This window comes from Mesorhizobium sp. M0910, assembly GCF_040319465.1.
In the GTDB taxonomy this organism is placed as follows: Bacteria; Pseudomonadota; Alphaproteobacteria; order Rhizobiales; family Rhizobiaceae; genus Mesorhizobium.
Genome location: NZ_JAMYNZ010000005.1, coordinates 335,894 through 391,565, shown reverse-complemented (window position 1 = coordinate 391,565; position 55,672 = coordinate 335,894). Strand labels below are relative to the sequence as shown.

Sequence of the window (55,672 nt, the reverse complement as noted above, 5' to 3'; positions counted from 1 at the left end):
CAATGAGCTGCCAGTTGACGACGACCACATGCAGGTCGAGTGACATGCCGACAGCGAGGAAGAACAGCCCGAGCAGAATGCCGCGGAACGGTTCGATGTCGGCCTCCAGTTGGTGGCGGAAGGTCGATTCCGACAAGAGTACACCGGCCAGGAAGGCGCCCATCGCCATCGACAGGCCGGAAAGCTGCATGGCGAGCGCCGATCCGAGAACGACCAGAAGGGCGGCTGCGGTCATCACCTCGCGGGCGCGCGCATCCGCCAGGATACGGAAGAACGGATTGAGCAGATAGCGTCCTGCAAGCACCAGCCCGATGATCGCGGCAAGGCCGATACCAACCTCCGTCAACCGATCCGACAGGCTCATATCGGCGCCGCCCGGCGCGAGGAAGGCGATCAGCGCCAGCAGCGGCACGATGGCCAGGTCTTCCAAAAGCAGGACCGAAACGATGCGCTGGCCCTTTGGCGTGGCCAGTTCGCCGCGTTCTTCCAGCAATTGCATGACGATGGCCGTCGAGGTGAGCACGAAACCGGCGCCGGCGACGAAGGATTGCGCGATAGGAAAACCTCCCGCCAGCCCGACGCCGGTCAGCAGGACCGCGCAGACGCCGACCTGCAGCGCGCCAAGCCCGAAGATCTCGCGGCGCAGGCCCCACAGCCGTGACGGCTGCATCTCCAGTCCGATGATGAACAGGAACATGACGACGCCGAGTTCGGCGACATGAAGAATGGCTTCAGATTCGGAAAAGATGCGCAGCCCAAACGGGCCGATCACGACGCCGGCCGTCAAATAGCCGAGGATGGAGCCAAGTCCCATGCGCCTGAAGATCGGCACCGCAACGACGCCGGCGGCAAGCAGCGCCACCACCTGGATCAGATCGCTGTTCGATGCCTCTGCCGCCATGCCTGCCGTTCCGCTCTCTTGCAACAAGCGGCCAAGATAGGGGCTTCGGAGCGGATCGAACAGTGCGAATCCGGTGCGTCGTGGAAGCGATATTGCAGGCGCACTGCACAGGATAATGAGCCTCCGGGCGTCGCTTGTTCCAGCGATCCGGCGCTAAGGACGCCCGGCTTCGGCCAGTGGAGGGCGAGCGTCGATCAAGTCGCGGCCCTTTTTTGAGGAGATGACTGACATGAAGACCTTTTTGCTGGTTGCCGTTGGTATCGCGGCACTTGCCGGCTCCGCCTGTTCCAAGGCACCGGAGTGCACGACCGAGATGCTGACCAAGAAGGCTCAGGACATGACTGCAGCGCTTCAGGCTGCAATTACCAAGGATCCGGCCAAGGCTGCCGATCTCACAGCCAAGGTCCAGGCGGTCACAACCAAGTATCCGGGTGGCACAGCAGTGGCTGACGCCTGCAAGGCCTATGACGAGCTGACTGCGGCGATCAAAGGCTGAGCGCCCATTGCATGTCAAAAGGGCGGCGCCGTTTGGCTGCCGCCTTTTTCATGCCGGAGGCTCAGTTCGGAGCGATGGAGCCAACTTCTACCCCATCGACCCGTTTCAACTTCATCCCGATGACCGGGACCAGTTGCTGGTCGACGCGCACGGCAACGGTCACCGTCATCGAATTGTCGTCTGGGACAAGCGCCTGCATTACGCCGCGCAACTGATTGCGATTGATGGTGAAAACCACCTTGTGCGCATCGACGACATTGCCACCGATAACGTCGAGGCCGGACCCGGCGGCGCCGCCCATGAAGCTGCCCTTGTAGCCTTGGCGGCCCTTGTGCTCGATCGTTGCCGACATCTGCTGGGTGAACATGCCGACCCGGCAGCCGCCGTCGAGCGACATGCCGACTTTGCCGTCAGGCGTCGAGCCGGTGAAGCTGCAGGTGAATTTCGTGCCCTTGTATTTGCCGGCGACGATTTCTCCGGGGCCGACCCATTTGCCTTCGACCGATCGAAAGAACTGCTTGTCCGGTTCCGCCCCCGTAGCCCTTCCGGCAATGCCGACGGTTGCGACAAGCGCGAGCGCCACGGGCAGCCCGCTGGACAGAATAACGCTTTTCATCGACGACACCCGGCAACAAAGAGACTGGTTTGGACGCTTCCGACCATGAACAAGATTGGTTAATGCTTTGTCACCCCAAGGCAATAGTCACGTTCCGGAAACGGATGTTTCTTTTTCTTTCTTTGCTGCAAAGGACGTCAGCGCGGAGAGGAAATCGCCTAATCCAGGCCGCCTGACCGCGTAAAAGGGCAGGGGCCTTGCGGTTTCCATCGCTGCAATGCCGATGCGCGCCGTCATCATGCCGTTGACGACGCCTTCGCCGAGCTTTGCCGACAGCCGGGCCGCAAGGCCGTGGCCGACGATCTGTTGGACGAAACTGTCGCCGACGGCGATCGACCCGGTGACCGCGAGATGGGCGAGAACGCTGCGCGCCAGGCGAAAGAAGCCAAGCGTGCCCGGGCGGCCGCCATAGAGCTCCGACAGTCGCCGAATCAGCCGCCCGGCTTCGAATACGACATAGGCGACGTCGACCAGCGCGCGCGGGCTGACCGCGGTCACCAGGGACACACGCTTTGCCGCCTCGAGGATCATCACCTTCGCGCGGGCGTCGAGCGGGCCGAGGATCTCGGTCTCGGCCAGGCGCACCAGATTGCCGCCGTCAATGATCTCGCCGCGCAATTCGGCCAGCGAGCGCCTGCCGGCCGCGGTTTCGGGCTTGGCCGAGACAAAGACCGACAACTCGTCGACCACGGCTCGGGCGGTCTTCGGATCGTCACGGGCAATCGCATCGAGCGCCCGCTTCTGCAACTTTTCGACCTCGGCAAGCCGGGCAATCGCCATGAACTCGCGCACGAGGATGATCAGAAGCGCCAGGATGGCGATCGCGGCCATGCCGGCGGCCAGCCAGCCCAGCCACTCGGCGCGCTCGAACAGGTCGCGAATCAGCTGGTCGGTCCAGAGGCCGACGGCGAGCGAAACCAGAACGCCCAGCGCGCCGAAGAACAGGCTGCCAAGCAGCGAACGTTTTCGCGGCGCAATCGCCGGCGGCGGCTCGGCAGCAACGATATCAGGCTCGTCGAAGACGTCGATCTCCGCCGGTGTGACCACAGCTAGATCCGCCTTCACGGTACGCGGCTTTCGCGCCGGCGCGGCCTCGGACGCAGCATGGCGAGCCGTCGAATCTTGCTTCTGCTGGGGCTCCGGCTCGATGCGAAAGGCCGCCGGTCTGCGGGGCGCACTCATGCGAGATGATCTCCGATCAGGAACTGCAGCGCGCGGTCGAGCCTGATATGTGGCAGCGACAGCGTGACGCCCTCGGCGGTGCGCTCGAGCTTCGGCGGGCGAAAGCGCACGAAGCGGATTGCGGGGTCGTCATTGTTCTGCCGGCGGATCGATTCGGCAACGTCGAACAACGCATCAACTTTCTCCGGCAAGTCTCCGGGAAATATGGCTGTTTCGGTCTTTCCGTCAAAGGTTTCGCCGTTGATTTTTTCGCCACGCAATGGCGTGCCGATAATGACCGGCAAAGTCTCGCGGCCCTGCTTGACCGTGCCTTCACGGGTCGCGCGCATGGCCGCCATGGCGACGACGTCGACGTCGGCTCCGGTGAAATTCGCCCGCGCCACGGCGCGGTCGGCTAGCCGCCGCACGATGGCCTGCAGGCGGTCGTGGCTTTCGTGGTGCAGGTGGTCGGCCTTGGTCGCGGCCACCAGTATGCGGTCGATGCGCCTCGAAAACAGATCGGTCAGGAAGTTGCCCCGGCCGGGCCGGAAACAGGACAGGATTTCGGTGACCGCGCGCTCCAGATCAGCCATCGCGCCGGGGCCCGCATTCAATGCCTGCAATGCGTCGATGAGCACGATCTGGCGATCGAGACGCGTGATGTGTTCGCGAAAGAACGGTTTAACGACATGCGTCTTGTAAGCCTCGTAGCGCCGCTCCATCATAGCCTGCAGCGATCCCGAGCGGGCGCGCCGGCCGTCTAGATTCGGCAGCGGCGCGAAGGTGAGAGCGGGCGAGCCTTCAAGATCGCCGGGCATCAGAAAGCGGCCGGGCGGCAAGGTCGAAAGCGCCCGCTCGTCGAGCTTGCAGGCCCTGAGATAGGCCGCGAAGCTCTCGGCGAGACGGCGCGCCGTCATCTCGTCGGCGTCGGCCTTGGGGTCGACTGGATTGGAGAGCGCCCGCCATTCCCGCGAAAGATCGACACGCACCGGCAACACGGCCATCTCGAAGGCCTCACGCGAAAAATCGGCGTAGGACTTGCCGAGCAGCGGCAGGTCGAGCAGCCATTCGCCGGGATAATCGACGATGTCGACCGACAATTTGCCGGCGGAAAACATGCGGCTCCAGCCAGAGGCCGATTCGTATTCGATGGTGAGCCTCAGTTCGGAAATCGCACGCGTCGAATCCGGCCAGACGCGCTCGTCGACAAGAGCCGCGATGTGATCCTCGTACTGGAAGCGTGGTACGGCGTCGTCCGGCTGCTCTTCGAGAAAAGCCCGGGCGATGCGCCCCGATTTTTGTGCCTCAAACAGCGGCAAGCGTCCACCATGGACCAGATTGTGTACAAGGGCCGAGATGAACACCGTCTTGCCGGCGCGGGACAGCCCGGTCACGCCAAGCCGCAGCGACGGAGCGAAAAGCCCGGCAGCGCGGCCTGACAACGTATCCAAGGCAATCTTGGCCTCGTCGGTAAAAGTCGTCAGCGATGATGCCAAATCTGTTCTCGCGGGCCGGTCAGGCTCCGATATAGGCTTTGATGCGCGGCTTTGAAATGGCCTCAGATATCCGCAGGCGTCAGGAAGGCTTCGAGATAGCCGGTGCCTGGCGCAGCCTCGGCAAGTCCGCCGTTGAACCGGACCACGGCAAGTGCGGAGGTCGGGAAGCCGTGGTTCAGCATGGCCCGCGCGGTCTCGTTGCCGTCGCCTGACAGCGCCATGGCGAGATCCTCAATCATCGGATTGTGGCCGATGGCGAGCAAGGCATCCAGCCCGCCATTCTGCCGGATGGCAGTGAGGTATGCGGCGGCATCGTCGCTGTAGAGGGTGTCACAGAACAGCACCCGGCCCGTGTTGGTATGGCCAGCCAAGCTTTCCAGCGTCTGGCGGGCGCGCTTGGCGCTTGAGCAAAGGGTGAGGGCCGGTGCGTATTTGCGGGAACGCATCAGTACGCCCATCGCTTCGGCGTCGGCGAAGCCGGATTGATCGAGCGGGCGGTCGAAGTCAGCCACACCAGGCAGCGCCCAGCCGGCCTTCGCATGCCTCAGCAGGTAAAGTCTGGTCACGGAACCCCCGATAATGTCGGGTACCGACCGGTCAAATGCGGCCGCAGGAATTAGCCATCAGAAGCGCTTCGCGCGCAATGCCGATGCCCCCTCAAGCATAATGAATCATGCGCGAATTCGGGCGTGCCGTTCATGCGAATGATGTCGCCAATGACGGTTTGTCCCACATAAACAAATGCGTGAAACTGTCGTCGATTGCGCTTGTGCAGTTTTCGGTCCGCGAATATATAGGCGCCAAATTTGGGGTTTGTTGGGTGAGTCGAATGAACGACATCGTTACCGCCGATTACGTACCCTCCGAAGACGAGCCGTTTATGAACGAGCGGCAGAAATCCTACTTTCGCATGAAGCTCGTCACCTGGAAGAACGACATCTTGCGCGAAGCGCGCGAAACTCTCGAAATCCTGCAGCAGGAAAACGCCAACCACCCTGACCTCGCCGATCGCGCCTCCTCCGAAACCGACCGCGCCATCGAACTTCGCGCCCGCGATCGCCAGCGAAAACTCATCTCCAAGATCGATTCGGCCCTCCAGCGCCTTGACGAAGGCACTTACGGTTACTGCGAGGAGACGGGCGAGCCGATCGCGCTGAAGCGGCTCGACGCGCGCCCGATCGCCACCTTGTCGATCGAGGCACAGGAGCGCCATGAGCGGCGCGAGAAGGTCTACCGCGACGACTGAGCAGGCGGGAAAAACACGGCATCGGTAGAGCGTTCAAAATGGCCGGTTTTCCGGCCATTTTCATTGGCCGTTCGCTATCGCCCTATCTTTTCTGATTGGACAACTCGCCGAGGAGCTTCGTCATCTCGTCGTCGAGAGAGGGCGATGCCTTCGCCACCGGCTTGCTCGCCGTTTGGCTGAAGCGTGGCTCGTCGAGGGAAACCTCCAGCTCCTTCATCAGCGCATCGTCGATCGACTCATGCTGTGCCGGCGGCTCGTATCTTGCCGGGGAGTCCTGTCTTGCCGGCTGCGGCGCATGCCGCGAGGCATTGGCATTGACGGATCCATAACTTGGCAACGGTGTAACGTTCGATGCCGGTTTCGGCGCCGGCGTAGGCGCCGGCATTGTTGCCGCCATCGTCGCCGTCTGGCGGGCTCGGACAGGGGGTGCGGCCGCGCTTGCCGGCTGCGGCGGCGCTTGCCTCGCCGGCGCGGCTGTGGTCTGAGCTGGCCTTGCTGCCGGCTGATGGCTGTTGTCTCCGGTCAATGCCGGGCGGCGCAGCGCCGAGAGCCTGATGTCGCGCTCGACGACGACGTCGGTCGGACCACCGATCAAGAGCAGGTGCTCGATATCGTCGCGGCGCACCAGCACCAGCCGCCGGTGACTGTCGACCGCTGTGGCATCCATGACAGCCAGCCGCGTCTTGCGGTTCCTGCCCCCGGCGACGAATGTTCCGAATGTCAGGCTGCGGACCAGCCTGATGATAAGAAGAATGATGAGCAGCAGGACAAGTACTGCAAACGTCCATAGGATTGCTGCGGCATAACCAGGCCCCGCCACGCCATCCAGCCATTGCAGCATTGGTTCCCCCAAAATCAGCTTTCGAAGAGAGGCGACACTAGACTGTTGCGGCAGGCCACCGCAAGTTGCCTTTCACGCTTCGTGAACAGCTCGAAACCGGGAGCCGAACGGCGTCATTTTTAGCGGACATCTGCCGCCGGGCCTTTTCCCGACCCTGAGAATATGATTCAACCGACGCCGGAATTCACGAGCAGGGGGCACATGGCCAAGGAAGCGCGCGGCGATTTCTATCCGGTACCTATCGTCGACCAGAACACGCGACCGGGCGCGGTCACCCGGCTCATCGTTTTCATCGTCGTCCTGACAGGGGCAGCGATCGTCTTCGGCCTTTTCCGAGAGCGACTTGGCGATCCATTCCTGCTCGGCATGCTTGGCGTGCTGGCGATGATCGGCGTCGGCTTTCTATTCGCCACTGCGATCGGCTTCGTGCATATCACGCCGCGCTCGACAAGCGACGAACTGTCGAAAGCTTTCGTCGATTCGATGTCACAAGGTCTCCTGGTCACCGACACCAAAGGCCGTATCATCTACGCCAACCGGACCTATGCCGATATGACGGGTGCCGAGTCGGCCGCCGACATCAAGACGGTCGAAGGTTTGCTTTCAGACGTTCCCGAGGCCTCGGTGACCATATACCGGCTGGCGTCGGGCCTGCGCGACGGCCAGCCGGGCGACGGCGAGTTTCGGCTTGCGCAGTCCATTCGGCCAGGCGCCGAACCGGGCGCGCGCTGGTACCGCGTCCGGGCCCGCGCGTTCAGCGTTCCAGGCCAGCGGCTGCCGATGCTTGCCTGGCAGCTTGCCGATATCTCGCAGGAACGGGCCGAGCAGGAGCGGTTCTTTCTCGACCTGCAAAAGGCGATCGATCACCTCGATCACGCGCCGGCCGGTTTCTTTTCGGCCGACCAGGAAGGCCGCGTCACCTATATCAACGCGACCCTTGCGGAGTGGCTGGGCATCGACCTGGCCAGCTTCACTCCCGGCGCCATCACGCTGCCGGAGATCGTCGCCGGCGACGGCATGGCGCTGGTCCGTTCGGTCAAGGCCGATGCTGGTACCACGCGCAATGCCGTTATCGACCTCGATCTGACGACGATGACCGGCGAGGCGCTGCCGGTGCGCTTCATGCATCGTGTCTCGGCCAGCCGAGAGGGGCTCAACGGCCCGACTCGCACCATCGTGCTCAACCGGACGCAAGGCGAGGACGCTTCGGCCGACCTCCGTGCATCGGAAATACGCTTCACGCGGTTCTTCAACTCGACGCCGATGGCGATAGCCGGCGTCGATCATGCCGGCCGCATCCTGCGCACCAATGCGCCGTTCCTGTCGCTGTTTTCCTCGGTCGTCGACCGCGACGCGGTCGATCGGCGTGTGCGGCTGGATACGGTGATCCACGAGCGCGACCGGCCGGCTTTCGCCGCGGCCTTTGAAAAGGCACGTCAGCAACAGGCTGACATCGAGCCGATCGATACGGTGCTGCCCGGCAATGAGGAGCGCCACATACGCTTCTACGTCAATGCGGTCGCTGACGGCACCGGCGGCGAGGGCGCCGAGGAATCGGCCATCGTCTATGCCGTGGAGACCACCGAGCAAAAGGCCCTCGAGGGCCAGATGGCGCAGAGCCAGAAAATGCAGGCGGTCGGCCAACTCGCCGGCGGCATCGCGCATGATTTCAACAATGTGCTGACCGCCATCATCATGGCCTCGGACCTGCTGTTGACCAACCACCGGCCGTCCGATCCGTCATTCCCGGACATCATGAACATCAAGCAGAACGCCAACCGGGCGGCCTCGCTGGTGCGTCAGTTGCTGGCCTTCTCGCGCAAGCAAACGCTGCGGCCGGAGGTGCTCAACCTGACCGACGTGCTCGCCGATCTAAGGATGCTGCTTGCCCGGCTGGTCGGCAACGACATCAAGCTCAAGATCGACCATGGCCGCGACCTGTGGCCGGTCAGGGTCGATATCGGGCAATTCGAGCAAGTGGTGGTCAATCTGGCGGTCAATGCACGCGACGCGATGCCGGCCGGCGGCGAACTCACCGTACGTACCCGCAACGTCAGCGCCGGGGAATGCAAGACCTTTTCCTATCGCGAACTTACACCGGCCGACTATGTGCTGGTCGAGGTCGAGGACAGCGGCAGCGGCATCGCGCCTGATGTGCTGAAAAAGATCTTCGAGCCCTTCTTCACGACAAAGGAGGTTGGCAAGGGAACTGGCCTTGGTCTGTCCATGGTCTATGGCATCATCAAGCAGACAGGCGGCTTCATCTTCTGCGATTCCGAAGTCGGCAAGGGATCCGTGTTCCGTATCTTCCTGCCGCGGCACATTGCGGAGGCAAGGAAGGCGGGCGAGGCTGGAGAGGCGCCGGCCGCACCTGCCAAGATCGCCGACTCAGCCAAGGACCTGTCGGGCTCGGCCACGGTGCTGCTGGTCGAGGACGAGGACGCCGTGCGCATGGGCGGTATGCGGGCGCTGAAATCGCGCGGCTACACCGTCCACGAGGCGTCGTCCGGCGTCGAGGCGCTTGAGGTCTACGAAGCGCTCGGCGGCAAGGTCGACGTCGTGGTGTCGGACGTGGTGATGCCGGAAATGGACGGCCCGACGCTGCTCGGCGAATTGCGCAAACGGCAGCCCGACATCAAGTTTATCTTCGTGTCCGGCTATGCCGAAGACGCGTTCGCCAAGAACTTGCCGGCCGACGCGCATTTCGGCTTCTTGCCGAAGCCGTTTTCGCTCAAGCAATTGGCCACAATCGTAAAGGACATGCTGGAATCCTGACTTCCAACGCTCCGCTTGCGCAATGTCGTGAGACTGCCATGATTGCAGGTGAAACGGGCGACGGGTTTTGGAAAGCATGCCGTGACGCCACACAACGAAGCTAGCAAAGGCGACTACGCAAGCACGGTGCTGCTGCCGGGCGACCCGCAGCGCGCTGAATGGATGGCGGAGGCCTTTCTGGAAGCGCCGCGCTGCGTCAACCGCCGCCGCGGCGCGCTCGGCTTTACCGGGCTGTTTCGCGGCAAACCTGTCAGCATCCAATCCACCGGCATCGGCGTCTCTTCGTTCCTGGTCTATGTGCATGAGCTGCTGGACTTCTATGGTGCGAAAACACTGATCCGCACTGGTACCTGCGGTGGCCTGACCGCCGAGATGGCGCTGCGCAGCCTGGTGATCGCGCAATCGGTGCGTGGCGAAAATGCGGAGAGCGGCCAGGTTTTTGGGCTCTATCGTGCCGATGCCGGTCCCGATCCGGCATTGTTGACCCAGGCATTGGCCCGAGCTTCGGAACTCGGCATCGACCATCGGGCCGGGCTGACCATTTGCAGCGATATTTTCTATCATCCGCTGGGGCGCGAACGCTTTGCCGAAGCACAGGCACAGGGCGCGCTCGCCGTGGACATGGAAACCAGCGCACTCTACCGCATTGCGGCCGATTTCGGCGCTCGGGCGCTGTCGATCCTGACCGTCGTCGACAACGTGGCAACCGGCGAGCAGACCGACTATTCCGAACGCCAGGGGCTTTTCACCGATATGACCCGGCTGGCGCTCGATCTGGCGGCGGAGAGCTAGGCGGCTTTTGTGCTTCGGAGTACGGAACCTCGCCAGGTTCCGTACTTTTCAACGCTTCGTGCAGGTCGAGGCGGTAAAGGCGCCGTCTGGCTGCTTCATGATGATGTCGAAGGACGGGGTGGTTCCGCTTTCCAGCGTCGCCTGCGTAAGCGAGATCGAGTTGCCGCCACTGGTATAGCCACCCAGCGGACCTAGCCAGGTGATCACGCCGTCTGCATCCATCTGGTAATTGTAGCTCTGCGGCGCGATGCCGAAGCTCACAGGACCGCTATAGACGTTTCCCTTGATGGTGATGTCGCCGAGGCTGAGGAACATGCCAAGCAGGTAGACTTCGCAATGATAGGAGCCGTCCGGCAGCTTGCCGTCGCTGAAGCCGGCGCGCGCTACGGTCGTCGCCGCCAGCAGAAGCATGGCGGTGAAAATGCAAGAAGCTCTGAAAGCCATATGATCGCTCGTTAAAGGGGTTCAAACTTGCCCATTTCGCTGCGGCGCTGCAATCCTCACCAGCGCTCATATGATGCTGCTCAAAATTCATGCATTGGCCTATATGTGAGTAAAACTTAGGCTGATATGGGTGATCCTTTCTCGTTTCGAACATAGCAGGCGGGGTTCATCTCCTGCAGCTAATACATTAACCGACTGACAGAGCTGGGAAATCTCAAATCCTCCGAACTTGCTCCGGTGATTGGCACAGCCGTTGCATGGTCTGTCCCGATGCAGTTAACCAGCTTGGGAGTTTAAAAGTATGAGGGGCAGTTTCTCGACAATAGCAAAAATGTTTTCGGCCGGCGTGGTCACCGCCGGCCTGCTGATGAGCGTTCCCGCCAAGGCGGCCGACGACACCATCAAGGTCGGCATCCTCCATTCGCTGTCGGGAACCATGGCGATCTCGGAGACAACGCTGAAGGACGCCATGCTGATGCTCATCGAAGAGCAGAATGCCAAGGGCGGCCTGCTCGGCAAGAAGCTCGAGGCGGTGGTCGTCGATCCGGCTTCCAACTGGCCGCTGTTCGCCGAAAAGGCGCGCGAGCTGATCTCGAAGGACAAGGTCGCCGCGGTGTTCGGCTGCTGGACCTCGGTGTCGCGCAAATCGGTGCTGCCGGTGTTCAGCGAGCTCGACAACATCCTGTTCTACCCGGTCCAGTATGAGGGTGAGGAAAGCGAGCGCAACGTGTTCTACACCGGTGCGGCGCCGAACCAGCAGGCCATTCCGGCCGTCGATTATCTGATGAGCGAGGATGGCGGTTCGGTGAAGCGCTGGGTGCTCGAAGGCACCGACTACGTCTACCCGCGCACCACCAACAAGATCCTCGAGGCCTATCTGAAGGCGAAGGGCGTTGCCGCCGAAGACATCATGGTCAACTACACGCCGTTCGGTTTCTCCGACTGGCAGACCGAAGTCTCGGCGATCAAGAAGTTCGGCTCGGCCGGCAAGAAGACCGCCGTCGTCTCGACCGTCAATGGCGACGCCAACGTGCCGTTCTACAAGGAGCTCGGCAACCAGGGCATCAAGGCCGAGGACATCCCGGTCATGGCCTTCTCGGTCGGCGAGGAAGAGCTTGCCGGTCTGGACACTGCGCCGCTGGTCGGCCATCTCGCCGCCTGGAACTATTTCGAAAGCGTCGATACGCCCGAGAACGCGAAGTTCATCGCCGACTGGCACAAGTTCATCAAGAACGACAAGCGCACCACCAACGATCCGATGGAAGCCCACTATATCGGCTTCAACATGTGGGTGAAGGCGGTCGAGAAGGCCGGCACCACCGATCCGGACAAGGTCATCGACGCCATGGTCGGCGTCTCGGTGCCGAACCTGACCGGTGGTTATTCGACCATGATGCCGAACCATCACATCACCAAGCCGGTGCTGATCGGCGAAATCCAGGCCGACGGCCAGTTCGAAACCGTCTCGCAGACGCCGGGCCTGGTGATGGGCGACGAGTGGTCCGACTACCTGCCTGACTCCAAGGACCTGATCTCCGATTGGCGCGCGCCTCTGTCCTGCGGCAACTTCAATGTCGCCACAGGCAAATGCGGCGGCAAGGGAACCAACTGATCCTCCCGGTCTGTCCTCCCAGACCGCAAAAGCCTCCGGGCGGGCTCGTCCTCCAGCCTGCCCGGAGGCGACATTCAACCTCCAACAGCCACCAGAAACCGATGATCCTGATCCGCGCGATTGGCCTGATGCTGCTCCTCCTTCTGGGAATGCCGCTGCCGTCGAACGCCAGCGAATCCGATCTGCGCGCGGTCGTCGCCAAACTCGCCACCGCCTCCAATTTTTCAGCGATCGAAGCTGTCGTGCGCGAGCTTGCGGCAACCGGCGACACAGCCGTCGAACGGCCGCTTGCCGCGCTTGCGGAGGGCAGCCTTTACGTCCGCAAGGCCGATTCAGTAGTCTTTGTCGGCAAGGAGAGCGGCGACAGCATCGAACTGCTCGATGCGCTCACCGGCGAAAAGTCTGGCGAAGCAGCCAAGGCCGACATCACCAAGATCAAGGTCAACAACACGCTGCGCCGCGTCATCCGCGACGCGCTGGGCACGCTGACGCTGGGCTCCAAGGATCCGGCCGTGCGCATTGCCGCCGCCGACACCATGTTCAAGACGCCGGACGCGGCAAACATCGACCCGCTCGACACCGCGATCGCCAATGAGAGCGCGGCAAGCGTCAAGGCGCTGCTCGAACAGGCCCGTGCCGCATCGGTTCTCGTTTCAGACAGGCCGGAGGCCGACAAACTGGCGGCGATAGCGCTCATCGGTGCGCGCGGCGACCGGGATGCGGTGTCGCTGCTCACGTCGGTGGAGGCCAGTTCCGAAGGTGCGGTGAAGGACGCGGCGACTGCGGCGATATCCAACATCAATTCGACGCTGGCGCTGTGGGATGCCGGCCAGAATATCTGGTACGGCATATCGCTCGGATCGGTGCTGCTGCTGGCGGCGATCGGCCTTGCCATCACTTTCGGCGTCATGGGCGTCATCAACATGGCGCATGGCGAGATGGTCATGCTGGGCGCCTACACGACCTTCGTCGTGCAGGAGGTTATCCGCAATTCCTTTCCCGGCCTGTTCGACTGGTCGCTGGTCATCGCCCTGCCGCTGGCCTTCCTGGTGGCGGCGCTCGTCGGCCTTGTCATCGAGCGCGGGCTGATCCGCTTCCTCTATGGCCGGCCGCTGGAGACCCTGCTGGCGACATGGGGTGTCTCGCTGATCCTGCAGCAGGCGGTGCGCACCATCTTCGGGCCGACTAACCAGGAGGTCGGCAACCCATCCTGGATGTCAGGTTCGTTCGCGATCGGCCAGCTTTCGGTCACCTGGAACCGGCTCTGGATCCTGGCTTTTGCGCTCGGCGTCTTCGCGGTGCTGCTTTACGTGATGAAACGCACGCCCTGGGGGCTGCAGATGCGTGCCGTCACCGCCAATCGCCGGATGGCCGCCTCCATGGGCATCAGGACGCCGTGGGTCGATGCCCTGACCTTTGCATTGGGGTCCGGCATTGCCGGCATCGCCGGTGTCGCGCTCAGCCAGATCGACAATGTCTCGCCCAATCTCGGCCGCGGCTACATCATCGACAGCTTCATGGTCGTCGTTTTCGGCGGCGTCGGCAATCTCTGGGGCACGCTGGTCGGCGCCTTCTCGCTCGGCATTGTCAACAAATTCCTCGAACCCTATGCCGGAGCGGTGCTCGGCAAGATCGTCGTCCTGGTGCTGATCATCCTGTTCATCCAGAAACGCCCGCGCGGTCTGTTCGCGCTCAAGGGCAGGTCGGTGGAAGCATGATCACGGGGCGCTTCTTTGCCGCCGGCGCCGACCGCCGCGTCGCCATCACCATCTTCATCTTGCTGGCGGTTGCAATCGTCGTGCCGCTGCTCAATCTTGCGGTCTCGCCGACAAGTGCGTTTTACGTGCCGTCCTATATCGTCGCGCTCACCGGCAAATATCTCTGCTATGCACTGCTCGCCTTGGCGCTCGATCTCGTCTGGGGCTATTGCGGCATCCTCTCGCTCGGCCACGGCGCCTTCTTCGCGCTCGGCGGCTATGCGATGGGCATGTATCTGATGCGCCAGATCGGCTCGCGCGGCGTCTACGGCAATCCGCTGCTGCCGGACTTCATGGTGTTCCTGAACTACAAGGAACTGCCGTGGTTCTGGTACGGTTTCGACCATTTCTGGTTTGCCGCGATCATGGTGCTTGCAGTACCCGGCCTGCTCGCCTTCGTCTTCGGCTGGTTTGCCTTCCGCAGCCGCGTCACCGACGTCTATCTGTCGATCATCACCCAGGCGATGACCTATGCGCTGCTGCTTGCCTTTTTCCGAAACGACATGGGTTTCGGCGGCAATAACGGCCTGACCGACTTCAAGGATATTCTAGGCTTCAACGTGCAGGCCGACATGACACGCTCGGCGCTGTTCGCGGCTAGCGCCGTCATGCTGGCGTCTGCCGTCTTCGTCACCTGGGCAATCGTCGGTTCCAAATACGGCAAGCTTTTGATGGCGGTGCGCGACGCCGAAAGCCGCACGCGCTTTCTCGGCTGGCGGGCGGAGAACGTCAAACTGTTTGCCTTTACCGTGTCGGCGGTGATGGCCGGCATCGCCGGTGCGCTTTACGTACCGCAGGTCGGCATCATCAACCCTGGCGAATTCGAGCCGTCCAATTCGATCGAGGTGGTGGTGTGGGCGGCCGTCGGCGGGCGCGGCACCATCGTCGGGCCGATCATCGGCGCGCTTTTGGTCAATGCCGGTAAATCCTGGTTCACCGGCGTGCTGCCTGAATTCTGGTTGTTTGCGCTGGGCGGACTGTTTGTCGCCGTCACGCTGTTCCTGCCCAAGGGCATCATCGGCATGTGGGATTCCTGGCGCGGCAACGCCAAGGCGTTGCGGGCGGCCTCGGTTGCCGAGGAAGCCGGGATCGATCCCGATGCGCCGGTGCCGCCGAAAACCGACCGTTCGGCGGCGAGAAGGCCGGGCGACTGGTCGGCCTCCAGCGCCGAACCGCAGCCGGCAGAGTGATGGTCTGATGTCGAAGAGCAACACCATCCTCTATCTCGACGGCGTTTCGGTTTCCTTTGACGGTTTTCGCGCCATCAACAACCTTTCGCTGGTGCTCGACAAAGGCGAGATGCGGGCGATCATCGGCCCCAACGGCGCCGGAAAGACGACGATGATGGACATCGTCACCGGCAAGACGCGGCCCGATGCGGGCGAGGTTTTCTTCAACGGTGAGGTCGATCTGACCAAACACGACGAGGCCGAAATCGCCATGATGGGCATCGGCCGTAAATTCCAGAAGCCGACCGTCTTTGAAAGCCACACGATCGAGGACAATCTGATGCTGGCGCTGAAAGGCCCGCGCTCGATCTTCCCGGCACTGTTCCATCGTCGCTCGGCCGCGGAAGTGCGGCAGATCGACGACATCCTCGGCATCATCCGGCTTGGCGACAAGCGCGACGAACTCGCCGCCAATCTGAGCCACGGCCAAAAGCAATGGCTCGAGATCGGCATGCTTCTGGCGCAGGATCCGCTGCTGCTGCTGGTCGATGAGCCGGTTGCCGGCATGACCGACGCCGAGACCGAGGAAACCGCGCGGCTGCTCAGGGATATCGCGCGCGACCACTCGGTCATCGTCGTCGAGCACGACATGCATTTCGTGCGCGAGCTCGGCGTCAAGGTTACCTGCCTGCACGAAGGCTCGGTGCTTTCCGAGGGCAGCCTCGACTTCGTTTCGGCCGACGAGCACGTCGTCGAAGTCTACCTGGGGAGATGATCATGGTCTGGCGCGTTCCGTTCCATCATTTCGACCTTTCGTTCTTCACGCGTTGGAGAAAGCGCTGACCATGCTCGAAGTCTCCAATGCCACGCTGCATTACGGCGCCGCTCAGGCGCTGCGCGGTGTCTCGCTGACAGCCCGCGCCGGCAAGATCACCTGCGTGCTCGGTCGCAACGGCGTCGGCAAGACCAGTTTGATGAGATCGATCGTCGGCCATCATCGGCTGACGAGCGGAAGCGTTGCCTTCGAGGGGAAGGCGCTCGACCGGAGCGCGGCGTATGATCGCGCCCGGTCGGGCATCGCATTCGTGCCGCAGGGCAGGGAGATATTTCCGCTGCTTACGGTGCGGGAAAACCTCGAATCTGGCTTCGCGCCGCTGAAGCGCGCCGACCGCAACATTCCCGGTCACGTCTTCGAATTGTTTCCGGTGCTGAAGCAGATGCTCGCGCGCCGAGGCGGTGATCTTTCCGGCGGCCAGCAGCAGCAGCTTGCCATCGGTAGGGCACTGGTGATGCGGCCTAAACTGCTGGTGCTCGACGAGCCGACCGAAGGCATCCAGCCGTCGATCATCAAGGATATCGGCCGCGCCATCCGCTATCTGCGCGACCAGGCCGGCATCCCCGTGCTCCTGGTCGAACAGTATCTCGACTTCTGCCGGGAATTGGCCGACGAGGTCAACATCATGGACCGTGGCCAGATCGTTCATACCGGCTCGGCCGAGGATCTCGACCGGGCGGACGTCCGCAAATTCCTGACCGTCTGAATTCTTATTGATTCTATTACTTTGCAACTCTGGCGCGCTGCAGATTGCGTGCTAGATTTTGCTTGGCCTTGGTGAGTCGGCCGCTTTCCGTACCAGTTTCAACTTGGCAGATCAGGGGAAGGCGCGGATGCGTCGGCACGCTTGCGCGCAAGCCCTTCCCTTCGAGCGATCTGTTGTCGTCCAACATTTCGGGTGCTTGGGAGCCAGGGCCAGTCAATGGAGTGCTATGTCGAGGACTACCAGAAACGACGGCTCACGGAGCGCGTCGACATCCTGACAGCCATCAACATTCTGAAATCGCAGGGGTATGACCACGACGAACTCATCGCGGAGATCACCAAGGTCTTCTATGTCGATCTCGATGCCTTTAACGAGATCGTCAGGGTTGATCGGCGTCCGGACGAACGCGCCGCATAGCCGGTAGTTTAGGACCAAGCCACGCGGACCACCGACAGCGGGCGTCAGCCTGCGACCCGCTTCATCAGGGCGATGGCGCCGAATGGAGCGCGGACCTTGCCCTCTGTGATGAAGTAGACGAACACATCGCGTGGCTTGACCGGCGCGTCGGTTGAAGGATCGGCACGCGAGAGGTCGGCCGGCACCTTGCCTTCCGCCCAGGTTTTTGCGCGCGCCGCCCATTCGTCGAGCGCCTTTGGCGTGTAGCAATCGGGATTGTCGTCGTTCCCGGTCTGCAGCCGCGCATAGATGAAATCGCCGGTAACGTCGGCAATCCCCGGATATTTGGCGTGGTCGGCATAGACGATGGCGGCCTTGTGCTTTCGCGCCAAGGCGGCGAACTCCGGCACGACGAAGCTGTCGTTGCGCACCTCGACCGCGTGACGCAGCGCAACGCCGTCCTGCTTTTCCGGCAACAGCTTGAGGAAGGCCTCGAAATCGTCCGGGTCGAATTTCTTGGTCGGCGCGAACTGCCACAGGATCGGCCCGAGCTTGTTGCCAAGTGCCGCGACGCCCGACCCGAGGAAGCGCATGATCGAATCCCCGGCCTCGCCGAGCACGCGGCGGTTGGTGACGAAGCGGTTGCCCTTCAGCGAATAGACGAAACCATCCGGCGCCTCGTTGGCCCATTTGACGAAGGTCGGTTCCTTGAAGCTCGAATAATAGGTGCCGTTGACCTCGATGGTGGGCACCTGCCGGCTGGCATAATGCAGTTGCTTGGCCTTCGACAATTTGTCCGGGTAGAAGGACGTGTCCCACGGCTCGAAGGTCCAGCCGCCCATGCCGGCGCGGATTGTTCCTGATTGAGTCATGGTCGTCCTCCCGGTTTGCAGAAAAGGATCACGCGATGGCGGTCGTCTCGACGGCTTTCGCCACGTCGACCACCGTCCATCCTGGCCGATATGGATTGGGCCGGCGACCCGTTTCGCGAAAGCCGTAGGCCTTATACAACGAAACGTTCCGTTCCATTCTGGCATTGGTGTAAAGTCGGATTTCAGGCAAGCTCCACAAGCGCGTCTGTTGCTCGGCCCAGTCGAGCAGCCCGATGCCGAAACCCTTGCCCTGAAAGGCTGGCGCAACGGCAACGCTGAAGATCATTGTATGGTCCGCATTTCGTTCGAGAACGATCAGGCCGGCCGGCAGTCCGTTCTGCTCCGAAAGCCAGACCTCGCCGCGTTGGATGCGCGGCGCATAGTCCTCTGTAACGGGGATCGGCGGCGCTCCGAACAGGGCAGTGTAGGGCGCGTAGGCGTCGGTGGTGAGCGAAATCACCGTGGGGAGATCATCGGCCCGAGCGGCTCTCATCATCAAAACTGGCCCGCGCCGGCAGCGGCCGCAATCACCTTGTCCATGCCGTCGGCGATCGCAGCGACGGCATTGCGACTGGCGTCGCCCAAGCCGTGGCGCTCAGCGAGCCAGCGTGCGTCATTGTAGGAAAGCCAGACCTCGCCTTGCTCGTCCTCCCAAGCCAGTGCCTTGACCGGCAGATCGATGCCGGCAAGCTGCCGGTCCTGCATCAGTGGCGTACCGCCTTTCGGATTGCCGAAAATCAGGAGCTGGGTTGGACGCAGTGATGTTTCGACGCTGCGCGCACCAGCGGCGTGATCAATGCGGGCGAAGACCAGCAATCCTGCACGTTCCACAGTTTCGACCAGGCGATCGATGGTTTCGGTCACGCCGAAGCGGCTTTGGACCGTGATGAGACCGTTCTTTGCCATCACTCCGCCGCTTCGCGCTTGCCTCCGGGGCGCCGCTCCAGCAATTCCCTCAGGAACTGCCCGGTATAGCTGCGTTTTTCACGGACGATGTCCTCCGGCGTGCCGGACGCCACCAGCTCGCCGCCGCCGTCACCACCTTCGGGGCCAAGATCGAGAACCCAGTCAGCGGTCTTGATCACCTCTAGATTGTGCTCGATGACGACGACCGTGTTGCCCTGGTCGACCAGCTCGTGCAGCACTTCAAGCAACTTGGCGACGTCGTGGAAATGCAGGCCGGTGGTTGGCTCATCGAGAATGTAGAGCGTCTTGCCAGTCGCCTTGCGCGACAGTTCCTTGGCAAGCTTGATGCGCTGCGCCTCGCCGCCCGACAAGGTCGTTGCCTGCTGGCCAACATGGATGTAGCCGAGGCCGACCCGTTTCAGCGTCTCCAGCTTGTCGCGCACGCCGGGCACGGCGGCGAAGAAATCGACGCCTTCCTCGACCGTCATGTCGAGAACGTCGGCGATCGACTTGCCCTTGAACAGGACGTCCAGTGTTTCGCGGTTGTAACGCTTGCCGTGGCAGACGTCGCAGGTGACGTAGACGTCGGGCAGGAAGTGCATCTCGATTTTGATGACGCCGTCGCCCTGGCAGGCCTCGCAGCGGCCGCCCTTGACGTTGAACGAGAAGCGGCCCGGCTGGTAGCCGCGCGCCTTGGCCTCCGGCAAGCCGGCGAACCAGTCGCGGATCGGCGTGAAGGCGCCGGTATAGGTGGCGGGGTTGGAGCGCGGAGTGCGCCCGATCGGCGACTGGTCGATGTCGATGACCTTGTCGAGGAATTCCAGCCCCTCGATGCGGTCGTGCTCGGCCGGATGTTCGCGCGAGCCCATGATGCGGCGCGACGCCGCCTTGAACAGGGTCTCGATCAGGAAGGTCGACTTGCCGCCGCCGGACACGCCGGTGACGGCGGTAAACGTGCCGAGCGGGATTTCGGCGGTGACGTTCTTCAGATTGTTGCCGCGCGCGCCGACGACCTTCAGCCGGCGGTTCTTCTTGGCCTCGCGCCGCACTGCCGGCGTCGCCACTTCGAGCTCGCCCGACAGATATTTGCCGGTGATCGAAGCGGGCGTCGCCATGATCTGCTGCGGCGTGCCCTGGGCGATGATGTGGCCGCCATGAATGCCGGCGGCCGGGCCGATATCTACGACATAGTCGGCGTGCAGGATGGCGTCCTCGTCGTGCTCGACGACGATCACTGTGTTGCCGATGTCGCGCAGATGCTTCAGCGTATCGAGCAGGCGGGCATTGTCGCGCTGGTGTAGACCGATCGACGGCTCGTCCAGCACGTAAAGTACGCCGGTCAGGCCGGAGCCGATCTGCGAGGCAAGACGGATGCGCTGGCTCTCGCCGCCTGACAGCGTGCCGGAGTTGCGCGACAGCGTCAGATAATCGAGCCCGACATCGTTGAGGAAGCGCAGCCGCTCGCGGATTTCCTTGAGCACGCGCACCGCAATCTCGTTCTGCTTGTCGTTGAGCGAAGCGGGCAGATCGGTGAACCACTGGTCGGCCTTGCGGATCGACAGCTCGGTGACCTCGCCAATGTGCTTGCCGGCGATCTTGACCGCGAGCGCCTCGGGCTTCAGCCGATAGCCGCGGCAGGCCGGGCAGGGCGTGGCCGACATGAAGCGCTCGATCTCCTCGCGCATCCAGGCGGATTCGGTTTCCTTCCAGCGGCGCTCGAGATTGGGAATGACGCCCTCGAAGGTCTTGGTCGTCTTGTAGGAGCGCAGGCCGTCATCGTAGTGGAAGGTGATTTCGCGCTCGCCGGTGCCGTGCAGGATGGCCTGCTTTGCCTCTTCGCTCAGATCCTTGAACTTGTCGCCGAGCTTGAAGCCGTAGGCAACGCCCAGCGCTTCCAGCGTTTGCGCATAATAGGGCGACGTCGATTTCGCCCAAGGGCTGACGGCGCCGGCGCGCAGCGAGACATTCTCGTCGGGCACGACCAGGCTGGCATCGATGGCGCGTTGGCTGCCGAGCCCATCGCAGGTCGGGCAGGCGCCGAACGGATTATTGAAGGAGAACAGCCTGGGCTCGATCTCGGGAATGGTGAAACCGGATACCGGGCAGGCGAACTTTTCCGAGAACAGCATCCGTTCATGCGTCTCGTTCTTCGATTTGTTGACCGAATCCTCGCCGGTCTGGCTGGCATCGAGCGGCCTGTCGGCAAATTCCGCTACCGCCAGTCCGTCTGCAAGCTTCAGCGCGGTCTCGATGGAATCGGCGAGCCGCGTCGCCAGATCGCCTCGCACGACGATGCGGTCGACGACAACGTCGATGTCATGCTTGTACTTCTTGTCCAGCGCGGGCACGTCGGCGATCTCGTAGAAGACGCCATCGACCTTAACGCGCTGAAAACCCTTCTTCTGCAGCTCCAGCAGTTCCTTGCGGTACTCGCCTTTGCGGCCGCGCACCATCGGTGCCAGGATGAACAGCCGGGTGCCTTCCTCGACTGCAAGCACCCGGTCGACCATCTGCGAGACCGTCTGGCTCTCGATCGGCAGGCCGGTGGCCGGCGAATAGGGTACACCGACGCGGGCGAACAAAAGCCGCATATAATCGTAGATCTCGGTGACGGTGCCGACAGTCGAACGTGGGTTCTTCGAGGTGGTCTTCTGCTCGATGGAGATGGCTGGCGACAGGCCGTCGATCTGGTCGACGTCCGGCTTCTGCATCATTTCGAGGAATTGCCGTGCATAGGCCGAAAGGCTCTCGACATAGCGGCGCTGGCCCTCGGCATAGATCGTGTCGAAGGCAAGCGACGACTTGCCTGACCCCGACAGCCCGGTCATGACGATCAGGCTGTCACGCGGCAGGTCGAGATCGACATTCTTCAGATTGTGTTCGCGTGCCCCGCGAATGGAGAGATATTTATGGTCGGCCATCGCCGGTCGCCGCCTCAGAATCTGGAATTCATGGGATGGGCGGGTTTTCCCGACCATCCCCTATGTAGGTAATTTCGCCGCCTTTTCGAGAGACGCCACAACTCTCGACCAAAGCGTTTAACCGCCTTTCGCGCGAACGGGCAAGCGGAAAGAACAAAGGCCGAACACGCTCCTGACAAAAGCTGCCCGTGCGGCTGAGTTCACCCGGGGTTCACAAAGCGTCTCGCGATCACATTTTTCGGTAATCGGCCATTCAAGGTTGACGTCCATCTGTCACGGGGGCAGACTCCAAACGTCAACGAAGCCGGCCGTCTTTCGATGGCCTCGCGGCCTGGGGCTAGCCTGCGAGACGCCGCGGGTTATGCGATGAGCGCTTCGACGACAGTCGCAACGAACAGAAGGAGAGCAGAGGCATGACTCCACCGGACAGTTCCTTGAGGCTCCACGTGTCGCTGGAGCCGCGGCAGGTATAAGTGGCTAGGCCAGGCGTTTGCGCTACCTGCCCACGTTGACCTGCCGATCCCCACAACAATCAGAGACTGCTAGTCGGATCGTCGGCTGAACGCCGCGAAGCATCCGAAATAAAAAGCCGGCAGTACACTCCCGGCGATTTGGATTTTAGATCCAAGAAGCCCCGTCAATTGCACAAGCAATGACGGGGCTGTTCGTTTGAAGCGCACATTTGTCGGGCATACCAGGCGAACTTACCGGCTGGGGGGCCTGATTCCGCCGGTAGCGACATCGATGGTTATGCTGCCGGAAATCCGAACGTCGGTATCGCCGATCTTGAACGTGCCGTTGCCGCTGCTTGGAACCGCGTCGTCGGGCTCAGGCTGCGGCCCTGGCTCGGCGATGCGATAGTCGCTGGTCACGCCGGGCAGGGCGCCCTTTTGCGAAGACGTCGAATTATCTTGGGCAAATGCCATGTCCACCAGCATGTTCGTGCCGGCCACAGTAGCGATAGCAAGGCATAACAGGCTGGATGAACGGCTGGCGGTCATCGCCGGACTATAGTGCCGTGATGGCGGCAAGACCAGATCGATGGCGCTGAAATTGCGGGCGATCAATCGCCTCGGTTCCGTCCGCCGGCCCGGCTCGTTCATGCGGCCTGCTTGCGAGTGTCGAAAACATGGTCGACGAGTCCCCAATCCTTGGCCTCCTGGGCAGTCATGAAAAAGTCGCGGTCGAGCGTGCGTTCCACTTCTTCGTAGGTGCGGCCGCAATGGTGGGCGTAAAGATCGGTCATGCGCCGCTTGGTGCGAAGGATGCCCTCGGCATGGCGCTGGATATCGGAGGCTTGGCCCTGGAAACCGCCGAGAGGCTGATGCAGCACGATGCTGGTGTTGGGTAGCGCGATACGCCGCCCTGGCGTGCCCGCCATCAGGAGAAACGAGGCCATCGAGGCGGCGAAGCCCATACAAACGGTGGAGACCGGGCAGCTGATATACTGCAGGTATCGTAGATGGCGAAACCGCTGGTCACCACGCCACCCGGCGAGTTGATGTAGAGCGAGACCTCCTTGTCGGGATTGTCGGATTCCAGCGACAGAAGCTGGGCGCAGACCAGCGCCGAGGTGCCGTCGTCGATCGGCCCGTTGATGAAGACGATGCGCTCGCGCAGCAGCCGCGAAAATATATCGAAGGCACGTTCGCCGCGACTCGATTGCTCGATCACCATCGGCACCAAATTGGCAAGGCCGCTCATCGTTATCTCCTTTGACGGTCGTCGTTCAGGCCGCGCGCATAAAGAGGCGCGGGGTGTTTGCGGCGATCTGCTTGTACTTGGGAGTACGCGCTTCAAACGAAAGTCGGCAACCGGCGCCTGCCATCGCGATCTCCGGCACTGCTGCCCGAGCAAAACCATCATGGACGATGCGCAGATGCGTGCCGCCGGAAACGGTGCGGTCGAGCGTAAAGGTGACGATGCTGTCCACTGGGCTATCGTTCATTGGGCTTTCCACCGGGCTACCGGGCGGCACCCGCGTATCGCCGGGCACCGGCCGCTCCCGCCAGGAATAGCGCAGCAGCCGTCCGGGATCCGCGTCGAGGATTTCGCACTCGATCGGCGCATCCGGCGCTTTAAAGGCAAAGCGGTTGCCGACCTTTGGTTCAATGTCGTTTGGCATCATCCAGGCCGCGAGCAGGTCCGGCACTGTCAGCGCCCGCCACACTTTTTCCGGCGGCTCGGGCAGTTCGCACTCGAACTCGATCTTGTCTGCCGCCATTTCCGCGCGTTCTTTGCCTCGGCTGGTCATTGGTCCATGTCCTTCAAAACCGTCTTGAGCCTTTCGATGCGCTCTGGCCAGAACGCGCGGTAGCGTTCGATCCAGCCGAGCAGCGGCGCAAGCCCGTTCGGATCGGCGCGATAATAGGCATTGCGGCCGGCCCGGCGTTCGACCACGAGGCCGGCACCGCGCAGCACCGCGAGATGCTGCGATACCGCCGGCTGCGAAACCGGCATGCCATTGCGGAGTTCCGATACCGTCATCTCGCCGTCGGCGAGCCGCTCATAGACGGCGCGACGCGTTGGATCGGCCAGTGCCCGAAAAATCTCTGCTTCGATCATTCCAGAAGCATAAGTCGATACTTATCGGTTTGGCAAGTCGCGTTTTTAAGACAGGCAGTGTTTTTTTACGACGGGCGAGATTTTACAAACGCGTCGGAAGCCTGCGTCTCACCATGTCTGGAGATCCGTTAAACGTTGCCTCAAAAACTGGTGACGCGAGCACGGCATGGATATGAAGCAGTTCGGAGCCGACGTTTCGGAAGCCATGGTGCCTGTGCGCGGCAACAACAAGCGACTGTCCGGCAGTCAAGACGAGATGCTCGTCATCGATCCACATCTCGGCCCTGCCAGCGATGACGGTAAGCACTTCCTCGACCGGGTGCCAATGTGTCGGGGCGCCAACCGCGGGTTCGACCCATTGTTCAAATATGCAAAGTTGAGTTGCGCCGTTGCAGGCCGAGACATGCATGCGGGTCTTTACTCCGTCCGCCATTCTTCTTGCGGCTGATCGTCATGCTCGACCATCTTCATTGAGTTCGCCTCGATCTCAGGGTTCGTGGAAAATTCGGCGCCAAGACACTACCTGTTACTGACATCTATTGACAGTGCAGGACGTTTAACCTAGAACGAAAAGAGAACAAAAACCTTGTGGGAAAAGGCAGCCACGGCAGGCAGGGATTGTCCATAGCCTGTAAGGTGCAGCGACAGGAATTTGGTTTCGGATGAGCGCGGAGAAGTGTCATGGCGGGTAGCGTCAACAAGGTCATTCTGGTGGGCAACCTCGGGGCGGACCCTGAAATCCGCCGCCTGAATTCGGGTGACCCGGTCGTCAATATCCGCATCGCGACGTCGGAAAGCTGGCGCGACAAGACATCTGGAGAGCGCAAGGAAAAGACCGAGTGGCACAATGTCGTGATTTTCAACGACCAGATTGCCAAGGTGGCCGAGCAGTATCTGAAGAAAGGCATGAAGGTCTATGTCGAGGGCCAGCTGCAGACGCGCAAATGGCAGGACCAGACCGGCAATGACCGCTATACGACTGAGGTCGTGTTGCAGAAATTCCGCGGCGAGCTGCAGATGCTCGACGCACGGGGCGAGGGCGGCGGCCAGGTCGGCAACTATGCTGGTGGTGGTGCGAGCCGCGGTTCCGATTTCGGCCAGTCCGGCCCGGGCGAAAGTTTCAATCGGGGTGGCGCCAACAAGGGCGGCGGCGGTGGTTCATCGCGCGAGCTGGACGACGAAATCCCGTTCTGATTTCTCGGGGCGGACTGCCCTTGCGGCGAAAAGCGCCAGCACCTTGGCCACGAAATGGCGTCCCGAACATCTGTCTTGGATTTTCGGGACGTTGTGCGTTTGAGCGGTGAAAGGACGTATCAAGTGAAAGCAAGGGTCAAATGGGTCGAGGAGCGCACTTTCGTTGGCGAGTCCGCCAGTGGGCACAAGCTGGTGCTAGGCACTGCGTTCGGGCCGGAGGGCAAGACGCCGGGGCCGAGCCCAATGGAACTGGTGCTGATCGGCACCGGAGGCTGCTCGGCCTATGACGTGGTCCATATCCTCGAAAAGGGGCGCGAGGCGGTCGAAGATTGCGTGGTCGAACTCGATGCCGACCGTGCAGAAGCCGATCCCAGGGTGTTCACCCGCATTCACATGCATTTTGTCGTCAAGGGCCGCGCGCTGTCACACGACAAGGTGAAGAGGGCGATCGGGCTTTCGATCGAGAAATACTGCTCGGCCTCGGCAATGATGGCCAAGACTGCCGAGATTACCCACGACTTCGAAGTCATTGAAACGACAGCGAAGTAGGGCGGTTCCTAAGTCGCCATCAGCGCCTTGATGCCGTCGGCGACGAACTGTATGGCGAGCGCCGCCAGGATGACGCCGAGCAGCCGTGTCAGGATCGAACGGCCGGTTTGGCCGAGGATACGGTCGATGCGCTCTGACAGCACGAACACCAGGTAGGTGATGACGAGGCAGATGGCGATGATGCCGACAAGGGCTGTCTGCGCGCCAAAACCCTGAAACGAGCTTGAGAGCAGGACGGTCGCCGAAATCGCGCCGGGACCGGCAATCAGCGGGATCGCCAGCGGAAAGGCGGCGATGTTGTGAATCATGTCCCTGGTGATAGCGACGTCGCCGATCTTCTCCTTACGGTCCTGCCGGCGCTCGAACACCATTTCGAAGGCGATGAAGAACAGCAGAAAGCCGCCGGCGACGCGGAAGGCCGGCAGAGTGATGCCGAAGACCGACAGGATCGACGCGCCGGCGATTGCGAACAATGCCATCACCAGGAAAGCGATGATCGAGGCGCGCACGGAGACTTGGTTGCGCTCCTCGCGGTTCATGCCGCGGGTCACGGCAAGGAAGAGCGGCGCGAGGCCGGGCGGATCGATCGTCACCAGTATGGTGACGAAGGCGTTGAACAGGCTGTCGAAGCTCGGCATGCTGACCCTCCCCGCCGGCAACGCCGGTTAGCGGGATTGGTAGAGCAAAGCGAAGCCAGTGGAAACCGTGCGGATCAGGGGCTGGCGGTGCGGCGCGCCAGAAACTCGACTTCGAGACGCCAGGTGGCGCCGTCGTCATACGAACGCTCGCCCAGCCAGCGGAAGGAATCTCCGGTGATCCGGGAAAAGCTCCAGCGTACCGAAGGGCCGGTGCCGTCTGCGCCTAATTGGACGATCGTGTCGCCTTCGACGCGGCCCAGCTGGCGGCTGTAATACTGGTTGCGCGGGTCGCTCCAGAAGATGTGCCAGGCGTCGACACCTGGGTCATAGACGCGCAACGTCGTGCCATAGAAGGTCCATTTGCCGAGCGAAGGGGAGGAACCAGCGTCACGAGCTGGCAGGATCCATACGTCCTGGATCGCGCGGCCTTCAAGGACCCAGCCGAAATGCACCTCGCCGCGCCCGGTCAGCACCTGACCGTCTTCGAGATGGCGCGTGGCATCGAACGTCCAGGCGCCGACGAAGCGGCCGTAAAGGTTCAGTTTCTCGGCAAGGGCCGGTGTAGGCCCATCGCTGTGCAGGGCCTTGGCAAAGGAATTGGACATGGCTTCGCTCTCATCTTGTCAGGAGACCGGCAAGCATAGAGGCGGACAGGGGTTCTGCGCTTGGGAAAAATTGCTATGTTTGCGCGATGACGAAGAGCGCGCATAGGCTGGCGTCGGGCCGAGGCTGGCAGGTGTCGGATGTCATCTGCACCGCCAGCGCCGCCGACAGGCCATTCGAGGAGGAGCATCGGGATTTCTGCGTTGCTGCCGTAACCAGCGGCACCTTCCGCTATCGTGCCCGCCAGGGCACGGCGATGCTGGCGCCGGGCGCGCTCCTGCTCGGCAATCCCGGCACCTGCTACGAGTGCGGGCACGAGCATGGCGCCGGCGACCGCTGCCTCTCCTTCCATTTCGGACCGGCCTGTATGGAGCGGATCGTCGCCGACGTGCCGGGCGCCAAGACGTTCGATTTCAGCACGCCGCGCCTGCCGCCCTTGCCGGCGCTGGTGCCGCTGCTCGCCGAAGCGGAGGCGGCGCGCGAGATGGCCGACACCGGCGCGTTCGAGGAACTCGCCCTGCGCATTGCCGGTGCCGCGGTAACAGCGGCTTGCAGCGCAACGGATCGGGGACGGACGCCGAGCCGCCGTGACCAGAAGCGTGTTGCCGAAGCGGTGCGGCGCATTGAAGTCGAGGCCGACCGGCCGATCTCGCTTGCCGAGCTCGCCGACGAGACCGCCACCAGCCCTTACCATTTCCTGCGCACCTTCCGGCACGTTGCCGGCATGACGCCCTACCAATTCCTGCTGAGAACGCGGCTGCACAGGGCAGCCGTGCGGCTGCGGACGTCAGATAACACAATTTCGGCGATCGCCTTTGCGGCGGGATTCAACGATCTATCAACCTTCAACCGCCGTTTCCGGCGGCTGATGGGCGAGGCGCCGGGTACTTATCGCGCCCGCCGGCGACGCCGGTGAAAGGGTGCCACGGCCATATCGTCGCAATTGGTGTATCCTTTTGAATTTGCCGCTAAAAACCACATTGGAAAACTGCCGCGATTGTTGGAGTTTCGGGCCGGCTTCCTATATAAGCACCAAGTGATTCCTGATTAGATTGTGATCCGATTTGACCGACCAGAAGACACCGCGCGGCGCCGACGGCGGCCCCACCGGCATCGAGCCGATATCCATCATCGAGGAGATGCAGCGCTCCTATCTCGATTACGCCATGAGCGTGATCGTCAGTCGTGCGCTGCCGGACGTGCGCGACGGCCTCAAGCCGGTGCATCGCCGCATCCTCTACGCCGCCTATGAGAGCGGCTATCACTGGAATCGTAAATATGTGAAATCGGCACGCCCGGTCGCCGACGTGATGGGTAAATACCATCCGCATGGCGACGCCTCTATCTACGACGCTTTGGTGCGCATGGCGCAGGACTGGTCGCTGCGCGTGCCGCTGATTGACGGGCAGGGCAATTTCGGCTCGATCGACGGCGATCCGCCGGCGGCGATGCGCTACACGGAATCGCGGCTGACCAAGGTCGCGCATGAGTTGCTGGAAGACATCGACAAGGACACCGTCGATTTCCAGGACACTTACGATGCGTCGGGCAGCGAACCGAAAGTCCTGCCGGCGCGCTTTCCGAACCTGTTGGTCAACGGCTCCGGCGGCATCGCCGTCGGCATGGCCACCAACATCCCGCCGCACAATCTGGGCGAGGTCTGCAACGGCGCCATTGCCCTCATCGACAATCCAGCGATCGATCTTCCGGCGCTGATGGAGATCATTCCGGGACCGGATTTCCCGACCGGCGGCATCGTGCTTGGCCGTTCCGGCATCTACAGCGCCTATTCGACCGGCCGCGGCTCCATCGTCATGCGCGGCCGCGTCAACATCGAGGCGCGCGGCAACGACCGTGAATCGATCGTCATCACCGAGGTTCCCTATCAGGTGAACAAAGCATCGATGATCGAGAAGATGGCCGAACTGGTGCGCGACAAGCGCATCGAGGGCATTTCCGACATTCGCGACGAGAGCGACCGCCAGGGTTACCGCGTCGTCATCGAACTGAAGCGCGACGCCGTCGCCGACGTCATCCTCAACCAGCTTTACCGCTTCACTCCGCTGCAGACGTCCTTCGGTGCCAATACGGTGGCGCTGAACGGCGGCAAGCCGGAATTGCTGACGCTGACCGACATGCTGAAGGCGTTCGTCGCCTTCCGCGAGGAGGTGATCAGCCGGCGCACGAAATTCCTGCTGCGCAAGGCGCGCGACCGCGCCCATGTGCTGGTCGGCCTTGCCATCGCGGTTGCCAACATCGATGAAGTCATCAAGCTGATCCGCAGCGCTCCGGACCCGCAGACGGCGCGCGAGCAGTTGATGGAGCGGCGCTGGCCTTCGGGCGACGTGGAATCGCTGATTCTTCTGATCGACGACCCGCGCCATCGCATCAACGAGGACGGTACCTACAATCTCTCCGAGGAGCAGGCGCGCGCCATCCTCGAACTGCGCCTGCAGCGCCTGACCGCGCTCGGCCGCGACGAGATCGCCGACGAGCTGAACACGATCGGCGACGAGATCAAGGACTACCTGGACATCCTGTCGTCCCGCGCCCGCGTCCAGCAGATCGTCAAGGACGAGCTCATCGCCGTGCGCGACGAGTTCGGCACGCCGCGCCGCACCGAGCTCGCCGAGGGCGGGGCGGACATGGAAGACGAGGACCTGATCCAGCGCGAGGACATGGTCGTCACGGTCAGCCATTCCGGCTATATCAAGCGCGTGCCGCTGTCGCTCTACCGGGCGCAGCGCCGCGGCGGCAAGGGCCGCTCCGGCATGTCGACCAAGGAAGAGGATTTCGTCACCCGGCTGTTCGTCGCCAACACGCACACGCCGGTGCTGTTCTTCTCTTCGCGTGGCATCGTCTACAAGGAAAAGGTCTGGCGCCTGCCGATCGGCAACCCGCAATCGCGCGGCAAGGCGCTGATCAATATGCTGCCGCTCGAACAGGGCGAGCGCATCACCACGATCATGCCGCTGCCGGAGGATGAGACGAGTTGGGGCGAGCTCGACGTCATGTTTGCCACCACGCGTGGCACCGTGCGTCGCAACAAGCTGTCGGACTTCGTCCAGGTCAACCGCAACGGCAAGATCGCCATGAAGCTGGACGAGGAAGGCGACGAGATCCTTGGCGTCGAGACCTGCACCGACAATGATGACGTGCTTTTGACGGCAAGTTCCGGCCAGTGCATCCGCTTTCCGGTCAGCCACGTACGCGTCTTCCAGAGCCGCAATTCGGTCGGCGTGCGCGGCATTGCGATGGCCGATGGCGACCGGGTGATCTCGATGGCGGTGATCGAGCACGTCGATGCGCCGCCGGCGGAGCGTGCCGCCTATCTCAAGCGGGTGGTGGCTGAACGCCGGCTCGCCGCCGACATCGCCGCCAGTGAGGAGGAAGAAATCCAGCTTACCAACGAAGAGGTCGGCGAAGAGGCGGAGCTTTCGGACGAGCGCTACGAATTCCTCAAGGCACACGAGCAGTTCGTGCTGACGGTGACGGAATATGGCTACGGCAAGCGTTCGTCGTCGTACGATTTCCGCCTGACCGGTCGCGGCGGCAAGGGTATCCGCGCCACCGACGTGTCGAAAACGGCCGAAATCGGCCGCCTGGTCGCGACCTTCCCGGTCGGCAATGATGATCAGATCATGCTGGTTTCGGATGGCGGAACCGTCATTCGGGTCCCGGTCAACGGCATTCGTTTCGCCAGCCGCGCCACCAAGGGCGTTACGATCTTTAATACCGCAGAGGGCGAGAAGGTCGTTTCGGTGGAGCGGATTTCGGAGCCGCAGGCGGACGAAGAGATCGAAGAGAGTGTCGAGGCTGAAAGCGGCGCTGCTACCGAAGGTGGGGAGCCTGACAATAACAACGTCGAGTGAGTTGCCACGACGCCGCCAGCCCGATAGGTCGGTCCGGTCTTGTCAATAAACACTCTAGAAATGCCGATAAGGCTTACGGATGCCGAAGCCTTCGAACCGCTTGGTATTGGCCTTGGCGCGGACGCGCTGTGCTTCCTGATGCAGCCCGAATACGGTAGCAATCAGCATGGCGACGGTTCATTGCGGTGGCAAGCATATAGATCAGCATGTGCGTGTTCTCCTGCGCCTAACAACGATCAGGTGGGTGTTTGGTTTCATCTTCTGCAGCTGCAACTTAGTGAACACTGCGTGAAGCTGTTGTGAGCGGCACATTCATCTGTCGTTCACGTCGGCCAAAGGGTTCACGGGGCGGGCTGGCGATCGGATTTGCCTTTAGGAGAGAGGCTCGCTAGAAGCACCTGCCATGACCGAACGCATCGCCCTTTATGCCGGCTCTTTCGACCCGCTGACCAACGGGCATCTCGACGTGCTGAAGGCATCGCTGGCCGTGGCGGATACAATCTATGCGGCGATCGGCACCCATCCCGGCAAGAAGCCGTTGTTTTCCTTCGAGGAACGGGTTGGCCTGATCGAAACGGCCGCGAAGGCGGAATTCGGCAGCGACGGTGCGCGCATCAAAGTGGTCGCCTTCGACGGGCTGGTCATCGATGCGGCCAGGAAGCATGGCGCCTCGATCATGATCCGCGGCCTGCGCGACGGCACCGATCTTGACTATGAGATGCAGATGGCCGGCATGAACGAGACCATGGCGCCGGAGCTGCAGACGGTGTTCCTGCCCGCCAGCCCCTCGGTGCGCACCATTACCGCCACACTTGTGCGCCAGATAGCTTCGATGGGAGGCGACATCCGCCCCTTCGTGCCGGCGGCCGTGGCCGGCGCGCTCGCCGCCAAATTCGCGAAATAAATTCATGCCACCCAAAAGTGGAACCCGGCTTTGGGTAACGACATGCATGAACGAAGATATTCGGAGAAAGATCCCATGCAGCTGAAAAAGCTTGCCTTCTTGCTTGCCGTGTTTGCCGGTCTTGTGACCGCATCCGTGTCGGCCTTTGCCGCTGATCCGGAAAACACCATGATTGTAACGCTGAAGGACGGCGACGTGACCATCGCGCTGAGGCCCGACCTTGCGCCGAAACACGTCGCGCAGATCAAAAAGCTGGTGCGCCAGGGCGCCTACGACAACGTCGCCTTTCACCGCGTCATCGACGGCTTCATGGCGCAGACCGGCGACGTCAAGTTCGGCAACATGAAGAGCGGCTTCAATGCCGACGCTGTCGGCACCGGCGGCTCCGATCTTCCTGACCTGCCGGCCGAATTCTCCAGTACCGAGCACTACCAGCGCGGCGTGGTCGGCATGGCCCGCTCCGACGATCCGAATTCCGCCAATTCGCAATTCTTCATCATGTTCGCGCCGGCACCGCCGCTCGATGGCCAGTACACCATCGTTGGCAATGTCGTCAGCGGCATGGAGCTGGTGGACCACATCAAGAAAGGCGACGAGGCGCAGAACGGGACGGTGACCGACCCCGATCGCATGATCAAGGTGCGCATCGCCGCCGACGGCAAGTAAACCCAAGTTTCAAAAGGATATTTCTGACATGGCCGAAATCAAGGACCGCGAGAACGCGCTCATCATGGACACGACCAAGGGCAAGGTCGTCATCGAATTGTTTCCAGATCTGGCGCCCGGCCATGTGGGCCGTATCAAGGAGTTGGCACGCGAAGGCGCCTATGACGGCGTGGTCTTCCACCGCGTCATCGACGGCTTCATGGCGCAGACCGGCGACGTGAAGTTCGGCAATTCCAACAAGCCGTCTTTCGCGCCGTCGCGCGCCGGCACTGGCGGTTCCGACAAGCCCGATCTGAAGGCCGAGTTCTCCAACGCCAACCATGGCCGCGGCACCTGTTCGATGGCGCGCTCGCAAAACCCGAACTCGGCCAATTCGCAGTTCTTCATCTGCTTCGACGACGCCGCCTTCCTCAACCGCCAGTACACTGTATGGGGCCAGGTCATCGAAGGCATGGACAATGTCGACAAGATCAAGCGCGGCGAACCGGTGCAGGACCCCGACAAGATCGTATCGCTCAAGGTTGCGGCCGACGTGAAATGACCAGCCGGGCTGTCGCGGCCATCGCACTTGTGCTCGTCGCGGCGGCCACTCCGGCGCTGGCGACGGAATCGATCGTTTGCAGCGCCGACGGCGGCGCGGCATCGATTGATGTTTTGATGGGACACACGGCCGTCATTGCGGTGGCGCGGGTGTGGCTGGATGCCGGCGGCAAGACATGGACCACGGACGGCCAGCCAGGCTCAACGAAAGTCATCGTTGGACAGGCATTCGAAGACGACGAGCGCATGCTGATCGATCTCACTGATGAGGGCCTCAGCTCGATCGTCGCCAAATTGCGGCTGGTCAAGGCCAGCGAGCAGTCCAGTTTCGCAATGGGCGGCACGTTGAGCATTGACGGCGTCGGTGCCTGGGCGGTGACCTGCCCGGAACCTTGAGGCGGGGTTTTCTTGCGCGTCGACCTTTTCGACTTCGATCTGCCGGAAGAACGCATCGCGCTTCGCCCAGCCGAGCCGCGCGACAGCGCCAGGATGCTGGTGGTCAGGCCGGGTGAGGGGCTCGAAGACCGGACGGTGCGCGACCTGCCGGCCCTGCTCAAGGCTGGTGATGTGCTGGTCTTCAACGACACCAAGGTCATTCCGGCACAATTGAAGGGCATCAGGCGGCGCGGCGAAGCAGCAGCGCAGGTCGAAGCCACGCTGCATATGCGGACGGCGCCCGACCGCTGGCTCGCCTTCATGCGTCCGGGCAAGCGCATCGCAGCCGGTGACCGCATCCATTTCGGTCATGATGCCAATTCCTGCTTTCTCGGCCAACTCGATGCAACCGTGATCGAGAAGGGGGAAGGCGGCGAGGTGCTGCTCGGCTTCGACCTGTCAGGTCCGTTCCTCGACGAGGCACTGCACGCTGTCGGCCACATCCCGCTGCCGCCCTACATCGCCTCCAAGCGTGACGACGACGAACGCGACCGAAGCGATTACCAGACCATTTATGCCAGGGAGGAGGGCGCGGTCGCCGCGCCGACGGCAGGGCTGCATTTCACGCCGGAGCTGTTTGCGACGCTCGACGCCAAGGGCATAGAGCGCCGTTTCGTCACGCTGCATGTCGGCGCCGGTACGTTCCTGCCGGTGAAGGCGGACGACACCGCCGACCACAAGATGCACGCCGAGACCGGTTCGGTCAGCGCGGAAACCGCCGAGGCGCTGAATGCGGCGAAAGCAAAAGGAGGGCGCATTATCGCTGTCGGCACGACATCGCTGCGCTTGCTGGAGAGCGCGGCTGGCGAGGAGGGCAGGCTGGCCGCATGGTCAGGCCCGACCGACATCTTCATCACCCCCGGCTATCGCTTCAAGACCGCCGACATGCTGATGACCAATTTCCATCTGCCGCGTTCGACGCTGTTCATGCTGGTTTCGGCCTTCTGCGGTTTGCAGACGATGCGGGCGGCCTATGCGCATGCCATCGAGAATCGCTACAGGTTTTATTCCTATGGAGACGCAAGTCTTCTGTTCAGGGAGGATAGTAATGGACGATGACCTGGAAACCTTCGACCGCGAAGCATTGATCGGCGAAGTCAGGAAATTACGCGCCGGCATCCGCCAACACCGCGACGCCACCGGCCATGATCTGTGCTGGCATCATCCCGACCTGTGGTCGCTTTTGCCCGAAAAGACCGAGCCGGCGATTGCAGTGCCGCCGTGGCCGAAATTCATGCGCGGCTGCATCCGCTACCGTCAATCGCTCGATAAGCAAGCTCCGGACGCGCCGGTATTCGACAAGGAGTTCGATGGCTAGGGAATTTCAATGACTGACGCATTCACCTTCAAGGTGCTGGCGACCGAGGGCAGGGCGCGGCGTGGTGCAATCACCATGCCGCGCGGGGAAATCCGCACGCCTGCCTTCATGCCGGTCGGTACCGGCGGCACGGTGAAGGCGATGTATATGGATCAGGTGCGCGGCGTTGGCTCGGACATCATCCTCGGCAACACCTATCATCTGATGCTGAGGCCCGGCGCCGAGCGCGTGGCACGGCTCGGCGGCCTGCACGAATTCGCCCGCTGGCCGTATCCGATCCTGACTGACAGCGGCGGCTTCCAGGTGATGTCGCTGTCGAAGCTGAGGAAACTGACCGAGAACGGCGTGACCTTCCGTTCGCATATCGACGGCGGCGCCTTCGAGATGTCGCCGGAGCGTTCGATTGAGATCCAGGGGCTGCTCGATTCCGACATCCAGATGCAGCTCGACGAATGCACGGCTCTGCCGGCCAAGCAGAACGAGATCGAGCGTGCCATGGAGTTGTCGTTGCGCTGGGCCGAGCGTTGCAAGACGGCATTCGGCGAGCAGCCCGGCAAGGCGATGTTCGGCATTGTGCAAGGCGGCGACGTGCCGGATCTGCGGCTGCGCTCGGCGCAGGCGCTGAAGGCAATGGAGCTGAAGGGCTACGCGATCGGCGGGCTGGCTGTCGGCGAGCCGCAAGCGGTGATGCTGGAGATGCTCGACATCACTTGCCCGGAGCTGCCGGCTGACCGGCCGCGCTACCTGATGGGCGTCGGCACCCCGGACGACATTTTGAAGTCGGTGGCGCGCGGCATCGACATGTTCGACTGCGTGATGCCGACGCGGGCAGGGCGCCACGGCCTTGCATATACACGGCGCGGCAAGGTCAATCTGCGCAACGCCCGCCATGCCGACGATCCGCGTCCGCTCGATGAGGAAAGCGACTGCCCGGCCGCACGCGACTATTCGCGCGCCTATCTGCACCATCTGGTGCGCTCGCAAGAGGCGCTTGGGGCGATGCTCCTGACCTGGAACAATCTGTCCTATTACCAGCAGCTGATGCGCGACATTCGTGAAGCGATCGAAGCTGGCAGGTTGGAAGCACGCTCAGCTGAGATTTCCGAAGGCTGGAGGCGGGGCGATCTCCCAGTGAGGTGATCGAAGGCTCAAGTGCTGAGCGACACGGACGCGCGCAGGCTGCAGCCGGTGATCCGAAAGCTGCCGTCGGGCTGCTGCTCGAGCGTATAGACCGCTTCATAGTCCTTGCCGTCCGGTCCGACGATCAGCACCTGCTGGATGATCGAGGTCGGGCTCGTCTCACGAACCTTGCCGAAAGAGTAGGTCTGCGGCTGGCGCACCGGCGGATAGCCGTTGGTCACCATGTTCATGAAGGTATCGACGGTCGGAAAGAGGCGCTTCACATTCGGTGCGGCAAAGCTGTAGGCCGTCATTCCGTCATTGGCGATGAAGGCCCTCAACTGACCATCGATGACCGTCTGCGCCGCTTTGACTTCGGCGTCGCCAGCAAAGGCCTGGGATGCGAAAATGAATGGAACGACTGCGAATGCGAAAAACGCGCGGCGCATGGCCTGTCTCCGTTGTCCCCGAGAAATCGCTGCCTGAAGGTACATGATACCATACGCTTTGCCATGCTTCAGGGTTTCAGCCGAGCGTAAACATTCGGCGTAGCAGTCCGCGTCCGAGCCGAGAAAGCATTGTCGAGGCGAGACAGCCTGAGCGATTGGCGATGCTTGAAAGCCGGGCGGCAGTCTGCCACAAGGGCCGCTCGATTAGAGCGTGCGATGTTGGACAGGACCAGGCAATGAAGGCATTTTTCGTGCAGATAAAGTGCGATCTGGGCAAGGCCTACGACGTTGCCAGCGCCCTGGCCGATGCCGAGATTGCTTCGGAAATCTACTCGACAGCCGGCAACTACGACCTGCTCGCCAAATTCTATGTCGACGACGAGGAAGACATCGGCCACTTCGTCAACGAGAAAGTGCAGATTCTCCCGGGCATCAAAGATACGTTTACGGTCGTCACCTTTCGCGCGTTTTGATCTCCATCCGACATTTGCCCGGACACCAGGCAAAGCCTGATCAAGGCCCTATTGGTGCTGCCTTAATTTTAGGCAACCGCGATATACTGATCGCCGGCGCCCGCCAAATCGCCGATTGCGCTTGATTTTCTCCAGCGAGGCCAGTGAAATGGCGTCACAGGGGAGTATGCGATTGGCAGCGTTCGACGAAATGCTTCCGGAAGTTTCCGGGCTGAGAAAACCGTATTCGGCTTACGATCGCTGGCTGAAGGAACAGGACCCGGCCAGACTTACCGAGAAGATGCAGGACGCCGAACGCGTCTTTCGCAAGACAGGCATCACTTTCGCCGTCTATGGCGAGCAGGAAGCATCGGAGCGGCTGATACCCTTCGACATCGTTCCGCGCATCATTTCGGGCAATGAATGGCGACGGCTGACGCAAGGCATCGAGCAGCGCGTCCAGGCGCTGAACGCCTTTCTCGACGACATCTACCATCGCCAGGAGATCTTGCGCGCCGGCCGGGTGCCGAAGGAGTTGATCGCCAGGAACGAGGCGTTCCTGCCCGAGATGATCGGGGTGCGGCCGCCGGCCGGCGTCTATACCCACATCATCGGCGTCGACATCGTACGCATTAGCGAGAACGAGTTCTACGTACTGGAGGACAATGCGCGCACGCCGTCCGGCGTCTCCTACATGCTGGAGAACCGCGAGACGATGATGCAGCTGTTTCCCGAGTTGTTCCAGCAGATCAAGGTGCGGCCGGTGGAGAATTATCCGCAGCTCCTGCGCCAGTCGCTGGCGGCGGTACGGCCGCAAAGCACCAAGGGCACGCCGACGATTGCCGTGCTGACGCCGGGCAGCTTCAACTCGGCCTATTTCGAACATGCCTTCCTTGCCGACCAGATGGGCGTGCAACTCGTCGAAGGGCAGGATCTGCGCGTCGTCGATGGCCATGTCGCGATGCGCACGACCGAGGGGTACAAGCAGATCGACGTGCTTTACCGGCGTGTCGACGACTCGTTCCTCGATCCGCTGACCTTCCGCCCCGACTCGGCACTTGGCGTGCCGGGCATTATGGACGTCTACCGCGCCGGCAATATCACGATCGCCAATGCGCCGGGAACCGGCATCGCTGACGACAAGGCGATCTATTCGTACATGCCCGAGATCGTCGAATTCTACACCGGCCGCAAGGCGATGCTCGGCAACATCCCGACCTGGCGCTGCTCGGAGCCGGACAGCCTGAAATACGTGCTCGAGCACATCGATGAACTGGTCATCAAGGAGGTCCACGGGTCCGGCGGCTACGGCATGCTGGTCGGTCCGGCGGCGACCAAGAAGGAATGCGAGGATTTTTCGAAAAAGCTCGCGGCAAAACCATCGAACTACATTGCTCAGCCGACGCTGGCGCTGTCGACCTGTCCGATCCTGACGGACAAGGGGCTGTCGCCGCGCCATGTCGATCTGCGCCCCTATGTGCTGGTTTCCGACCGTATCCAGATCGTGCCCGGCGGGCTGACCCGAGTAGCGCTCAAGGAAGGCTCGCTGGTCGTCAATTCCTCGCAAGGCGGGGGCACAAAGGATACGTGGGTGTTGGATGATTAGAGTGGAAGTAGTGAATAGTGAATAGTGAATAGATAAGGATATATGTTGTTGATGTTGGTGAAATGCCCTGAAGTGAAGCACGCGGCATCGTGGCCTAAAGTCTGGATAGTCACCATTCACCGTCCACCATCCACCATTCGCCACAGGACCGCCTGACATGCTTCTCGGTCGCACCGCCAACGGGCTCTATTGGATGAACCGCTATATCGAGCGGGCGGAAAACATGGCGCGGCTGGTGGACGCCGGCTTGCGCATGGCGCTAACCCGTACTCAGAACGCTTCGGAGGAGTGGAATTCGGTGCTGCTCAGCGCCGGTTCGGACGCCAGCTTCACGCAGAAATATTCCGACTACACCGCCGCCAATGTCGCCGACTATCTGCTGCGCGACACATCGAACCCGTCGAGCACGATGTCGTCTATCGAAACGGCCCGTAACAATGCTCGCATGGTGCGTACCGCGTTGACGCGTGAAACCTGGGAAAGCATCAACGAAGCCTGGATGTCGCTGAAGCGGATGCTAGCCAAGCCGATCGACGAGCGCGACCTGCCCAACGCGCTCGACGCAATCAAACGCGAGACGGCGCTGATCCGCGGCTCGTTCTACGGCACGATGCTGCGCAATGAGATTTTCGATTTTTCGCAGCTCGGCACTTATGTCGAACGCGCCGACAACACTGCCCGCATCCTGGACGTGAAGTACTACGTGCTGTTACCGTCGATTTCCTGGGTCGGCTCGACGCTCGACAACTACCAGTGGGAATCGATCCTCCGCTCGGTATCGGCGCACCGCTCCTACCGCTGGGTCTATGACGCCGACTACAAGCCGAGCAACATCGCCGACTATCTGATCCTCAACGTCCGCATGCCGCGCTCGCTGACCTTTTGCTACCGCTTCCTGACGGAGCATCTCAAATTCCTGGGTGACGACTATGGTGAGCGCCACGCCTGCCATGCGACGGCTGCCAAGACCCAGGCCATGCTTACGGCCGGCTCGATCAAGGATATTTTCGACGCTGGCCTGCATGAATTCCTGGCCAATTTCATCCGCGACAACACCAGACTCGGCGACGAGATCGCGCAGGATTACAGGTTCTATTGAGCATGACCCCAAAAAGCGGACGCCGGTTTTCGGAAAAGCTCATGCTCCAGGGACGAGTGCGATGCGGCTGAAGATCACCCACCGGACCGAATACCGCTACGATGCGCCGGTGCATTATTTGTTGCAGCGTTTGCGGCTGCTCCCGGTGAACGGGCGCACCCAGACGGTACTGTCCTGGGCGCTGAAGATCGAAGGCGCACGCGAGGAAGTGCGCTTCACCGACCATTTCGGCAATGATACCCGGCTGTTGAGCGTCGAGGGTGAGCGCGACTTCATCACCGTCGAAGCAGCCGGCGAAGTGGTGACGCGCGACACCGCCGGCGTCTGCGGGCCGCACCAGGGTTTCGTGCCGCTCTGGCTGTTCGGCCACGAAACGCCGCTGACGACGATCGGCAGCGGCATTCGCGAGCTTGCTGCCTCGGTCGGCAAGGGCACCGACATCGAAAGGCTGCACCGGTTGATGGCGATGATCGGCGAGCGCGTCGCTTATACGCCGGGCACCACCAACGCGACGACGCCGGCCGAAGAGGCCCTGGCGCTCAAGACCGGCGTTTGCCAGGACCACAGCCACATCTTCGTTGCGGCGGCGCGCGCCATGGATTTTCCCGCGCGCTATGTCAGTGGCTATCTGATGATGAATGCAGCGATCGAGCAGGCGGCAAGCCACGCCTGGGCCGAGGCGCATGTCTCGGGCCTCGGCTGGGTCGCCTTCGACGTCGCCAACGGCATTTCTCCCGACGAGCGTTATGTAAAGGTGGCGACTGGCCGCGATTATCGCGACGCCACACCGGTATCGGGAATTCGGCTGGGACAGGCGGAAGAACAGCTTGCCGTCACCGTCACCGTGGAGCAGTAATCTCCGCCAAGATTGTTGCCAAAGAGATTCGATGACCTATTGCGTCGGGCTGAAGATCGATCGCGGGCTCGTGTTCATGTCGGACACGCGCACCAACGCCGGCATGGATTCGATCTCGACCTTCAGGAAGATGCATGTCTGGGAAGAGCCGGGCGAGCGCGTCATCGTTTTGATGTCGGCCGGCAATCTGGCGACGACGCAGGCCGTAGTCAGCCTGCTCGACGAACGCACCAAGGCAGTGGCGGAGCGCCGTGCCACGCTGCTCGAAACGCCTTCCATGTACCAGACAGTGCGGCTGGTCGGAGACACCGTCAAGGAGGTCATCGCCAGTTCGTCGCCGGCGGGCGAAAAGGCGGATTCCTATTTCAACGCCTCCTTCATCCTCGGCGGTCAGATCAAGGGCAGCGCGCCGCGCCTGTTCATGATCTATCCGGAAGGCAATTTCATCGAATCCACCGACGACACGCCGTTCTTCCAGATAGGTGAGACCAAATACGGCAAGCCGATCATCATCCGCGCTTATGAAAGGACGATGAGTTTCGCCGAGACGGTGAAGTTGCTGCTTGTGTCGTTCGACTCGACGCTGAAGTCGAACCTGTCGGTCGGCCTGCCGCTCGACCTGCTGTTCTATGAAAAGGACACCTTCAAGGTTGGCCTCAAAAAGCGAATAACCCAGGATGATCAATATTATCGCACGATCTCGGATAGCTGGTCGAACGCGCTGAAGACTGCCTTTGCCAGCTTGCCTGATTTTCCCGAATGAAAACCTTCGTTTTTCGTGCTCTTTGATGGCGGCTCGACGAGGCGCTACGGAGGCGAAGATGAATAGCAACGAATTCCGCGAATGGTCGCTGCGAGCGGCCGAATGGGGCGCCGACTACAGAGACAGCCTTCGCGAAAGACCGGTGCGGCCGTTTGTCGAGCCGGGCGAAATCTTCAAAAGCATCGATGTTGCGCCGCCGGAAAACGGCGAAACGATGCAGGCAATCTTCGCCGATTTCGAGCAAAAGATTCTGCCGGGCATGACGCACTGGCAGCATCCGCGTTTCTTCGCCTATTTCCCGGCCAATGCGGCACCGGCCTCGGTCGTGGCCGAGTATCTGGTTTCCGCCATGGCCGCGCAATGCATGCTTTGGCAGACCTCGCCGGCGGCAACCGAACTCGAGACGCGTGTCGTCGACTGGATGCGGCAGGCGCTTGGTCTGCCGGAGGGATTTTCCGGCGTCATGCAGGATTCGGCTTCATCGGCGACGCTTGCCGCCGTGCTGACCATTCGCGAGCGCGCGCTCGACTGGCAAGGTAACAAGAACGGCTTGCAAGGCCAGCCGGTCGTGCGAGTCTATTCTTCCGGCCAAGTCCATACTTCCATCGACCGGGCGATCTGGGTGTCGGGCATCGGCGAGGCGAACCTCGTGCGCATTCCGGTCGCCGGACGCTTCCGCGCCATGCAGACGGCGGCTCTGGAAGCAGCGATCGTCACCGACCGCAAAAACGGCATGCTGCCGGCGGGGATCATCGCCAGCGTCGGTGGCACAAGTACCGGCGGCACCGACGATGTGGCGGCTGTTGCCGCGGTAGCTAAGCGGCACGGGCTCTACCTGCATGTCGATGCCGCATGGGCTGGCTCCGCCATGATCTGCCCCGAGTTCCGGCATTTCTGGGCAGGCGCCGAACATGCGGATTCCATTGTCTTCAACCCGCATAAATGGCTGGGCGCACAGTTCGATTGCTCGATGCAGTTCATCCGTCAGCCGGAAGACCTCGTGCGCACGCTGGCGATCAAGCCCGAATTCCTCAAGACGCATGGCCGCGACGGAGTCATCAACTACTCCGAATGGTCGGTGCCGCTTGGCCGGAGGTTCCGCGCGCTGAAACTTTGGTTCCTGCTGCGTGCACATGGCTTGGAAAATCTGCGGACCATGGTCCGCAACCATGTCGCCTGGAGCGAGAGCCTCGCCGCAAGGCTGGCAAAGGAACCGGATTTCGAGATCGTCACGGAGCCGATGCTGTCGCTGTTCTCGTTCCGGCATCTCGCGGCTGCGGGCGCCGACTCTGACGAGCACAATTTGCGGTTGGTCAGCGCGATCAACGATGACGGCCGCATCTATCTGACGCAAACCCGGGTGGACGGGAAGGTGGCGATCCGCTTTCAGGTCGGACAATTCGAAACGACTGCGGCGGATGTCGATACTGCTTTCGAGGTCATTACTGAAATTGCGCGTGGCCTGGGTTGACCGGCATCATCGAGGTTGCGCCGGGGCTCTTCTTGCAGTCACCTGATCTTCCTGTTCATGGCTTTCGTTTTCCGTTATAGACAAGTAAAACGAAAACGAGAGGTTGCTAGATGTATCTGTCGCCGCGTCATTCCGAAATCATCCAGATGGCCAAGGACCATGGCCGCGTACTGGTCGAGGAGTTGGCGACGCATTTCAACGTGACGCCGCAGACGATCCGCAAGGATCTCAACGATCTCTGCGACCAGCGGCTTTTGTCTCGCATTCATGGCGGGGCATTGTTCCCGTCCGGCATCGAGAACATGGAGTATGAGGCTCGGCGCAAGATCGCCGCCGAGGAGAAGGAGGCGATCGGCCGCGCAGCAGCCCGGCTGATCCCCGACAACGCGTCTCTTTTCATCAATATCGGGACGACGACGGAAGCTGTCAGCAAGTCGCTGCTCGATCACAGCGGCTTGATGGTCATCACCAATAACATCAATGTTGCCAACAGGATGCGCGTATATCCTTCGATCGAGGTGGTGATCGCCGGCGGTGTCGTACGCGGTTCCGACGGCGGTGTGGTCGGCGAGGCAGCAGTCGATTTCATCCGGCAGTTCAAGGTCGATTTTGCGGTGATCGGCGCCTCGGCCATCGATCATGACGGCGCACTGCTCGACTTTGATTTTCGCGAGGTGAAGGTCGCGCAGGCGATCATCGCCAACGCGCGGCATGTGATCCTCGTGTCGGACCAGACCAAATTCGAGCGCACCGCGCCCGTCCGCATCGGCCATCTGTCGCAGGTAAACACCTTTATCACCGATCGTTGCGACATCCCATCGGTGCGTAGGATCTGCCAGGAGGCAGAAGTTCAGCTGATCGAAACGTCGCTCTCCTAGAGATGCCGTTGCGGCATCTGTGGCCAATCATATTTCGTTTGACATTCGTTATCATTTCGAAATAATTCCCGTACGGTTTCGCAAGAACCCAAAAATGCCGCAATGCGAAATCGAGGGAGGACTCTTTGGGCGCATCACCGATCCATGACATTTTCGTCATCGGTGGCGGCATCAATGGCTGCGGTATCGCCCGCGATGCCGTGGGGCGTGGGTTTTCGGTATTTCTTGCCGAGATGAACGATCTGGCCAGCGGAACCTCTTCCGGTTCGACCAAACTGATCCATGGCGGCTTGCGCTATCTCGAATTCTACGAGTTCCGCCTGGTGCGCGAAGCGCTGATGGAACGCGAGGTCCTGTGGAGGAACGCGCCGCATATCATCTGGCCGATGCGCTTCGTGCTGCCATACGCCAAGGGGCTGCGTCCGGCCTGGCTGATCCGGCTCGGGCTTTTCCTCTACGATCATATTGGCGGGCGCAAATTGCTGCCGCCGACGAAAACGCTGGACATGGCCAAGGATCCGGCCGGCAAGCCGCTGAAGCCGCTGTTTCGAAAGGCGTTCGAATATTCGGACGGTTGGGTCAACGATGCCCGGCTGGTTGTGTTGAACGCCCGCGACGCTGCCGAGCGCGGCGCAACCATTCGAACCCGAACAAAGGTCGTCAGCGCACGCCGCGAAGGCAATCTCTGGACGGTCAGGCTTGAAAACGTGCGGACCGGCGATACCGAGGAGGTCAAGGCGCGGCTGCTGGTCAATGCCGCCGGCCCGTGGGTGGATCAGGTGCTGTCGGCCACCGTCGGCTTGAACGACGTGCACAATGTCCGCCTCGTGCAAGGCAGCCACATCGTCGTTGGCAAGAAATTCGACGACCCACGCGCCTATTTCTTTCAGAACAAGGACGGGCGCATCATTTTCGCCATCCCCTATGAAGACGAGTTCACGCTCATCGGCACCACCGACCGGGACTATCCCGGCGATCCGCACGACGTCAGGATCAGTGATGCCGAGATCGACTATCTCTGCGCTGCGGCAAGCGAATATTTCGCGCAGCCGGTCAAGCCGTCGGATATCGTCTGGACCTATTCCGCGGTGCGCCCGCTCTACGACGATGGCGCCTCAAAGGCGCAGGAAGCCACCCGCGACTATGTGCTGAAGGCCGATGGAGGCGAGGGTGCCGCCCCGATCGTCAATGCCTTTGGCGGCAAGATCACCACCTACCGCCGATTGTCGGAATCGATGCTGGAGAAGATCGAGGGTTTTCTCGGCAAGCGCGGTAAGCCATGGACGGCAAACGCGCCGCTGCCCGGCGGTGACTTTCCCGTCACCGGCTTCGATACCGAGGTGGCGAAACTGAAAACGGCGTACCCGTTCCTCGACGCCCGGCTGGCCCGCCGGTTGACCCGGCTCTACGGCACCCGCGCAAGGAAGCTGCTAGGCCTCGCCAAGTCGAACGTCGATCTTGGCCGCAACTTCGGCGCCGATCTGTACGAAGCCGAAGTGCGCTACCTCGCCGAAAACGAATGGGCGATGACTGCCGAGGATGTATTGTGGCGCCGGACCAAGCGCGGCCTGCGTCTCAGCCGTGAGCAGGCCGCAGTGCTCGACGAGTTCATGCGCGGAATAAGCCGGCAGCACGTAGCGGCTGCCGAATAGGGACGGCCGACTGATGCAGAAAGCCTGGGAGGAGGCATCATGCTTGAACTGAGAAACGTGACGAAGACGGTGGGTGCGGCGGAACATATCCGCGATGTCTCGCTGACGCTTCAGCACGGCTCGCTCAACGTCCTGCTCGGGCCGACGCTCTCTGGCAAGACCAGCCTGATGCGGTTGATGGCGGGCCTCGACGTGCCGACCTCGGGCTCGGTCTGGTTCGATGGCAAGGATGTCACCGGCATGCCGGTGCAAAAGCGCAACGTCGCCATGGTCTACCAGCAATTCATCAATTATCCGGCGATGACGGTCTACGAAAACATCGCCTCACCGCTGCGGGTAGCCGGCACGGATCAGGCAACGATCGACAGGGAGGTGCGCAATGCGGCCGCCCTTCTCAAACTCACGACCTATCTCGACCGGACGCCTCTCAGTCTGTCGGGCGGCCAGCAGCAGCGCACCGCGCTGGCCCGCGCCATCGTCAAGAATGCCAGCCTCGTGCTGCTCGACGAGCCGCTCGCCAATCTCGACTACAAGCTGCGTGAAGAATTACGCGCGGAACTGCCGAAAGTCTTCGCGGCCGCCGGCACAATCTTTGTTTATGCCACGACCGAGCCGCACGAGGCCTTGCTGCTCGGCGGCAACACGGCAACGCTTTCCGAGGGCAGCATCACCCAGTTCGGGCCGACCATCGAAGTGTTCCGCAAACCGGTCGATCTGGTGACGGCGAGGACCTTCGCCGATCCGCCGCTCAACACCATCGTGCTTGCCAAGAAGGGCCTGGATTTCCTGCTCGAGGGCGGTGTGAAATTGCCGGTGCCGGCGGAACTCTTCGGCATTGCCGATGCGATCTATACGATCGGCTTCCAGCCGCATCATCTGTCCCTCGATCGGCCCAACGCCGCCGCAGTGCCGGTGCGCGCAAAGGTGACGATCACTGAGATCACCGGATCGGAAAGCTTCATCCATCTCGATTTTGCCGATGCGCGCTGGGTCATGCTGACCCACGGCATTCGCGACTTCGAGCCGGACGAGGAGGTCGAGGTGTTTATCGACCCGCGCCACATCATGGTCTTCGACGAGCACGGCCGCGCCGTGGCCGCGCCGAAGCTGGCGGCTTAGGAGGAAGCGATGGCGCGCATCGATGTCAATCATATCCGCCACTCCTATCTGCAGAACCCGCGCACGGATGCCGATTTCGCGTTGAAGGAAGTGCACCACACCTTCGAGGATGGCGGCGCTTATGCGCTGCTCGGCCCGTCCGGCTGCGGCAAGACTACGTTGCTCAACATCATTTCGGGATTGCTGCATCCCTCGCACGGCCAGTTGCTGTTCAACAGCAGGAACGTGACCAATCTGTCGACCCAAGAGCGCAACATCGCCCAGGTCTTCCAGTTCCCGGTGATCTACGACACGATGACGGTCTACGACAATCTGGCGTTCCCGCTGCGCAATCGCGGCGTGCCGGAAGCCGACGTCGACCGTAAGGTGCGCGAAACGCTGGAGATGATCGGGCTGGCCGATATGGCCAAACGAAAGGCGCGCGGACTGACCGCTGACCAGAAGCAGAAAATTTCGCTCGGACGCGGGCTGGTGCGCTCCGACGTAAATGCCATCCTGTTCGACGAGCCTTTGACCGTCATCGACCCGCATATGAAATGGATGCTGCGCTCCCAGTTGAAGCAGCTTCACCGCCGCTTCGGCTACACCATGGTCTATGTCACGCACGACCAGACCGAGGCCTTGACCTTCGCCGACAGGGTGGTCGTCATGTATGACGGCGAAATCGTGCAGATCGGCACACCGGCAGAACTGTTTGAGCGCCCGCGCCACACCTTTGTTGGCTATTTCATCGGCTCGCCCGGCATGAACGTCATGCCGGTGGCGATCGACGGCAAGACTGCGCGGCTGGGCTCGCAGCAGATCGAACTGCCGGGCGTGCCTAAGGCCGGTGGCGGCGCCATCGAGCTCGGCATCCGTCCCGAATATGTGCGCCTGGGCAGCCAGGGCATGGCCGTCCGGATCAGCAAGGTCGAGGACGTCGGCCGCCACAAGGTGGTCCGTGCCAATCTCGAAGGGCGCGAGATCGCCGCCGTCATCGGCGAGGACGAGACAGTTCCGGCTGATCCGAAGGTGCGGTTCGACCCAGCCGGCATCAACATCTATGCCGATTCCTGGCGCGTCGAGATGGGGGCCTGAAGTGGAAAAGACCTGGAACAACAGAGCCTGGTTCCTGGTGCTGCCGGTGTTGCTGCTGGTGGCGTTCTCGGCGGTCATACCGCTGATGACGGTCGTCAATTATTCGGTGCAGGACACTTTCGGCAATAACGTCTTCTTCTGGGCCGGCACGGAATGGTTCGAGGAACTGCTTTCCTCGAGCCGCTTCTGGCAGGCGATGATCCGCAACCTTGTCTTCTCCTTTATCATCCTGGCGATCGAAGTGCCGCTCGGCATCTTCATTGCGCTCAATATGCCGAAGAAGGGTTGGGGCGTGCCTGTGTGCCTTGTTTTGATGGCGTTGCCGCTGCTGATCCCGTGGAACGTCGTCGGCACCATCTGGCAGGTGTTCGGGCGCAACGACATTGGCCTGCTCGGCTATTACGTCAACGCGCTCGGCATCGACTATAATTATGTGCAAGACCCATATGACGCCTGGGTCACGGTCATCATCATGGACGTCTGGCATTGGACCAGCCTCGTCGTCCTGCTCTGCTATGCCGGCCTGGTCTCGATCCCGGATGCCTTTTATCAGGCAGCCAAGATCGACGGTGCCTCGCGCTGGGCGGTGTTCCGCTACATCCAGTTGCCGAAGATGAACCGCGTGCTGCTGATCGCCGTGCTGCTGCGCTTCATGGATAGCTTCATGATCTACACGGAGCCGTTCGTGGTCACCGGTGGCGGCCCCGGCAACTCGACGACCTTTCTTTCGATTGATCTCGTCAAGACCGCGCTCGGTCAGTTCGACCTCGGCCCGGCGGCGGCGATGTCGCTGGTCTACTTCCTTATCGTCCTGCTGTTGTCGTGGGTGTTCTACACCGTGATGACCAATTACGACGCGGAGCGTTGAGATGAGCCGCACCGAAGAGAGAGCCGATAGGGTGAGCGAGACGACAGCTTCGGAAGGGCTCGCCAGCACGCTACGACAGGACGAGATCGCACGGCTGATGCGCCGTCGCGGCGAGGAGTCGCGCTGGTGGTGGATCGTGCCGACGCTCTACATCGTCGTTCTGCTTTTGCCGATCTACTGGCTCATCAATATGAGCTTCAAGACCAATGGCGAGATCGTCTCGTCGCTGACTCTCTACCCGCACGCGCCGACATTGGCGAATTACCGCACCATCTTCACCGACGCGTCCTGGTATTCGGGCTACATCAACTCGATCACCTATGTGGTTATGAACATGGTGATTTCGGTGGCTGCGGCACTGCCTGCTGCCTATGCTTTTTCGCGCTATCGCTTCCTCGGCGACAAGCATCTGTTCTTCTGGCTGCTGACCAACCGCATGGCGCCGCCGGCGGTGTTCGCGCTGCCATTCTTCCAGCTTTATTCGGCCTTCGGCCTTATCGACACCCATATCGCCGTGGCTCTGGCGCATTGCCTGTTCAACGTGCCGCTGGCGGTGTGGATCCTCGAAGGCTTCATGTCGGGCGTGCCCAAGGAGATCGACGAGACCGCCTATATCGACGGCTATTCGTTCCCGCGCTTCTTCATCAAGATCTTCATGCCGCTGATTGCGAGCGGCATCGGCGTGGCGTGCTTCTTCTGCTTCATGTTCTCGTGGGTGGAGCTCTTGATCGCCCGCACGCTGACGACCACGGATGCCAAGCCGATCGCCGCGACCATGACCCGCACCGTTTCGGCCGCCGGTATGGATTGGGGGTTGCTTGCCGCCGCCGGCGTGCTGACGCTGATTCCCGGCGCGCTCGTCATCTGGTTTGTGCGCAACTACATCGCCAAGGGCTTTGCCCTGGGGAGGGTATGATGGAGCAGGTCGACAGAAGCCCATGGTGGTGGGCCGTGCTGTTTCTTGCCCTGGTCGTCGTGGCCTGGGTGGCACTTCAAATCGATTTCGTGGCGATAACGGTGGGCTTCAGCGACCCGGCCAATATCCGCCTGTGGGGATTTAACCTCTCGTCCAACCTCGATTTTTCGTGGATGGCCTGGACGTGGCCGACCGCGGCCTTCTTTGGAACCATCTTTCTGCTGCTTTGCGGCATGGCGGTGTGGGAATACGTCTCGCCGGGCGGCAATCCGCGCGTCGGCGTGCTGCGCTTCGAAACGACGCGCGGCGACCGCCTGTTCCTGTCGCTGCTGGGCAGCGCCTTTATCCATCTCGCTTGGCTGGGTCTAGTCGGACCCAATCTGTGGTGGGCTCTCGCTCTCTCCGTGGTCTTCGCCGTCGGCGTGTTCCGCTACGTATAGAGGGGGAAACTGTTGGAACGGCGGCGTGCCGGCCGCCGATCCAGATCGCACTTTGAACTTTAACAGTGGAGGAAATACATGCGACGGCAATTCTTGACATCAACAACTGCGCTTGTCCTGTTGCTAGGGGCAAGCAATGCCTATGCCGGAATGGACGAGGCCAAGGCCTTCCTGGACAAGGAAATTGGCGACCTCTCGACGCTCGACCGTGCCGGCCAGGAAGCCGAAATGCAATGGTTCATCGATGCCGCGAAACCTTTCGCCGGCATGGATATCAAGGTGGTCTCCGAAACTATCGCCACGCATCAGTATGAATCGCAGGTGCTTGCGCCGGCCTTTACGGCCATCACCGGCATCAAGGTCACGCATGACGTCATCCAGGAAGGCGACGTCGTCGAGAAGATCCAGACCCAGATGCAGACCGGCCAGAACCTCTATGACGGCTGGGTCAACGATTCCGATCTGATCGGCACGCACTGGCGCTACCAGCAGGTGCGCAACCTGACCGACTGGATGGCAGGCGACGGCAAGGATGTCACCAACCCGAATCTCGACCTGAAGGATTTCATCGGCACCTCGTTCACCACCGCGCCCGACAAGAAGCTCTACCAGCTTCCCGACCAGCAGTTCGCGAACCTCTACTGGTTCCGTTACGACTGGTTCAACGACGAGAAGAACAAGGCGGACTTCAAGGCCAAATACGGCTACGACCTCGGCGTGCCGGTCAATTGGTCGGCCTATGAGGACATCGCCGAGTTCTTCACCGGCCGCGAGATCGATGGCAAGAAGGTCTACGGCCATATGGATTATGGCAAGAAGGACCCGTCGCTCGGCTGGCGGTTCACCGACGCATGGCTGTCGATGGCCGGCAATGGCGACAAGGGCATTCCGAACGGTCTGCCCGTCGACGAATGGGGCATCAAGGTCGACGAGAATTCGCGTCCGGTGGGTTCCTGCACGGCGCGCGGCGGCGACACCAATGGCCCGGCTTCTGTCTACGCCATCCAGAAGTACCTCGATTGGCTGAAGGCCTATGCACCGGCGGAAGCCCAGGGCATGACCTTCTCCGAGTCAGGGCCGGTGCCGGCGCAGGGCGCGGTTGCCCAGCAGATCTTCTGGTATACCGCCTTCACCGCCAGCATGGTCGACGCCAGCGCCAAGGCGGTGCTGAACGACGACGGCACGCCGAAGTGGCGCATGGCGCCGTCGCCGCATGGCGTCTATTGGAAGGACGGTATGAAGCTCGGCTATCAGGACGTCGGTTCCTGGACGCTGATGAAGTCGACGCCGACCGACCGCGCCAAGGCCGCCTGGCTCTACGCGCAGTTCGTCACCTCGAAGACGGTCGACGTGAAGAAGAGCCATGTCGGCCTGACCTTCATCCGCGAGAGCACGATCCACGACAAGAGCTTCACCGAACGTGCGCCAAAGCTCGGCGGCTTGATCGAGTTCTACCGCTCGCCGGCACGCGTCCAGTGGTCCCCGACCGGCACCAACGTGCCGGACTATCCGAAGCTGGCACAGCTCTGGTGGCAGGCGATCGGCGATGCTTCGTCGGGCGCCAAGAGCGCGCAAGAAGCAATGGACTCGCTCTGTGCCGAGCAGGAAAAGGTGATGAGCCGCATCGAGAAGTCGGGCGTCCAGGGCGATATCGGCCCGAAGATGGCCGAAGAGCATGACCTCGCCTACTGGAACGCCGATGCGGTCAAGAAGGGCAATCTCGCTCCTCAGCTCAAGATCGAGAACGAGAAGGAAAAACCGGTCACCATCAACTATGACGAGCTGGTGAAGAGCTGGCAGCAATAGGGCTGTTTGATGCGGGCGTTCGCGCCCGCATCGCCATACTCAGGGGAGGCGGCATGTTGCCGTCTCCCCTGTTTGCGTGAACGGCTCCGCGCCATCGGGCGTCGAGACATCGCAGCACCTTGAATTCGCTTCGACGGGAGAGAGAATGACCGGATATATCCTCGCAATCGACCAGGGCACGACATCGAGCCGGGCGATCCTGTTCGACGACAAGATGAAGGTCGTCGGCAGCGGGCAAAAGGAATTCACCCAGTATTATCCGGCCTCCGGCTGGGTCGAGCATGATCCCGAGGAAATCTGGTCAAGCGTCGTGGAAACGGTGAGGGCCGCGCTGAAGACAGCCGGCCGCAACGCAGCGGACGTCGCCGCGATCGGCATCACCAACCAGCGCGAAACCGTCGTCATCTGGGACAAGGAGACCGGCGAGCCGGTTCACAACGCGATTGTCTGGCAGGACCGCCGCACCGCGCCGCTATGCCAGAAACTGAAGAAGCTGGGGTTGGAGAAGAAATTCACGAAAAAGACCGGCCTGCTGCTCGATCCCTATTTCTCCGGCACCAAGATCGCCTGGATGCTGGACAAGGTGAAGGGCGCCAGAAAACGCGCCGAGAAGGGCGAACTGCTGGCCGGCACCATCGACAGTTTTCTGATTTGGCGCCTGACTGGCGGCAAGGTCCACGCCACTGACGCCACCAATGCCTCGCGCACGCTGGTCTACAACATCGAACAAAACGCCTGGGATGACGAGTTGCTGGCCATTCTTGGCATACCTGCAAGAATGATGCCGCAGGTGAAAGACTGTGCCGATGATTTTGGAATCACCGGCAAAAGTCTGTTCGGCACAGAGATCAGAATCCTCGGTGTGGCCGGCGACCAGCATGCGGCGGCGATCGGCCAGGCCTGTTTCGAGCCGGGCATGATGAAATCGACCTACGGCACCGGTTGCTTCGCGCTGCTCAACACCGGCAGCGATCTGGTGCGTTCGAAGAACCGGCTTTTGACCACCATCGCCTACAGGCTGAGCGGCAAGACCACCTATGCACTGGAGGGCTCTATCTTTATCGCCGGCGCCGCCGTGCAGTGGCTGCGGGACGGCATCAAGGTGATCGGCAAGGCCGAGCAGAGCGGCAAATTGGCGGCGGAGGCCGATCCGACGCAGAATGTCTATCTGGTGCCGGCTTTCGTCGGGCTCGGCGCACCGCACTGGGATGCCGAGGCGCGGGGCGCCATCTTCGGGCTGACCCGCAATTCGGGGCCGGCGGAATTTGCCCGCGCGGCGCTGGAATCCGTTGCGTTCCAAACGCGCGATCTGCTCGACGCTATGCGCAAGGACTGGAAGGGCGCTTCGGCCAAGACTGTGCTCAGGGTCGATGGCGGCATGGTGGCGTCGGACTGGACCATGCAGCGGCTGGCCGACATTCTCGATGCGCCGGTCGACCGGCCGACAATTCTCGAGACGACCGCGCTTGGTGCGGCATGGCTGGCCGGCTCGAAGGCCGGTGCCTGGCCGAAGGCGCGGGAATTCGCCAGGAGTTGGGCGCTCGAGCGCCGGTTCAAGCCGGAGATGGATGCTTCGACACGTGCCGCCAAGCTGGCAGGTTGGCGCCACGCTGTGCGCAGGACGCTAAGCGTGCAATAAGCAGGGATGGCACCGGCTTCGCACCCATGAAAAACCCGCGCCGTTGCGGGCGCGGGCTTACAGTCTCTAATCACGACTCAGTAAGGCGATCGGCACTGCCGGCGCGGACCGTAATTGGGCTGGTAGGTGTTGTCAGAGGCACGATAGCTCCGATAATGGTCATAGCACCACTGCACATGGGCATCGCCGCGATAGACACGATTCTGGTTGTTGATGATAGCGCCGGTAATCAGCGCACCGGTGGCGAAAGCGGCCAGCGGGAACCAGTAGTCGCCATGGCGGCGATAGCCGCGACGATATTCGCGATAGCCGCGATGGCCACGCCAATACATGCCGTCGTCACGCGCAAAACTGCGCCGGGAGAAATCGCGACGCGAGAAATCGCGATTGAAATTCCGGTGCCTCCGCCACGGCTCGTACTGGACGGTCTGGACATTCGAGGTGAGCCCTTGGGCAGGGGGCGCATAGCTGGGCTGAGCGTTGACTGGCACGATCTCCGCGGCAGCGAATGAGATCGAAAGGGTGGTCGCCAGCAGGCTCGACATGATCCTATTCATGATCTTCTCCTTGAAACGCGTGTCCCTTGTCGCGGAAAAACGGGCAGGCTGCGCAAATTGTTCCGCTAAGAATCCCAAGTTGCTGATCTGCAAAGGTTCTCTCGATTCGCTGCTTGCGCTTGTCCCGCCAAGCGCGAGCTTCGCCCTTGCGCGAGACGGAGGCAATTCCGTCAACGCCGAAGCGCACCGCACGGCATGATGACGCGGCAGGAAGGTCCGGTCTGGGAGCCGTCTTTTTCCGGTTGACCGGCAGAGGCACTCTCCCTATGTTCCGCGCAATTTCGAGGGCGGCCTTTCTGAGCCCGCGGGAGCGCGTAGCTCAGCCGGTAGAGCAACTGACTTTTAATCAGTAGGTCATGGGTTCGAATCCCATCGCGCTCACCAAATCCAGAGGGTACGACCCGGTACGACCCGGAGACATGGGTAACAGTTTGTACCTACGACATGGGTGACAGCCTCGTGCCGAACGCATGCAGTGGCGTTAGCCGCCCGCGCCATCGTCCATCATCGTGCCGGTGAGCGCCTCATAGGCTCTGCTGCACACCTGAGAACCCGGACAATCCTTCACGATAAGTACTGGCGCCACGGTAAGAACCGCCGCGGCAAGGATTTGCAGGAAAAGACCGACGGCGCTTACCTTCCTGCCGAACGCGCCGGCCAAGAAAAAGTAGAGACCCTGGGCCATGCAGGCTGCCGTCAGAATGCCCAGAAGCGTGCTGGTCGCTCTTGCGAAGGGCGTTATGTAGCCGTCGGGAAAACCCGACATGCCGAGATCCATCGACCATTGCAGCGCCAGCATGACGCTCAGCGCTGACCAGACAAGGGCCGTCGTACGAGTGAACAGCGTCTGCTTTGGTTTGTTGCTCGGATCGGCCATCGGATCACGTCGGAATTGCTTGCCGGGACATGCGCAAGTTCTGGGTCAAATCAGTGAGACGTTGCCGCCGGCATGGCGTTCGAGCCGGGCGGCGAGGTCGAGCTCCAGCAGCACCATGAACACTTGGGCGGGATGCAGGCCGGTGTGGCGGATGATCTCGTCCACTGATACCGGCGTCGGGCCGAGCGCTTCGACGACGCGGTCGCGATCGTCCTCGCGCGGCGGCGGTGTTGCCGAAAAGTCGGGCGGCTCTTCAAGCGGCGATGTCCTTGGCGACCAGCCGCCGACCAGCGGCGCTATGGCACTGGTGATATCGGCGGCCTCGGTCACAAGGGTGGCGCCGTCCTTGAGCAGGCCATTGGCGCCGGCGGCGCGCGGATCGAGCGGTGAACCGGGAACGGCGAAAACCAGCCGCCCCATCTCGCCGGCGAGGCGGGCGCTGATCAGCGAGCCGGAGCGCTGTGCGGCCTCGACCACTACCAATCCCAATGCAGCACCGGCGACGAGCCGGTTGCGGCGCGGAAAGTCCTGTGCGCGCGGCTGCCAGCCAAACGGCATTTCGGAAATGATGGCGCCGCCATGCTCGGCGATCTCGTCGCACAGGTCGGCATTTTCGGGCGGGTAGGGCAAATCGAGGCCGCCGGCGAGCACGCCGATCGTGCCGGTCGAAAGGCTGCCCTGGTGCGCGGCTGTATCGATGCCGCGCGCCAGGCCGGAAACAATGCCATAGCCGTCGCGGCCGAGATCCGCCGCCAGCATCCGCGCCATCTTGATGCCTGCCAGCGATGCGTTGCGAGCGCCG

At 61.8% G+C, this 55,672-nt stretch carries 57 protein-coding genes, 1 tRNA gene and 1 pseudogene (2 of these 59 cut by a window edge); 37 read left to right on the top strand and 22 right to left on the bottom strand.

Annotated elements, in window-relative coordinates; translation table 11 throughout:
- A protein-coding gene (locus NKH78_RS15670) for a monovalent cation:proton antiporter-2 (CPA2) family protein (RefSeq protein ID WP_352736607.1) crosses the window boundary here: on the bottom strand, nucleotides 1-901 show its 5' end (the start). The gene continues 935 nt to the left of window position 1, outside the view; only the first 901 of its 1,836 coding nucleotides appear in the window; it begins with the start codon at nucleotides 899-901; its stop codon lies off the left edge, out of view.
- A gap of 229 nt (nucleotides 902-1,130) precedes the next feature.
- Between NKH78_RS15670 and NKH78_RS15665 the strand changes: the two genes are divergently transcribed.
- Nucleotides 1,131-1,397 (top strand): hypothetical protein, encoded by a 267-nt coding sequence (locus NKH78_RS15665; RefSeq protein WP_352736606.1) that lies wholly within the window; start codon nucleotides 1,131-1,133, stop codon nucleotides 1,395-1,397.
- Nucleotides 1,398-1,458: 61 nt separating this feature from the next.
- Here the strand turns inward: NKH78_RS15665 and NKH78_RS15660 are convergent, their stop codons facing one another.
- The 4 genes from NKH78_RS15660 to NKH78_RS15645 all read right to left on the bottom strand — a co-directional run bounded on the left by NKH78_RS15660 (nucleotide 1,459) and on the right by NKH78_RS15645 (nucleotide 5,236).
- Nucleotides 1,459-2,013, bottom strand: coding sequence for a hypothetical protein (locus NKH78_RS15660; RefSeq protein WP_352883215.1), 555 nt, complete (start codon nucleotides 2,011-2,013; stop codon nucleotides 1,459-1,461).
- Between the two features lie 87 nt (nucleotides 2,014-2,100).
- Nucleotides 2,101-3,195, bottom strand: coding sequence for a YcjF family protein (locus NKH78_RS15655; protein WP_352736605.1), 1,095 nt, complete (start codon nucleotides 3,193-3,195; stop codon nucleotides 2,101-2,103).
- Nucleotides 3,192-4,670, bottom strand: coding sequence for a YcjX family GTP-binding protein (locus NKH78_RS15650; protein WP_352736603.1), 1,479 nt, complete (start codon nucleotides 4,668-4,670; stop codon nucleotides 3,192-3,194). Before NKH78_RS15650 ends, NKH78_RS15655 begins: the two co-directional genes overlap by 4 nt.
- Before the next feature lie 62 nt (nucleotides 4,671-4,732).
- Entirely contained in the window at nucleotides 4,733-5,236 is a 504-nt protein-coding gene (locus tag NKH78_RS15645) for a SixA phosphatase family protein (protein ID WP_352478984.1), read from the bottom strand.
- 263 nt (nucleotides 5,237-5,499) lie between these two features.
- Here NKH78_RS15645 and dksA point away from each other — a divergent pair, with 263 nt between their 5' ends.
- Nucleotides 5,500-5,916, top strand: a complete 417-nt coding sequence (gene dksA, locus NKH78_RS15640; protein WP_023674847.1) for an RNA polymerase-binding protein DksA — start codon at nucleotides 5,500-5,502, stop codon at nucleotides 5,914-5,916.
- Between the two features lie 82 nt (nucleotides 5,917-5,998).
- On the opposite strand, the gene NKH78_RS15635 is transcribed toward dksA, so the two are convergent.
- Nucleotides 5,999-6,757 carry a hypothetical protein gene (locus NKH78_RS15635; RefSeq protein ID WP_352478983.1) on the bottom strand — a complete coding sequence of 253 codons (759 nt, stop codon included), beginning with the start codon at nucleotides 6,755-6,757 and terminating at the stop codon, nucleotides 5,999-6,001.
- Nucleotides 6,758-6,958: 201 nt separating this feature from the next.
- Here NKH78_RS15635 and cckA point away from each other — a divergent pair, with 201 nt between their 5' ends.
- Both cckA and NKH78_RS15625 read left to right on the top strand, forming a co-directional pair.
- Nucleotides 6,959-9,532 (top strand): cell cycle histidine kinase CckA, encoded by a 2,574-nt coding sequence (gene cckA, locus NKH78_RS15630; RefSeq protein WP_352705519.1) that lies wholly within the window; start codon nucleotides 6,959-6,961, stop codon nucleotides 9,530-9,532.
- Between the two features lie 81 nt (nucleotides 9,533-9,613).
- Nucleotides 9,614-10,324: a purine-nucleoside phosphorylase gene (locus NKH78_RS15625; protein WP_352705517.1), complete on the top strand. Its 711-nt coding sequence runs from the start codon at nucleotides 9,614-9,616 to the stop codon at nucleotides 10,322-10,324.
- Between the two features lie 48 nt (nucleotides 10,325-10,372).
- On the opposite strand, the gene NKH78_RS15620 is transcribed toward NKH78_RS15625, so the two are convergent.
- A complete protein-coding gene (locus NKH78_RS15620; protein ID WP_023674851.1) occupies nucleotides 10,373-10,768 on the bottom strand; it encodes a hypothetical protein in 396 nt (131 codons plus the stop codon).
- Nucleotides 10,769-11,069: 301 nt separating this feature from the next.
- On the opposite strand from NKH78_RS15620, the gene urtA reads away from it, so the two are divergent.
- From urtA to NKH78_RS15590, 6 genes are all read left to right on the top strand, one after another.
- A complete protein-coding gene (gene urtA, locus NKH78_RS15615) occupies nucleotides 11,070-12,380 on the top strand; it encodes an urea ABC transporter substrate-binding protein (RefSeq protein WP_502894309.1) in 1,311 nt (436 codons plus the stop codon).
- A gap of 101 nt (nucleotides 12,381-12,481) precedes the next feature.
- Nucleotides 12,482-14,098, top strand: a complete 1,617-nt coding sequence (gene urtB, locus NKH78_RS15610) for an urea ABC transporter permease subunit UrtB (RefSeq protein WP_352736602.1) — start codon at nucleotides 12,482-12,484, stop codon at nucleotides 14,096-14,098.
- Nucleotides 14,095-15,327 carry an urea ABC transporter permease subunit UrtC gene (gene urtC / locus NKH78_RS15605; protein ID WP_352736601.1) on the top strand — a complete coding sequence of 411 codons (1,233 nt, stop codon included), beginning with the start codon at nucleotides 14,095-14,097 and terminating at the stop codon, nucleotides 15,325-15,327. Before urtB ends, urtC begins: the two co-directional genes overlap by 4 nt.
- A 7-nt stretch (nucleotides 15,328-15,334) precedes the next feature.
- Nucleotides 15,335-16,081 carry an urea ABC transporter ATP-binding protein UrtD gene (urtD, locus tag NKH78_RS15600; protein WP_352736600.1) on the top strand — a complete coding sequence of 249 codons (747 nt, stop codon included), beginning with the start codon at nucleotides 15,335-15,337 and terminating at the stop codon, nucleotides 16,079-16,081.
- 70 nt (nucleotides 16,082-16,151) lie between these two features.
- Entirely contained in the window at nucleotides 16,152-16,847 is a 696-nt protein-coding gene (urtE, locus tag NKH78_RS15595; RefSeq protein WP_352688276.1) for an urea ABC transporter ATP-binding subunit UrtE, read from the top strand.
- 216 nt (nucleotides 16,848-17,063) lie between these two features.
- The gene (locus NKH78_RS15590; RefSeq protein ID WP_352507871.1) at nucleotides 17,064-17,264 is read left to right on the top strand and encodes a hypothetical protein; all 201 of its coding nucleotides are present in this window, start codon (nucleotides 17,064-17,066) and stop codon (nucleotides 17,262-17,264) included.
- 44 nt (nucleotides 17,265-17,308) lie between these two features.
- Here the strand turns inward: NKH78_RS15590 and NKH78_RS15585 are convergent, their stop codons facing one another.
- The 9 genes and pseudogenes from NKH78_RS15585 to NKH78_RS15545 form a co-directional block, all read right to left on the bottom strand.
- Complete coding sequence (locus NKH78_RS15585) at nucleotides 17,309-18,115, bottom strand: DUF72 domain-containing protein (RefSeq protein ID WP_352705512.1); 807 nt, start codon at nucleotides 18,113-18,115, stop codon at nucleotides 17,309-17,311.
- Between the two features lie 28 nt (nucleotides 18,116-18,143).
- Nucleotides 18,144-18,614: a GNAT family N-acetyltransferase gene (locus tag NKH78_RS15580; RefSeq protein WP_352777853.1), complete on the bottom strand. Its 471-nt coding sequence runs from the start codon at nucleotides 18,612-18,614 to the stop codon at nucleotides 18,144-18,146.
- Entirely contained in the window at nucleotides 18,611-19,021 is a 411-nt protein-coding gene (locus NKH78_RS15575; RefSeq protein ID WP_352736599.1) for a DUF302 domain-containing protein, read from the bottom strand. Before NKH78_RS15575 ends, NKH78_RS15580 begins: the two co-directional genes overlap by 4 nt.
- On the bottom strand, nucleotides 19,021-21,942 hold the full coding sequence (gene uvrA / locus NKH78_RS15570; RefSeq protein ID WP_352645584.1) for an excinuclease ABC subunit UvrA: 2,922 nt from the start codon (nucleotides 21,940-21,942) through the stop codon (nucleotides 19,021-19,023). The genes NKH78_RS15575 and uvrA overlap by 1 nt, the downstream gene beginning before the upstream one ends.
- Nucleotides 21,943-22,646: 704 nt before the next feature.
- A complete protein-coding gene (locus tag NKH78_RS15565) occupies nucleotides 22,647-22,943 on the bottom strand; it encodes a hypothetical protein (protein ID WP_352479042.1) in 297 nt (98 codons plus the stop codon).
- Nucleotides 22,944-23,041: 98 nt separating this feature from the next.
- Nucleotides 23,042-23,646 (bottom strand): annotated as a pseudogene (locus NKH78_RS15560) (ATP-dependent Clp protease proteolytic subunit).
- A gap of 25 nt (nucleotides 23,647-23,671) precedes the next feature.
- The gene (locus tag NKH78_RS15555) at nucleotides 23,672-24,196 is read right to left on the bottom strand and encodes an SRPBCC family protein (RefSeq protein ID WP_352736598.1); all 525 of its coding nucleotides are present in this window, start codon (nucleotides 24,194-24,196) and stop codon (nucleotides 23,672-23,674) included.
- Nucleotides 24,193-24,507, bottom strand: a complete 315-nt coding sequence (locus tag NKH78_RS15550; protein WP_352478973.1) for an ArsR/SmtB family transcription factor — start codon at nucleotides 24,505-24,507, stop codon at nucleotides 24,193-24,195. The genes NKH78_RS15555 and NKH78_RS15550 overlap by 4 nt, the downstream gene beginning before the upstream one ends.
- Nucleotides 24,508-24,589: 82 nt before the next feature.
- On the bottom strand, nucleotides 24,590-24,916 hold the full coding sequence (locus NKH78_RS15545) for a cupin domain-containing protein (protein WP_352736596.1): 327 nt from the start codon (nucleotides 24,914-24,916) through the stop codon (nucleotides 24,590-24,592).
- Nucleotides 24,917-25,188: 272 nt separating this feature from the next.
- On the opposite strand from NKH78_RS15545, the gene NKH78_RS15540 reads away from it, so the two are divergent.
- Both NKH78_RS15540 and NKH78_RS15535 read left to right on the top strand, forming a co-directional pair.
- Nucleotides 25,189-25,701 carry a single-stranded DNA-binding protein gene (locus tag NKH78_RS15540; protein ID WP_023674867.1) on the top strand — a complete coding sequence of 171 codons (513 nt, stop codon included), beginning with the start codon at nucleotides 25,189-25,191 and terminating at the stop codon, nucleotides 25,699-25,701.
- 123 nt (nucleotides 25,702-25,824) lie between these two features.
- Nucleotides 25,825-26,250: an OsmC family protein gene (locus NKH78_RS15535; protein WP_352455706.1), complete on the top strand. Its 426-nt coding sequence runs from the start codon at nucleotides 25,825-25,827 to the stop codon at nucleotides 26,248-26,250.
- Between the two features lie 8 nt (nucleotides 26,251-26,258).
- Here NKH78_RS15535 and NKH78_RS15530 read toward each other — a convergent pair whose 3' ends face one another.
- Together NKH78_RS15530 and NKH78_RS15525 are read right to left on the bottom strand one after the other, a co-directional pair.
- Nucleotides 26,259-26,888 (bottom strand): MarC family protein, encoded by a 630-nt coding sequence (locus NKH78_RS15530; protein WP_254817370.1) that lies wholly within the window; start codon nucleotides 26,886-26,888, stop codon nucleotides 26,259-26,261.
- Between the two features lie 74 nt (nucleotides 26,889-26,962).
- Entirely contained in the window at nucleotides 26,963-27,493 is a 531-nt protein-coding gene (locus tag NKH78_RS15525) for a hypothetical protein (RefSeq protein WP_352478971.1), read from the bottom strand.
- Between the two features lie 86 nt (nucleotides 27,494-27,579).
- On the opposite strand from NKH78_RS15525, the gene NKH78_RS15520 reads away from it, so the two are divergent.
- The 9 genes from NKH78_RS15520 (at nucleotide 27,580) to tgt (ending at nucleotide 36,366) form a co-directional block, all read left to right on the top strand.
- Nucleotides 27,580-28,407 carry a helix-turn-helix transcriptional regulator gene (locus tag NKH78_RS15520; protein ID WP_352736594.1) on the top strand — a complete coding sequence of 276 codons (828 nt, stop codon included), beginning with the start codon at nucleotides 27,580-27,582 and terminating at the stop codon, nucleotides 28,405-28,407.
- Nucleotides 28,408-28,555: 148 nt separating this feature from the next.
- Entirely contained in the window at nucleotides 28,556-31,363 is a 2,808-nt protein-coding gene (gyrA, locus tag NKH78_RS15515; protein ID WP_352736592.1) for a DNA gyrase subunit A, read from the top strand.
- A gap of 403 nt (nucleotides 31,364-31,766) precedes the next feature.
- Nucleotides 31,767-32,267: a pantetheine-phosphate adenylyltransferase gene (gene coaD / locus NKH78_RS15510; RefSeq protein ID WP_352507881.1), complete on the top strand. Its 501-nt coding sequence runs from the start codon at nucleotides 31,767-31,769 to the stop codon at nucleotides 32,265-32,267.
- Nucleotides 32,268-32,342: 75 nt separating this feature from the next.
- On the top strand, nucleotides 32,343-32,933 hold the full coding sequence (locus NKH78_RS15505; RefSeq protein WP_254817364.1) for a peptidylprolyl isomerase: 591 nt from the start codon (nucleotides 32,343-32,345) through the stop codon (nucleotides 32,931-32,933).
- 28 nt (nucleotides 32,934-32,961) lie between these two features.
- Nucleotides 32,962-33,474, top strand: coding sequence for a peptidylprolyl isomerase (locus NKH78_RS15500; RefSeq protein WP_254817363.1), 513 nt, complete (start codon nucleotides 32,962-32,964; stop codon nucleotides 33,472-33,474).
- Complete coding sequence (locus NKH78_RS15495; protein ID WP_254817362.1) at nucleotides 33,471-33,869, top strand: hypothetical protein; 399 nt, start codon at nucleotides 33,471-33,473, stop codon at nucleotides 33,867-33,869. Before NKH78_RS15500 ends, NKH78_RS15495 begins: the two co-directional genes overlap by 4 nt.
- Before the next feature lie 12 nt (nucleotides 33,870-33,881).
- Nucleotides 33,882-34,967 (top strand): tRNA preQ1(34) S-adenosylmethionine ribosyltransferase-isomerase QueA, encoded by a 1,086-nt coding sequence (gene queA / locus NKH78_RS15490; protein WP_254817361.1) that lies wholly within the window; start codon nucleotides 33,882-33,884, stop codon nucleotides 34,965-34,967.
- Entirely contained in the window at nucleotides 34,957-35,226 is a 270-nt protein-coding gene (locus tag NKH78_RS15485; protein WP_254817360.1) for a hypothetical protein, read from the top strand. The genes queA and NKH78_RS15485 overlap by 11 nt, the downstream gene beginning before the upstream one ends.
- A gap of 9 nt (nucleotides 35,227-35,235) precedes the next feature.
- Nucleotides 35,236-36,366: a tRNA guanosine(34) transglycosylase Tgt gene (gene tgt / locus NKH78_RS15480; protein ID WP_352736590.1), complete on the top strand. Its 1,131-nt coding sequence runs from the start codon at nucleotides 35,236-35,238 to the stop codon at nucleotides 36,364-36,366.
- Nucleotides 36,367-36,374: 8 nt separating this feature from the next.
- On the opposite strand, the gene NKH78_RS15475 is transcribed toward tgt, so the two are convergent.
- Nucleotides 36,375-36,794, bottom strand: a complete 420-nt coding sequence (locus tag NKH78_RS15475) for a DUF4864 domain-containing protein (RefSeq protein ID WP_352736588.1) — start codon at nucleotides 36,792-36,794, stop codon at nucleotides 36,375-36,377.
- A gap of 236 nt (nucleotides 36,795-37,030) precedes the next feature.
- Here NKH78_RS15475 and NKH78_RS15470 point away from each other — a divergent pair, with 236 nt between their 5' ends.
- The 15 genes from NKH78_RS15470 to glpK all read left to right on the top strand — a co-directional run bounded on the left by NKH78_RS15470 (nucleotide 37,031) and on the right by glpK (nucleotide 53,436).
- The gene (locus NKH78_RS15470; protein ID WP_023674883.1) at nucleotides 37,031-37,267 is read left to right on the top strand and encodes an Lrp/AsnC ligand binding domain-containing protein; all 237 of its coding nucleotides are present in this window, start codon (nucleotides 37,031-37,033) and stop codon (nucleotides 37,265-37,267) included.
- Nucleotides 37,268-37,439: 172 nt separating this feature from the next.
- Nucleotides 37,440-38,852 (top strand): circularly permuted type 2 ATP-grasp protein, encoded by a 1,413-nt coding sequence (locus NKH78_RS15465; RefSeq protein ID WP_352736586.1) that lies wholly within the window; start codon nucleotides 37,440-37,442, stop codon nucleotides 38,850-38,852.
- A gap of 157 nt (nucleotides 38,853-39,009) precedes the next feature.
- Nucleotides 39,010-39,951, top strand: a complete 942-nt coding sequence (locus NKH78_RS15460) for an alpha-E domain-containing protein (protein WP_023674885.1) — start codon at nucleotides 39,010-39,012, stop codon at nucleotides 39,949-39,951.
- 61 nt (nucleotides 39,952-40,012) lie between these two features.
- Complete coding sequence (locus NKH78_RS15455; protein WP_254817355.1) at nucleotides 40,013-40,807, top strand: transglutaminase family protein; 795 nt, start codon at nucleotides 40,013-40,015, stop codon at nucleotides 40,805-40,807.
- A gap of 31 nt (nucleotides 40,808-40,838) precedes the next feature.
- A complete protein-coding gene (locus NKH78_RS15450; RefSeq protein ID WP_254817354.1) occupies nucleotides 40,839-41,570 on the top strand; it encodes a proteasome-type protease in 732 nt (243 codons plus the stop codon).
- 58 nt (nucleotides 41,571-41,628) lie between these two features.
- Nucleotides 41,629-43,041, top strand: a complete 1,413-nt coding sequence (locus NKH78_RS15445; protein WP_352736584.1) for a pyridoxal phosphate-dependent decarboxylase family protein — start codon at nucleotides 41,629-41,631, stop codon at nucleotides 43,039-43,041.
- A gap of 110 nt (nucleotides 43,042-43,151) precedes the next feature.
- Nucleotides 43,152-43,919 carry a DeoR/GlpR family DNA-binding transcription regulator gene (locus NKH78_RS15440; RefSeq protein ID WP_352478957.1) on the top strand — a complete coding sequence of 256 codons (768 nt, stop codon included), beginning with the start codon at nucleotides 43,152-43,154 and terminating at the stop codon, nucleotides 43,917-43,919.
- A 125-nt stretch (nucleotides 43,920-44,044) separates the two neighbouring features.
- Entirely contained in the window at nucleotides 44,045-45,571 is a 1,527-nt protein-coding gene (gene glpD, locus NKH78_RS15435) for a glycerol-3-phosphate dehydrogenase (RefSeq protein ID WP_352645606.1), read from the top strand.
- Nucleotides 45,572-45,610: 39 nt separating this feature from the next.
- Nucleotides 45,611-46,690, top strand: coding sequence for an ABC transporter ATP-binding protein (locus tag NKH78_RS15430; protein WP_352736582.1), 1,080 nt, complete (start codon nucleotides 45,611-45,613; stop codon nucleotides 46,688-46,690).
- A 9-nt stretch (nucleotides 46,691-46,699) separates the two neighbouring features.
- A complete protein-coding gene (locus NKH78_RS15425) occupies nucleotides 46,700-47,767 on the top strand; it encodes an ABC transporter ATP-binding protein (protein ID WP_352705486.1) in 1,068 nt (355 codons plus the stop codon).
- 1 nt (nucleotide 47,768) lies between these two features.
- Nucleotides 47,769-48,635: a carbohydrate ABC transporter permease gene (locus NKH78_RS15420; RefSeq protein WP_023674893.1), complete on the top strand. Its 867-nt coding sequence runs from the start codon at nucleotides 47,769-47,771 to the stop codon at nucleotides 48,633-48,635.
- 1 nt (nucleotide 48,636) lies between these two features.
- The gene (locus NKH78_RS15415; RefSeq protein ID WP_352478954.1) at nucleotides 48,637-49,551 is read left to right on the top strand and encodes a carbohydrate ABC transporter permease; all 915 of its coding nucleotides are present in this window, start codon (nucleotides 48,637-48,639) and stop codon (nucleotides 49,549-49,551) included.
- Nucleotides 49,552-49,724: 173 nt separating this feature from the next.
- Nucleotides 49,725-49,991 (top strand): DUF2160 domain-containing protein, encoded by a 267-nt coding sequence (locus NKH78_RS15410; protein ID WP_352508493.1) that lies wholly within the window; start codon nucleotides 49,725-49,727, stop codon nucleotides 49,989-49,991.
- Nucleotides 49,992-50,069: 78 nt separating this feature from the next.
- Nucleotides 50,070-51,797 (top strand): ABC transporter substrate-binding protein, encoded by a 1,728-nt coding sequence (locus tag NKH78_RS15405; protein ID WP_254817346.1) that lies wholly within the window; start codon nucleotides 50,070-50,072, stop codon nucleotides 51,795-51,797.
- A gap of 145 nt (nucleotides 51,798-51,942) precedes the next feature.
- The gene (gene glpK, locus NKH78_RS15400) at nucleotides 51,943-53,436 is read left to right on the top strand and encodes a glycerol kinase GlpK (RefSeq protein ID WP_352883200.1); all 1,494 of its coding nucleotides are present in this window, start codon (nucleotides 51,943-51,945) and stop codon (nucleotides 53,434-53,436) included.
- A 77-nt stretch (nucleotides 53,437-53,513) separates the two neighbouring features.
- Here glpK and NKH78_RS15395 read toward each other — a convergent pair whose 3' ends face one another.
- Nucleotides 53,514-53,993, bottom strand: coding sequence for a BA14K family protein (locus NKH78_RS15395; protein WP_352736578.1), 480 nt, complete (start codon nucleotides 53,991-53,993; stop codon nucleotides 53,514-53,516).
- 308 nt (nucleotides 53,994-54,301) lie between these two features.
- On the opposite strand from NKH78_RS15395, the gene NKH78_RS15390 reads away from it, so the two are divergent.
- Nucleotides 54,302-54,377: transfer RNA gene (locus NKH78_RS15390), tRNA-Lys, on the top strand.
- Between the two features lie 97 nt (nucleotides 54,378-54,474).
- Here the strand turns inward: NKH78_RS15390 and NKH78_RS15385 are convergent.
- The gene (locus NKH78_RS15385) at nucleotides 54,475-54,870 is read right to left on the bottom strand and encodes a hypothetical protein (protein WP_254817343.1); all 396 of its coding nucleotides are present in this window, start codon (nucleotides 54,868-54,870) and stop codon (nucleotides 54,475-54,477) included.
- 45 nt (nucleotides 54,871-54,915) lie between these two features.
- Nucleotides 54,916-55,672, bottom strand: partial view of a DNA-processing protein DprA gene (gene dprA / locus NKH78_RS15380; RefSeq protein WP_352688297.1) — the 3' portion only. 368 nt of this gene lie beyond the right edge of the window; only the last 757 of its 1,125 coding nucleotides appear in the window; the start codon falls outside the window, past its right edge — the gene reads right to left on this strand; the stop codon is at nucleotides 54,916-54,918.

Excerpts from the sequence above, each read along its gene's own strand:
- uvrA (WP_352645584.1), bottom strand. The coding sequence starts at position 21,942 with ATGGCCGACCATAAATATCTCTCCATTCGCGGGGCACGCGAACACAAT.
- NKH78_RS15495 (WP_254817362.1), top strand. The coding sequence starts at position 33,471 with ATGACCAGCCGGGCTGTCGCGGCCATCGCACTTGTGCTCGTCGCGGCG.
- cckA (WP_352705519.1), top strand. The coding sequence starts at position 6,959 with ATGGCCAAGGAAGCGCGCGGCGATTTCTATCCGGTACCTATCGTCGAC.
- NKH78_RS15430 (WP_352736582.1), top strand. The coding sequence starts at position 45,611 with ATGCTTGAACTGAGAAACGTGACGAAGACGGTGGGTGCGGCGGAACAT.
- NKH78_RS15395 (WP_352736578.1), bottom strand. The coding sequence starts at position 53,993 with ATGAATAGGATCATGTCGAGCCTGCTGGCGACCACCCTTTCGATCTCA.
- tgt (WP_352736590.1), top strand. The coding sequence starts at position 35,236 with ATGACTGACGCATTCACCTTCAAGGTGCTGGCGACCGAGGGCAGGGCG.
- NKH78_RS15500 (WP_254817363.1), top strand. The coding sequence starts at position 32,962 with ATGGCCGAAATCAAGGACCGCGAGAACGCGCTCATCATGGACACGACC.
- urtB (WP_352736602.1), top strand. The coding sequence starts at position 12,482 with ATGATCCTGATCCGCGCGATTGGCCTGATGCTGCTCCTCCTTCTGGGA.
- NKH78_RS15635 (WP_352478983.1), bottom strand. The coding sequence starts at position 6,757 with ATGCTGCAATGGCTGGATGGCGTGGCGGGGCCTGGTTATGCCGCAGCA.
- NKH78_RS15415 (WP_352478954.1), top strand. The coding sequence starts at position 48,637 with ATGAGCCGCACCGAAGAGAGAGCCGATAGGGTGAGCGAGACGACAGCT.
- NKH78_RS15575 (WP_352736599.1), bottom strand. The coding sequence starts at position 19,021 with ATGGCAAAGAACGGTCTCATCACGGTCCAAAGCCGCTTCGGCGTGACC.
- NKH78_RS15520 (WP_352736594.1), top strand. The coding sequence starts at position 27,580 with ATGACGAAGAGCGCGCATAGGCTGGCGTCGGGCCGAGGCTGGCAGGTG.
- urtC (WP_352736601.1), top strand. The coding sequence starts at position 14,095 with ATGATCACGGGGCGCTTCTTTGCCGCCGGCGCCGACCGCCGCGTCGCC.
- urtE (WP_352688276.1), top strand. The coding sequence starts at position 16,152 with ATGCTCGAAGTCTCCAATGCCACGCTGCATTACGGCGCCGCTCAGGCG.
- NKH78_RS15450 (WP_254817354.1), top strand. The coding sequence starts at position 40,839 with ATGACCTATTGCGTCGGGCTGAAGATCGATCGCGGGCTCGTGTTCATG.
- NKH78_RS15530 (WP_254817370.1), bottom strand. The coding sequence starts at position 26,888 with ATGCCGAGCTTCGACAGCCTGTTCAACGCCTTCGTCACCATACTGGTG.
- NKH78_RS15620 (WP_023674851.1), bottom strand. The coding sequence starts at position 10,768 with ATGGCTTTCAGAGCTTCTTGCATTTTCACCGCCATGCTTCTGCTGGCG.
- NKH78_RS15485 (WP_254817360.1), top strand. The coding sequence starts at position 34,957 with ATGGACGATGACCTGGAAACCTTCGACCGCGAAGCATTGATCGGCGAA.
- NKH78_RS15445 (WP_352736584.1), top strand. The coding sequence starts at position 41,629 with ATGAATAGCAACGAATTCCGCGAATGGTCGCTGCGAGCGGCCGAATGG.
- glpK (WP_352883200.1), top strand. The coding sequence starts at position 51,943 with ATGACCGGATATATCCTCGCAATCGACCAGGGCACGACATCGAGCCGG.
- NKH78_RS15440 (WP_352478957.1), top strand. The coding sequence starts at position 43,152 with ATGTATCTGTCGCCGCGTCATTCCGAAATCATCCAGATGGCCAAGGAC.
- NKH78_RS15505 (WP_254817364.1), top strand. The coding sequence starts at position 32,343 with ATGCAGCTGAAAAAGCTTGCCTTCTTGCTTGCCGTGTTTGCCGGTCTT.
- urtD (WP_352736600.1), top strand. The coding sequence starts at position 15,335 with ATGTCGAAGAGCAACACCATCCTCTATCTCGACGGCGTTTCGGTTTCC.
- NKH78_RS15590 (WP_352507871.1), top strand. The coding sequence starts at position 17,064 with ATGGAGTGCTATGTCGAGGACTACCAGAAACGACGGCTCACGGAGCGC.
- NKH78_RS15455 (WP_254817355.1), top strand. The coding sequence starts at position 40,013 with ATGCGGCTGAAGATCACCCACCGGACCGAATACCGCTACGATGCGCCG.
- NKH78_RS15540 (WP_023674867.1), top strand. The coding sequence starts at position 25,189 with ATGGCGGGTAGCGTCAACAAGGTCATTCTGGTGGGCAACCTCGGGGCG.
- NKH78_RS15405 (WP_254817346.1), top strand. The coding sequence starts at position 50,070 with ATGCGACGGCAATTCTTGACATCAACAACTGCGCTTGTCCTGTTGCTA.
- NKH78_RS15660 (WP_352883215.1), bottom strand. The coding sequence starts at position 2,013 with ATGAAAAGCGTTATTCTGTCCAGCGGGCTGCCCGTGGCGCTCGCGCTT.
- NKH78_RS15470 (WP_023674883.1), top strand. The coding sequence starts at position 37,031 with ATGAAGGCATTTTTCGTGCAGATAAAGTGCGATCTGGGCAAGGCCTAC.
- NKH78_RS15665 (WP_352736606.1), top strand. The coding sequence starts at position 1,131 with ATGAAGACCTTTTTGCTGGTTGCCGTTGGTATCGCGGCACTTGCCGGC.
- NKH78_RS15410 (WP_352508493.1), top strand. The coding sequence starts at position 49,725 with ATGGCCTGGACGTGGCCGACCGCGGCCTTCTTTGGAACCATCTTTCTG.
- NKH78_RS15585 (WP_352705512.1), bottom strand. The coding sequence starts at position 18,115 with ATGACTCAATCAGGAACAATCCGCGCCGGCATGGGCGGCTGGACCTTC.
- NKH78_RS15425 (WP_352705486.1), top strand. The coding sequence starts at position 46,700 with ATGGCGCGCATCGATGTCAATCATATCCGCCACTCCTATCTGCAGAAC.
- NKH78_RS15655 (WP_352736605.1), bottom strand. The coding sequence starts at position 3,195 with ATGAGTGCGCCCCGCAGACCGGCGGCCTTTCGCATCGAGCCGGAGCCC.
- NKH78_RS15525 (WP_352478971.1), bottom strand. The coding sequence starts at position 27,493 with ATGTCCAATTCCTTTGCCAAGGCCCTGCACAGCGATGGGCCTACACCG.
- NKH78_RS15565 (WP_352479042.1), bottom strand. The coding sequence starts at position 22,943 with ATGACCGCCAGCCGTTCATCCAGCCTGTTATGCCTTGCTATCGCTACT.
- NKH78_RS15545 (WP_352736596.1), bottom strand. The coding sequence starts at position 24,916 with ATGCATGTCTCGGCCTGCAACGGCGCAACTCAACTTTGCATATTTGAA.
- NKH78_RS15555 (WP_352736598.1), bottom strand. The coding sequence starts at position 24,196 with ATGACCAGCCGAGGCAAAGAACGCGCGGAAATGGCGGCAGACAAGATC.
- dksA (WP_023674847.1), top strand. The coding sequence starts at position 5,500 with ATGAACGACATCGTTACCGCCGATTACGTACCCTCCGAAGACGAGCCG.
- NKH78_RS15550 (WP_352478973.1), bottom strand. The coding sequence starts at position 24,507 with ATGATCGAAGCAGAGATTTTTCGGGCACTGGCCGATCCAACGCGTCGC.
- NKH78_RS15475 (WP_352736588.1), bottom strand. The coding sequence starts at position 36,794 with ATGCGCCGCGCGTTTTTCGCATTCGCAGTCGTTCCATTCATTTTCGCA.
- coaD (WP_352507881.1), top strand. The coding sequence starts at position 31,767 with ATGACCGAACGCATCGCCCTTTATGCCGGCTCTTTCGACCCGCTGACC.
- urtA (WP_502894309.1), top strand. The coding sequence starts at position 11,070 with ATGAGGGGCAGTTTCTCGACAATAGCAAAAATGTTTTCGGCCGGCGTG.
- NKH78_RS15385 (WP_254817343.1), bottom strand. The coding sequence starts at position 54,870 with ATGGCCGATCCGAGCAACAAACCAAAGCAGACGCTGTTCACTCGTACG.
- NKH78_RS15460 (WP_023674885.1), top strand. The coding sequence starts at position 39,010 with ATGCTTCTCGGTCGCACCGCCAACGGGCTCTATTGGATGAACCGCTAT.